54 protein-coding genes, 2 tRNA genes, 1 other RNA gene and 1 pseudogene (1 of these 58 running past the window's edge) are annotated in these 57,671 nt (G+C 41.3%); 27 read left to right on the forward strand and 31 right to left on the reverse strand.

What is annotated here, in order from left to right; all coding sequences use genetic code 11:
- From ACTJIX_RS08860 to ACTJIX_RS08885, 6 genes are all read right to left on the reverse strand, one after another.
- Positions 1-938, reverse strand: a 938-nt coding sequence (locus ACTJIX_RS08860; RefSeq protein WP_079396101.1) for an IS30-like element ISAba125 family transposase, incomplete at its 3' end; no start/stop codon positions are given.
- A 235-nt stretch (positions 939-1,173) separates the two neighbouring features.
- Positions 1,174-1,764: a DUF4142 domain-containing protein gene (locus ACTJIX_RS08865; RefSeq protein ID WP_440611358.1), complete on the reverse strand. Its 591-nt coding sequence runs from the start codon at positions 1,762-1,764 to the stop codon at positions 1,174-1,176.
- 375 nt (positions 1,765-2,139) lie between these two features.
- Positions 2,140-2,382: a DUF378 domain-containing protein gene (locus tag ACTJIX_RS08870; RefSeq protein WP_004810720.1), complete on the reverse strand. Its 243-nt coding sequence runs from the start codon at positions 2,380-2,382 to the stop codon at positions 2,140-2,142.
- A gap of 579 nt (positions 2,383-2,961) precedes the next feature.
- Positions 2,962-3,918 (reverse strand): sensor domain-containing diguanylate cyclase, encoded by a 957-nt coding sequence (locus ACTJIX_RS08875; RefSeq protein WP_406612300.1) that lies wholly within the window; start codon positions 3,916-3,918, stop codon positions 2,962-2,964.
- Between the two features lie 211 nt (positions 3,919-4,129).
- Positions 4,130-5,464: a Xaa-Pro aminopeptidase gene (gene pepP / locus ACTJIX_RS08880; protein ID WP_262467354.1), complete on the reverse strand. Its 1,335-nt coding sequence runs from the start codon at positions 5,462-5,464 to the stop codon at positions 4,130-4,132.
- Between the two features lie 109 nt (positions 5,465-5,573).
- The gene (locus ACTJIX_RS08885) at positions 5,574-6,209 is read right to left on the reverse strand and encodes a UPF0149 family protein (protein WP_005221317.1); all 636 of its coding nucleotides are present in this window, start codon (positions 6,207-6,209) and stop codon (positions 5,574-5,576) included.
- 64 nt (positions 6,210-6,273) lie between these two features.
- Between ACTJIX_RS08885 and ACTJIX_RS08890 the strand changes: the two genes are divergently transcribed.
- From ACTJIX_RS08890 to ssrS, 3 genes are all read left to right on the forward strand, one after another.
- Entirely contained in the window at positions 6,274-6,831 is a 558-nt protein-coding gene (locus ACTJIX_RS08890) for a hypothetical protein (RefSeq protein WP_004893620.1), read from the forward strand.
- A complete protein-coding gene (locus tag ACTJIX_RS08895; RefSeq protein ID WP_004810731.1) occupies positions 6,828-7,115 on the forward strand; it encodes a cell division protein ZapA in 288 nt (95 codons plus the stop codon). Before ACTJIX_RS08890 ends, ACTJIX_RS08895 begins: the two co-directional genes overlap by 4 nt.
- 97 nt (positions 7,116-7,212) lie before the next feature.
- Positions 7,213-7,398: non-coding RNA, 6S RNA (gene ssrS, locus ACTJIX_RS08900), on the forward strand.
- Positions 7,399-7,493: 95 nt separating this feature from the next.
- On the opposite strand, the gene ACTJIX_RS08905 is transcribed toward ssrS, so the two are convergent.
- On the reverse strand, positions 7,494-7,946 hold the full coding sequence (locus ACTJIX_RS08905) for a hypothetical protein (protein ID WP_278363365.1): 453 nt from the start codon (positions 7,944-7,946) through the stop codon (positions 7,494-7,496).
- A gap of 69 nt (positions 7,947-8,015) precedes the next feature.
- Positions 8,016-9,206, reverse strand: a complete 1,191-nt coding sequence (locus tag ACTJIX_RS08910) for a YncE family protein (protein WP_440611378.1) — start codon at positions 9,204-9,206, stop codon at positions 8,016-8,018.
- 359 nt (positions 9,207-9,565) lie between these two features.
- Here ACTJIX_RS08910 and ACTJIX_RS08915 point away from each other — a divergent pair, with 359 nt between their 5' ends.
- Together ACTJIX_RS08915 and lon are read left to right on the forward strand one after the other, a co-directional pair.
- A complete protein-coding gene (locus ACTJIX_RS08915; protein ID WP_163166733.1) occupies positions 9,566-10,156 on the forward strand; it encodes a 5-formyltetrahydrofolate cyclo-ligase in 591 nt (196 codons plus the stop codon).
- 142 nt (positions 10,157-10,298) lie between these two features.
- The gene (gene lon / locus ACTJIX_RS08920; protein ID WP_440611359.1) at positions 10,299-12,725 is read left to right on the forward strand and encodes an endopeptidase La; all 2,427 of its coding nucleotides are present in this window, start codon (positions 10,299-10,301) and stop codon (positions 12,723-12,725) included.
- A gap of 59 nt (positions 12,726-12,784) precedes the next feature.
- On the opposite strand, the gene ACTJIX_RS08925 is transcribed toward lon, so the two are convergent.
- Positions 12,785-13,732 (reverse strand): M28 family peptidase, encoded by a 948-nt coding sequence (locus ACTJIX_RS08925; RefSeq protein ID WP_005221311.1) that lies wholly within the window; start codon positions 13,730-13,732, stop codon positions 12,785-12,787.
- Between the two features lie 154 nt (positions 13,733-13,886).
- Between ACTJIX_RS08925 and rlmH the strand changes: the two genes are divergently transcribed.
- The 3 genes from rlmH (at position 13,887) to ACTJIX_RS08940 (ending at position 16,214) form a co-directional block, all read left to right on the forward strand.
- The gene (gene rlmH, locus ACTJIX_RS08930; RefSeq protein WP_103800629.1) at positions 13,887-14,369 is read left to right on the forward strand and encodes a 23S rRNA (pseudouridine(1915)-N(3))-methyltransferase RlmH; all 483 of its coding nucleotides are present in this window, start codon (positions 13,887-13,889) and stop codon (positions 14,367-14,369) included.
- A gap of 113 nt (positions 14,370-14,482) precedes the next feature.
- A complete protein-coding gene (locus ACTJIX_RS08935) occupies positions 14,483-15,259 on the forward strand; it encodes a dioxygenase family protein (RefSeq protein ID WP_440611360.1) in 777 nt (258 codons plus the stop codon).
- 184 nt (positions 15,260-15,443) lie between these two features.
- Positions 15,444-16,214, forward strand: a complete 771-nt coding sequence (locus ACTJIX_RS08940; protein WP_034434194.1) for an META and DUF4377 domain-containing protein — start codon at positions 15,444-15,446, stop codon at positions 16,212-16,214.
- Positions 16,215-16,288: 74 nt separating this feature from the next.
- On the opposite strand, the gene gdhA is transcribed toward ACTJIX_RS08940, so the two are convergent.
- Positions 16,289-17,632 (reverse strand): NADP-specific glutamate dehydrogenase, encoded by a 1,344-nt coding sequence (gdhA, locus tag ACTJIX_RS08945; RefSeq protein WP_004810752.1) that lies wholly within the window; start codon positions 17,630-17,632, stop codon positions 16,289-16,291.
- A gap of 347 nt (positions 17,633-17,979) precedes the next feature.
- On the opposite strand from gdhA, the gene ACTJIX_RS08950 reads away from it, so the two are divergent.
- Positions 17,980-18,771 (forward strand): RnfABCDGE type electron transport complex subunit B, encoded by a 792-nt coding sequence (locus tag ACTJIX_RS08950; protein ID WP_005221308.1) that lies wholly within the window; start codon positions 17,980-17,982, stop codon positions 18,769-18,771.
- Between the two features lie 4 nt (positions 18,772-18,775).
- Positions 18,776-19,480 carry an endonuclease III gene (gene nth / locus ACTJIX_RS08955; RefSeq protein WP_184103780.1) on the forward strand — a complete coding sequence of 235 codons (705 nt, stop codon included), beginning with the start codon at positions 18,776-18,778 and terminating at the stop codon, positions 19,478-19,480.
- 65 nt (positions 19,481-19,545) lie between these two features.
- Here the strand turns inward: nth and ACTJIX_RS08960 are convergent, their stop codons facing one another.
- The 4 genes from ACTJIX_RS08960 to ACTJIX_RS08975 form a co-directional block, all read right to left on the reverse strand.
- Positions 19,546-19,758 (reverse strand): hypothetical protein, encoded by a 213-nt coding sequence (locus ACTJIX_RS08960; RefSeq protein ID WP_005221304.1) that lies wholly within the window; start codon positions 19,756-19,758, stop codon positions 19,546-19,548.
- An 86-nt stretch (positions 19,759-19,844) separates the two neighbouring features.
- On the reverse strand, positions 19,845-20,504 hold the full coding sequence (gene adk, locus ACTJIX_RS08965) for an adenylate kinase (protein ID WP_004810758.1): 660 nt from the start codon (positions 20,502-20,504) through the stop codon (positions 19,845-19,847).
- A gap of 84 nt (positions 20,505-20,588) precedes the next feature.
- Entirely contained in the window at positions 20,589-21,905 is a 1,317-nt protein-coding gene (locus ACTJIX_RS08970; protein ID WP_004810761.1) for a membrane protein, read from the reverse strand.
- Between the two features lie 66 nt (positions 21,906-21,971).
- A complete protein-coding gene (locus ACTJIX_RS08975; protein WP_440611361.1) occupies positions 21,972-22,490 on the reverse strand; it encodes a hypothetical protein in 519 nt (172 codons plus the stop codon).
- Between the two features lie 240 nt (positions 22,491-22,730).
- Here ACTJIX_RS08975 and mrdA point away from each other — a divergent pair, with 240 nt between their 5' ends.
- Complete coding sequence (gene mrdA / locus ACTJIX_RS08980) at positions 22,731-24,779, forward strand: penicillin-binding protein 2 (protein ID WP_427940074.1); 2,049 nt, start codon at positions 22,731-22,733, stop codon at positions 24,777-24,779.
- Positions 24,780-24,782: 3 nt separating this feature from the next.
- Positions 24,783-25,334 carry a 16S rRNA (guanine(966)-N(2))-methyltransferase RsmD gene (gene rsmD / locus ACTJIX_RS08985; protein WP_440611362.1) on the forward strand — a complete coding sequence of 184 codons (552 nt, stop codon included), beginning with the start codon at positions 24,783-24,785 and terminating at the stop codon, positions 25,332-25,334.
- Positions 25,335-25,419: 85 nt separating this feature from the next.
- Here the strand turns inward: rsmD and ACTJIX_RS08990 are convergent, their stop codons facing one another.
- The gene (locus ACTJIX_RS08990; RefSeq protein WP_004810769.1) at positions 25,420-25,623 is read right to left on the reverse strand and encodes a hypothetical protein; all 204 of its coding nucleotides are present in this window, start codon (positions 25,621-25,623) and stop codon (positions 25,420-25,422) included.
- A 246-nt stretch (positions 25,624-25,869) separates the two neighbouring features.
- On the opposite strand from ACTJIX_RS08990, the gene ACTJIX_RS08995 reads away from it, so the two are divergent.
- The 3 genes from ACTJIX_RS08995 to ACTJIX_RS09005 all read left to right on the forward strand — a co-directional run bounded on the left by ACTJIX_RS08995 (position 25,870) and on the right by ACTJIX_RS09005 (position 27,933).
- Positions 25,870-26,607, forward strand: a complete 738-nt coding sequence (locus ACTJIX_RS08995) for a sulfite exporter TauE/SafE family protein (RefSeq protein ID WP_005221297.1) — start codon at positions 25,870-25,872, stop codon at positions 26,605-26,607.
- 92 nt (positions 26,608-26,699) lie between these two features.
- On the forward strand, positions 26,700-27,461 hold the full coding sequence (locus ACTJIX_RS09000) for a 3-oxoacyl-ACP reductase (protein ID WP_004810773.1): 762 nt from the start codon (positions 26,700-26,702) through the stop codon (positions 27,459-27,461).
- Positions 27,462-27,612: 151 nt separating this feature from the next.
- Entirely contained in the window at positions 27,613-27,933 is a 321-nt protein-coding gene (locus tag ACTJIX_RS09005) for a hypothetical protein (protein WP_004893562.1), read from the forward strand.
- A 67-nt stretch (positions 27,934-28,000) separates the two neighbouring features.
- On the opposite strand, the gene ACTJIX_RS09010 is transcribed toward ACTJIX_RS09005, so the two are convergent.
- Positions 28,001-28,588 carry a 1-acyl-sn-glycerol-3-phosphate acyltransferase gene (locus ACTJIX_RS09010; protein WP_440611363.1) on the reverse strand — a complete coding sequence of 196 codons (588 nt, stop codon included), beginning with the start codon at positions 28,586-28,588 and terminating at the stop codon, positions 28,001-28,003.
- Positions 28,589-28,779: 191 nt separating this feature from the next.
- Between ACTJIX_RS09010 and ACTJIX_RS09015 the strand changes: the two genes are divergently transcribed.
- Positions 28,780-30,111, forward strand: a complete 1,332-nt coding sequence (locus tag ACTJIX_RS09015; protein WP_005221272.1) for a hypothetical protein — start codon at positions 28,780-28,782, stop codon at positions 30,109-30,111.
- 46 nt (positions 30,112-30,157) lie between these two features.
- Here ACTJIX_RS09015 and ACTJIX_RS09020 read toward each other — a convergent pair whose 3' ends face one another.
- Positions 30,158-31,312, reverse strand: a complete 1,155-nt coding sequence (locus ACTJIX_RS09020; protein ID WP_004893554.1) for a helix-turn-helix transcriptional regulator — start codon at positions 31,310-31,312, stop codon at positions 30,158-30,160.
- Positions 31,313-31,525: 213 nt separating this feature from the next.
- On the opposite strand from ACTJIX_RS09020, the gene ACTJIX_RS09025 reads away from it, so the two are divergent.
- A complete protein-coding gene (locus ACTJIX_RS09025) occupies positions 31,526-32,008 on the forward strand; it encodes a copper resistance protein NlpE (protein ID WP_005221268.1) in 483 nt (160 codons plus the stop codon).
- 75 nt (positions 32,009-32,083) lie between these two features.
- Here ACTJIX_RS09025 and groL read toward each other — a convergent pair whose 3' ends face one another.
- Both groL and ACTJIX_RS09035 read right to left on the reverse strand, forming a co-directional pair.
- A complete protein-coding gene (groL, locus tag ACTJIX_RS09030) occupies positions 32,084-33,718 on the reverse strand; it encodes a chaperonin GroEL (RefSeq protein ID WP_004810785.1) in 1,635 nt (544 codons plus the stop codon).
- Between the two features lie 71 nt (positions 33,719-33,789).
- Positions 33,790-34,080, reverse strand: a complete 291-nt coding sequence (locus ACTJIX_RS09035; protein ID WP_004810787.1) for a co-chaperone GroES — start codon at positions 34,078-34,080, stop codon at positions 33,790-33,792.
- 1,220 nt (positions 34,081-35,300) lie between these two features.
- Between ACTJIX_RS09035 and ACTJIX_RS09040 the strand changes: the two genes are divergently transcribed.
- The 3 genes and pseudogenes from ACTJIX_RS09040 to ACTJIX_RS09050 all read left to right on the forward strand — a co-directional run bounded on the left by ACTJIX_RS09040 (position 35,301) and on the right by ACTJIX_RS09050 (position 38,252).
- Positions 35,301-37,130 carry a phosphoenolpyruvate carboxykinase (GTP) gene (locus ACTJIX_RS09040; protein ID WP_004893548.1) on the forward strand — a complete coding sequence of 610 codons (1,830 nt, stop codon included), beginning with the start codon at positions 35,301-35,303 and terminating at the stop codon, positions 37,128-37,130.
- A gap of 323 nt (positions 37,131-37,453) precedes the next feature.
- Positions 37,454-37,633 (forward strand): annotated as a pseudogene (locus tag ACTJIX_RS09045) (alpha-ketoglutarate permease); the annotation flags it as partial.
- A 196-nt stretch (positions 37,634-37,829) separates the two neighbouring features.
- Positions 37,830-38,252, forward strand: coding sequence for a hypothetical protein (locus tag ACTJIX_RS09050; protein ID WP_034424215.1), 423 nt, complete (start codon positions 37,830-37,832; stop codon positions 38,250-38,252).
- Between the two features lie 49 nt (positions 38,253-38,301).
- Here ACTJIX_RS09050 and ACTJIX_RS09055 read toward each other — a convergent pair whose 3' ends face one another.
- Positions 38,302-38,970: a class I SAM-dependent methyltransferase gene (locus ACTJIX_RS09055; RefSeq protein WP_440611364.1), complete on the reverse strand. Its 669-nt coding sequence runs from the start codon at positions 38,968-38,970 to the stop codon at positions 38,302-38,304.
- Positions 38,971-39,231: 261 nt separating this feature from the next.
- On the reverse strand, positions 39,232-40,080 hold the full coding sequence (gene folD, locus ACTJIX_RS09060) for a bifunctional methylenetetrahydrofolate dehydrogenase/methenyltetrahydrofolate cyclohydrolase FolD (RefSeq protein WP_008301933.1): 849 nt from the start codon (positions 40,078-40,080) through the stop codon (positions 39,232-39,234).
- Between the two features lie 153 nt (positions 40,081-40,233).
- Here folD and ACTJIX_RS09065 point away from each other — a divergent pair.
- Positions 40,234-40,307 (forward strand) — tRNA-Cys (locus ACTJIX_RS09065).
- Between the two features lie 10 nt (positions 40,308-40,317).
- Positions 40,318-40,403: transfer RNA gene (locus tag ACTJIX_RS09070), tRNA-Leu, on the forward strand.
- 142 nt (positions 40,404-40,545) lie between these two features.
- Here the strand turns inward: ACTJIX_RS09070 and ACTJIX_RS09075 are convergent.
- Positions 40,546-40,725, reverse strand: a complete 180-nt coding sequence (locus ACTJIX_RS09075) for a hypothetical protein (RefSeq protein ID WP_004810797.1) — start codon at positions 40,723-40,725, stop codon at positions 40,546-40,548.
- Positions 40,726-41,080: 355 nt separating this feature from the next.
- A complete protein-coding gene (locus ACTJIX_RS09080; protein WP_440611365.1) occupies positions 41,081-42,073 on the reverse strand; it encodes an NAD(P)H-quinone oxidoreductase in 993 nt (330 codons plus the stop codon).
- Between the two features lie 259 nt (positions 42,074-42,332).
- Between ACTJIX_RS09080 and ACTJIX_RS09085 the strand changes: the two genes are divergently transcribed.
- A complete protein-coding gene (locus tag ACTJIX_RS09085) occupies positions 42,333-44,729 on the forward strand; it encodes a glycerophosphodiester phosphodiesterase family protein (RefSeq protein ID WP_440611366.1) in 2,397 nt (798 codons plus the stop codon).
- 46 nt (positions 44,730-44,775) lie between these two features.
- Here ACTJIX_RS09085 and ACTJIX_RS09090 read toward each other — a convergent pair whose 3' ends face one another.
- The 5 genes from ACTJIX_RS09090 to cysD all read right to left on the reverse strand — a co-directional run bounded on the left by ACTJIX_RS09090 (position 44,776) and on the right by cysD (position 48,907).
- On the reverse strand, positions 44,776-45,033 hold the full coding sequence (locus tag ACTJIX_RS09090; protein WP_103800596.1) for a DUF2798 domain-containing protein: 258 nt from the start codon (positions 45,031-45,033) through the stop codon (positions 44,776-44,778).
- 32 nt (positions 45,034-45,065) lie between these two features.
- Entirely contained in the window at positions 45,066-45,584 is a 519-nt protein-coding gene (locus ACTJIX_RS09095; RefSeq protein WP_440611367.1) for a PadR family transcriptional regulator, read from the reverse strand.
- 241 nt (positions 45,585-45,825) lie between these two features.
- Positions 45,826-46,092 carry a hypothetical protein gene (locus ACTJIX_RS09100; RefSeq protein WP_076753235.1) on the reverse strand — a complete coding sequence of 89 codons (267 nt, stop codon included), beginning with the start codon at positions 46,090-46,092 and terminating at the stop codon, positions 45,826-45,828.
- A 142-nt stretch (positions 46,093-46,234) separates the two neighbouring features.
- On the reverse strand, positions 46,235-47,848 hold the full coding sequence (gene cysN / locus ACTJIX_RS09105; RefSeq protein WP_440611368.1) for a sulfate adenylyltransferase subunit CysN: 1,614 nt from the start codon (positions 47,846-47,848) through the stop codon (positions 46,235-46,237).
- 144 nt (positions 47,849-47,992) lie between these two features.
- Positions 47,993-48,907 carry a sulfate adenylyltransferase subunit CysD gene (gene cysD / locus ACTJIX_RS09110; protein ID WP_004810809.1) on the reverse strand — a complete coding sequence of 305 codons (915 nt, stop codon included), beginning with the start codon at positions 48,905-48,907 and terminating at the stop codon, positions 47,993-47,995.
- 321 nt (positions 48,908-49,228) lie between these two features.
- Here cysD and ACTJIX_RS09115 point away from each other — a divergent pair, with 321 nt between their 5' ends.
- The 4 genes from ACTJIX_RS09115 (at position 49,229) to pgaB (ACTJIX_RS09130) (ending at position 54,159) form a co-directional block, all read left to right on the forward strand.
- Positions 49,229-49,771, forward strand: a complete 543-nt coding sequence (locus ACTJIX_RS09115; RefSeq protein WP_076753233.1) for a hypothetical protein — start codon at positions 49,229-49,231, stop codon at positions 49,769-49,771.
- A 582-nt stretch (positions 49,772-50,353) separates the two neighbouring features.
- Complete coding sequence (locus ACTJIX_RS09120; protein WP_004810814.1) at positions 50,354-50,989, forward strand: YqiJ family protein; 636 nt, start codon at positions 50,354-50,356, stop codon at positions 50,987-50,989.
- 82 nt (positions 50,990-51,071) lie between these two features.
- Positions 51,072-52,778 carry a flotillin family protein gene (locus ACTJIX_RS09125; RefSeq protein WP_004893520.1) on the forward strand — a complete coding sequence of 569 codons (1,707 nt, stop codon included), beginning with the start codon at positions 51,072-51,074 and terminating at the stop codon, positions 52,776-52,778.
- 178 nt (positions 52,779-52,956) lie between these two features.
- Positions 52,957-54,159 carry a poly-beta-1,6-N-acetyl-D-glucosamine N-deacetylase PgaB gene (pgaB, locus tag ACTJIX_RS09130; protein WP_034591915.1) on the forward strand — a complete coding sequence of 401 codons (1,203 nt, stop codon included), beginning with the start codon at positions 52,957-52,959 and terminating at the stop codon, positions 54,157-54,159.
- Here the strand turns inward: pgaB (ACTJIX_RS09130) and pgaD are convergent.
- The 3 genes in view from pgaD to pgaB (ACTJIX_RS09145) are tightly spaced (at most 1 nt apart) and all read right to left on the reverse strand, a layout consistent with a single transcriptional unit that may run on beyond the window.
- A complete protein-coding gene (pgaD, locus tag ACTJIX_RS09135) occupies positions 54,137-54,718 on the reverse strand; it encodes a poly-beta-1,6-N-acetyl-D-glucosamine biosynthesis protein PgaD (RefSeq protein WP_004810820.1) in 582 nt (193 codons plus the stop codon). The genes pgaB (ACTJIX_RS09130) and pgaD overlap by 23 nt on opposite strands.
- Before the next feature lies 1 nt (position 54,719).
- A complete protein-coding gene (gene pgaC, locus ACTJIX_RS09140) occupies positions 54,720-55,982 on the reverse strand; it encodes a poly-beta-1,6-N-acetyl-D-glucosamine synthase (protein WP_076753231.1) in 1,263 nt (420 codons plus the stop codon).
- A protein-coding gene (pgaB, locus tag ACTJIX_RS09145) for a poly-beta-1,6-N-acetyl-D-glucosamine N-deacetylase PgaB (protein ID WP_392388378.1) crosses the window boundary here: on the reverse strand, positions 55,979-57,671 show its 3' portion. 113 nt of this gene lie beyond the right edge of the window; only the last 1,693 of its 1,806 coding nucleotides appear in the window; its start codon lies beyond the right edge, outside the window — the gene reads right to left on this strand; its stop codon occupies positions 55,979-55,981. The genes pgaC and pgaB (ACTJIX_RS09145) overlap by 4 nt, the downstream gene beginning before the upstream one ends.

Below are 57,671 nucleotides of genomic sequence, written 5' to 3' on the forward strand. Positions count from 1 at the left end.
TTTCTAGGACGAGTATTCAGTGACATGGCAACTTGATTTAAATAATGCTGATCTGCCTGATTTAAATCAATCCCTTTAGGTAAATATTGCCTAATTAAACCATTCATATTTTCGCATGTGCCTTTTTGCCAAGGTGAATGTGGGTCACAGAAATATACATCTATGCCTAAATCTTCTTCGAGTATTTTATGTTCTGACATCTCGCGTCCACGGTCATAGGTCAACGTTTTACGCAGTTCTGCAGGTAAATATTTCAGAGCTTCAGTTAAAGCCTTGCGCACTGATTCTGCCTTTGCATCAGGTAATGTTGCCAAGATACAGAGCCGTGTATTTCGTTCAATAAGTGTTGCTATCGAACTTTTATTGTCTTTACCTTTAATTAAATCAGCTTCCCAATGACCCGGTATTTTTCTTTCTTGAACTTCGGCTGGGCGCTCATGAATAGTTTTAATATCCTGTAATATAGAATCTTTTTTAGGTTCACCGTTAGCTTTTCGCTTTTTATTTTCATGACGCAGACAGGATAATAAGTCTTTTTTCAACTCACCCTTTGGTAATGCTCGTATCGTTGAATAAATCGTTGTATGGCTTACATTCATTGTTTGATCCAAATCAGGAAATGTCTTTAAACGCTTTGCTATTTGCTGAGGAGACCATAAACAACGGATCGCTTCAACAATAAATTTCCAGAGGATTGAATCGATTTTGAGTTTTCTGTGACCACGTCTACGTCTAGCGAAGGTGTTATCAGAAGCATATCGAGCTTGATAAACGTCATTGATGCTATTTCTTTTAAGCTCACGATAGATCGTACTAGGATGTCTTTTAATGAGTTCAGCAAATTTTCTGGCTGAAAAGCCTTCTTTTCTTGACTCAAGCATTAATGCAGTACGATCTTCAAAGTTAAGATGATGGTATGACAATTTTATATACTCCATAAACCCTTTAAATTAATTAGGTGGTTTATGTCGCACTTCAAGTTTTACTCTGCCCAATTATTAAAAATATAGAACATCACAGCTCTAATATACAATAATTAAGATTAAATATGAAAATTAATTTAACTCTATTAACTTAAAAACACTTAATATAAATTAGTGGATTATCATTTATAATATAAAAAAGCCCGACACAGAAATGTCAGGCTTTTTTATAAAACATAGTTAAGTCAGATTACTTCATTTTGGCAACAATATCTTCAGCCATTTTTAAGTGCTTGGCAACTGCGGTACGTGTTTGTGTCAACATATTTTTGAGTTCAGTATTTTTAGCATTCGGGATTAATTGTTTTTCAATCGTATTCAGTACTTTACGATGTACGTCAACTTGGCTGCTCATATAGTCTTTATCTGGTGTGGATGAGTTGCTCAGTTTTCTGACTGCATTATCACTGTCTTTTTGCAAGGAGGTGCTAATACCACTCACTTGTGGAGTTAACTTCAGGCTGCTTGCCAGTGTCTGGCCTTTCTTCTCATTTGCTGAATGTTCATTAATCATCATCTGAGCATACCTACGGGCTTCTTCTGTTTTCAGCTTCGGTAAAACAGTTCTTGCCTGTTTAATCTCACCATTATTGGCTGTGCTCACCACTTTAATCACTTGACTCTCTGTCAAATTCTGATGAGCATTCTGCATTGCTTTAGACTGATTCTTACTCTCGCTGGTAGATTGCTGATCCATAGCCATAGTTTGAGATGCAGCAAAACCTAATACTCCACTTACTGCAGCACATTTGATCATGTTCTTCATATTCATTTTTTTCATCTAGGCATCCCTCAGGTTTGTTATTTAGATAAGCCTTAATAAAATAAATGAATTAAATTAATAACAGTGTAATATTTCATTAGCTTTATGAGCTAAATATATAAAACGGATATTAAATTAGGTAAAAATCATTGACTAAAATCTTTTTAATTTAATTTCTTAAAATAAACCTCAAAAATCTCCACACAAAGACAAAAATCCACAATATAAATATTATATAAGTAAATAAATGATTATAAGCAATAAATATAAATCTATATCTAGTTATTTTTCACAATAAAAACGGAGCATAAGCTCCGTTTTTATTTAGCAGTCAACTCACTCTAACTACTTATTTTCTTTAACCCAATAATAAGTGAGTTTATACTGACTTAATTAATGCATTGTTCGTGTATGAGCTTCATGATGGACATCATGACGACCTAACTTAGTTGCAGTATAGATCAGGTAAATCGCTGACAGACCAACCAAGACATAAATAATTCGAGAAAGAGCGCTCTGCTCACCAAAGATTGCTGCGACCAAGTTAAAGTCGAATGCACCAACTAAGCCCCAATTCAGGCCACCAATAATGGCTAATGCGTAGGCGATCCAGTCTAAAGTTCCAAGTCTTCTCATGATTTTTCTCCAAGCTAATGTTTGACTAATTCTTATCCAAAATTATGCAAGCAATAGCAAAATGAATATGTAGTCTTGATGCTAAAAGTCCCTATTCTGTGTTGATCTATGTTGAATAAATGTCATGTTATAAGCATTAAATTTTAATTGGGTTGGTTTTCTTTGAATTGTTCATATTTTACGTAAACCAAATCAGAATTAAGCTTTGAATATTTTATTAATAATATTTAATTTATTGATTTTAATAATTTTATTTGATTTAAAAACAACTAAAAACTATAAATTATTTCTTCTACATTCTGATTTAACATCCTACCACGACTGAAAAAATTGCTTGTTTAAAAGTATGAGTAATAAATTTCATTAGTTTAGGTTTTGATTTTCCGCTCAAAATATTTCCCTATGCAGTAACCAGTCATTGAATATCTAAATCTAGTAATTGATGAAAATAGATGAAAGGCGACTGTTGTACTTTTTATTTGCGCAAAGGGGGTACTTTGATACTGTCTCTCAACAAGTATACATTGGGGGAAGTTTATTGCAGATTATCAAGCCTGGATGGTTTGGTTTCAACGAGTTTTAACTTATAAAATCATCTGCTTCCAGTTTCGCTTTTTTCTTATGTTCATACATATTCTTATCTGCCTCTATTAAGACCTCATGCAGATCTTTAGTCAGCTGACGGACTGCATAGCCAATTGCCACATGAATATTGGCAGCTGCAAATATTTCACTTAAACGATGATATAAAATCGCTGCGTCTTCAGCTTTAGTCTCAGGGCATAAAATCGTAAATTCATCCCCACCCATACGTGCAATCACATCATTAACACGCATATGTTCTACCAGTACATCTGAAGTACGCTGAATTAACTGGTCTCCTGCTTCGTGTCCAAACTGGTCATTCACCTGCTTTAAATCATTCAGGTCGATGCTAAATATTGCAGCTGGTAAGCCATAACGTTGACAGCGTCCCTCCTCAGCTTCTAACAGCTGATCCCAGGCGCGGCGATTATACAGTCCGGTTAAACTATCGGTGAGCGCTTCTACCTCATAACGTTCACGTAAACGTCTCTGTTTATTTTCCCGCAATTCACTTTGTAAAATTGAGCTCAATAAACTGCCTAAAAGCGAAATGAGTGCCGCATCTTTTAAAATATCTTCAGAATGAGGCTTATCATCAATAGCGCAAATTGTTCCAAAAATTGATCCATCTTCATTAAATAGTGGCTCACCAATATAAGATTTGATCGACAGTTTGTTATTTATTGGTGCTTTTGAATATAGTTCGATTTCGTTAGAACATGGCGCTATTTTAGGAGTTTTTCCCTGTACCATGTGATAGCAAAATGAATCCGCCCAACCAAATACTTCGCCTGGCTTAACATTATATTTTTGATTTTCTGCCTGGAGAATAATCCAATCATCATTTTCTACACGAGTGATCATCCATAAGCCAAAACCCAAATGCTGATGAAGATATTGAAGTACCTGCTTGCCCGCTTCTTCAAAATTATGAAATTTTATACTGTGCATGGAGAACACTCAGAATGATGAGTATTTGTAAATACTGGTTAGGGAGATTAAAAAAAGAATTATATAAGAATTGAATCAAAAAATATCCAGATTATTTCTAATAAAATCATTCAGTGAAAGATTAATTCATTATTTATTTGATTAGATTCATATTATTTTAAAAAATAAAAAAGCTGGTCAAATAACCAGCTTTTTTCAAGCTATCGTATTTTTAAGCAGCATAAGCTTTTGCCATTAAGGCTTCAATATCTTCCACAGTTTTGACCACTTTGGCAGTTAATACTAATGGGCCATTTTGAGTCGCAACCACATCGTCCTCAATACGAATTCCGATGCCACGCCATTTTGGATCAACTGTTTCATCATCAGGTGCAATATACAGGCCCGGTTCTACAGTCACGACCATACCTTCTTCATAAGAACGCCATTCACCATTTGTCTTATAAGCACCGACATCATGTACGTCCATACCTAACCAGTGTCCAGTACCATGCATATAGAACTGGCGGAAACTTTCGGTTTCGATAATTTCCTCAATCTTGCCCTGCATAATCCCCAAGTCCAGCAAACCTTGAACCAGAATTCGCACTGCCACATTGTGTGGTTCTTTATAGGAGTTGCCGATCTGAACTGCATTGATCGCAGCAATCTGTGCATCAAGCACGATGTTATAAAGTGCTTTTTGTTCAGGACTGAATTTACCATTTACCGGGAAAGTACGGGTAATGTCGGATGCATAGAACTGATATTCACAGGCTGCATCAATTAGCACCAGATCACCGTCTTTCAGTTCTTTGTCATTTTCCACATAGTGCAGGATGCAGGCATTTTCACCGCCACCGACAATACTGTTATAAGAAGGTACACAGCCATTTTTGCCAAATACATAGTTCAGCTCTGCTTCCAGTGCATATTCCATCATACCCGGACGTACAGTCTGCATCGCTCTGATATGTGCTTCCGCAGAAATATCTGATGCGATCTGCATCAGTTCAATTTCATTGGCATCTTTATGCAGACGCATTTCATCAACAATACGGTCTAACTGAACGATTTGAGCAGGTGCAGATTTTCCTCGACGGCTTTCACCACTGGCTTGTGCAATCCATTTCGCGACACGCGCATCAAACTCTGCACTATGGCCGACCCGGTAGAATAATTTGTCCTTGTTTTGCAATTTTTCCAGAATTTCTTCATCAAGCAGATCAATAGCATAAGCTTCATCTGCCTCATAGTCATCGACAGCACCATCCACCCCGGCACGATAACCATTCCAGATTTCCATCTCGCGGTCACGTTCACGACAGAATAGACTGTAGGTATAACCTTCTTCTTCGCTGTCAAAGGTTTCGATCACAGCCACAGCTTCTGGTTCAGCAAAGCCCGTCAAATAAAAGAAACTGCTATCGGCACGATATTTATAGTCAGCATCACGGTTACGCAGTGCCACTGGGCTGGTGGCGATAATGGCAATACTGCGTAGTCCCATTTCCCCGGCGAGGATATCACGACGTTCCTGAAATTCTGCTTGTGTCAGTTTCTTCATTGGTCCTTACTTCTTATATCAATGCTGTTCTTGAATATGATTTGATACCAGAATAAGCCAGAGGATGACTGGACTTATTCCGGTTTTTCTAAAGCTAAATAGCTATAGTTCAGCTTGGGCGATGCGGTGAGAAAATTTCAACTACAGATTGTGCCTGAGCTGGATCCGTAGACTCAGTTTTTACTTTAGCTGTAAAACGTTTCAAAAGTGGCGTTTCCTCCACTTCAACTTTTTTACGACCTACAGACAAACTCACTGGAATCAGACGTACAAATTCGTACAACTCCAGATAGCTTTCCTCACCTTCAGCATCGTCGTCAGAATCTTCAAATTCAACTGCTGCAACATCTTGTAAATGTTCAATCAGTTCCATTTCATCATCACGAATATGACCTGTTGCCAGCCCAAAACCAAGGACTACACCGGCACACCAGTCTGCCAATGCCTGCACACGTTCTGCGAGGCTATGCTCGTCATCCGGAAGTAATGGAAGATAATCCAGCTCATCTTCAGAAAGTGAGTGAAATACGTCTTCTGCTTCACCTGTTAGTAATTCCAATGCTTCAGCATCCAGCTCAGGGACATCTAAAGTTTCCAGAATCTGTAACCATTCTTCGCTACTCGGCGCCTGGGTCACACAAACAATACCAGTAAGCAAACCATGAAGTTCGCTTGGGCTGGAAATTTCCTCAATTGAAGAAAAATTGCGGTGCCAATCTGACCAACCTGAAATATCGTCTTGCATTCGTTTATCCAATCTCTATACTGCTTATATATTACCTTTGTTTGCAATACTGTGCGACCTCGATATGTTAGAAGAATTACAGCGTCTACAAGTGCATATTGGCGTTTTAAAAACGCGCCTTGCACATCTGGAGAACGAAAACTCCAGCCTGCGTGAAGAACAGGACTCCTCTCTGAGTCAGCATCAAGCCGAAATCATTCAAAAAAACAGCATTATTAGCCAAAAACAACAAGAAAATGAAAGTTTAACTGAACAGTTAGCTGAATCTCGCTCACAATATCAACAGCTTAATAATGATGCAACTGCACTTGCAGACCGGTATGGCCGTCTGGAAAAAAGCTGCACCGATCTGAAAAACCGTTTTCAGGAAATTCTGGCTGAGCGTAATGAACTGCGTGCTTTGAAAGAAAAGCTGCTGAATGAACAGCAACAGGCGCGTCAGGAAATTCAACGCCTGCATCAGGAAACTGAGCGTCTGACCCAGAAGAATGAGCATGCTAAAGCCAAGGTTGAAGCGATTATCCAGCGTCTGGCGATTCTGGGCACAGCTCAAGACCATCATGCACAGGAAATTCAGCAATTGGCCCATCCGACTGAAACGACTGAGGAAGCGTCAACATGAGCGAACAGATTGCTATTGATTTAAGAGTAATTGGCCACAGTTTCCGTCTGGCCTCCACAGCAGATCAACGCGAAGAACTTGAACGTGCAGCGCAACTATTGAATGACAAATACGATGAATTTCGCCGTAAAGCACCTCGTATGGAACCAAGCAAGCTGGTGATTATGGTAGCGCTAGAACTGATGCAGGAAGTATTGAGCATGAATAAATCACTGCAACAATATGCCCACTGCGAACGTTTGTTACAAACTATTTTAGAAGAAGTTGAAGAACTGACTGAATAAGCAGACTTTTTGTTTAAACTTCATTCGATCAATGGTCAAGTTTACAGTTCCAACACAGCATAGAGTTGCCACATAAACTTTATCGTTTATACTAAGTCTAACTCTGGGATGTTCGCCAGCGGGTCTATTCCCCTGCCGATACTTAAACTTATGGATTGCGTTCTGTATATTTAGAGTGTATGCCCACCTTCGAGTGGGAAACCCAGCAAGTATACGTCGCGTCCACCTTGAACTTCTTCGGGTTCAGGGTAACGACACATGCAGCGGCATCTTCGGAGTGTTTTATTTTCTAAGAATAAGAATATGAGCAACTCAATTCTTGGCAGCATTATAAAAATATTTTAATTTTCAAAATCTAATCTTATTTAACACCATCTTTTATTCAATCAGTCTGATTTCACGAGCCAATTCACTCTCCATTTCAGGTAACACTTTTTGTAAAAATTGAATGGTCGCGGTTGCCTCTTGTACAGAAATCACTTTTACCTTTACTAGCTGTCGCTGTATTTCCAGAATTCTACTTACTTCTCTTAGGTCTGGTTTTTTGCCTTGGCTGAGATGATTTGAAATGTCTGCCAATTGCATATAGAGATCATCACGCTTCTGTATGATTTGCTGATTCTGTTGTGCAATTTTCTGCTCATTTTCAAGCATAGGAGTTGGATCAGGTAGCTGTGATTCTTGCTGGATCAAGACGGGCTGCTCATCCAAACTCGAGTGTTCTGCTTTTGCAATACTGTCTTCATCTTTCATTAAAAGAAGCATCAGTGCTAAACCACTGAAGAAGATCATTGCAATACCGATGATCATATTTTTATTGTTATTCAGCATTTCGCGTTTATCCTAAAAATTCATATTAAAACAGCAGAGAGATTCTCTACTGTTTTAATACTTTTATTTTTATGGGGTAGACCAGTCTTTAGGTGCATAACCAATACGAACCCGTTGCGGATGATTGCCTACAGGCACGCTCAACACTTTATTGCCTGTAGCAAAATCAATCACTGTCACTACATCTGTTTCACTTTCAGAAATGACACAGTTTTTGCCATCTGGGCTTAGGGTAGCCCAATATGGTTTACCGGCTGGAATTAAAGGACCGGCTGTTAAGGTTTTACGATTCACAATAGTGGCGTAATTATCCATTGTCCCTGCAACACAGAGTTTTTCACCATCGCCACTAATTGAAAGTCCGTGGTGGCGGGAATCATTGACCCATTTGGTACGATCACTTGGAATCGTACTGCTGCCTGGCAGCTGACCGATACGGGTAATTTTGTCCTGATTTAGGTCATATTCAATCAGACCATTAAAAAAAGAGACCTGCGCATAGATTTTGCTTTCATCCTTACTCAGGACCATTGGACGAACTGAATTGGACAAATCTTTACGCCCAAATTTATCTAAAGCTGGCCGGAAATCAATTTTCTTTAAAACCTTAAAAGTATTTGCATCGGCAATAGTGATAAAACGTTTACCCTTAGTAAAGTCCTGCCATTGGGCATCCATGGATGTTTCGACATTACCGATTGCAGAATTCAGGATTTTATTTCCACCATTAAAGTAGATATTTTCATGGGGTTTATCCCCTGTCGCGAAGCGTCCTAATTCTTTGCCCGTATTGATATCCAGGACATGTACCACATTGCCCGACGATGCAGAAACAGCCACGTGCTGTCCATCCGGTGAAACTGCCATATGGTCTGCCCGGAAGCCTTCGACTGGTGTACGCCAGTTAATTTTGCCAGTTTTAATATTAATTGATACCACATCGGCGAAACTTGGACGTGAAGCCACAACAGACTGACCGTCTGGTGTGGAGTACATATCTTCTACCAGCTGATCATTACCTTCCCCTGCCGTCGCCTGGATATAGGTATAAGCAATCAATTTGATTGGATTAAGATGGATCTCAAGTAAGCGCTCTTTGCGATCCGGAATCATATTAATCACTCCGACTTTACCAAAATCACCTGACGGACGGATCACCGTGACTGTACCATCCCAGTTATTACCGACAAAAAAAACCTGTTGTGTATTCGGTGGTGCGGGCAAGTTAGGCACTGCAGCATAGCTTAATCCTGCCAGCATGCTACCGAGACCAAAAAATAGTTGTGTAAACCGTGTTAATGGCTTGATTTTCTTATTCATATCATTCAATCCTGAATTGTTTTTTATATTATTCTTAAGTTGAGTTTTAGCTCTTCAACCAGGGCAAAACTTCAAGCTGTTCCAATATACAAAGGTATTTGGATTGTTGGGGAAGTTTCCGATAAATAAATTAATTCTATGTATATTAATAAAATATTTTTCAATACCCGAATAGCTGTGAAAATTTTTAGTCATCACCTGCTTTTACTCAAAATTTATTTTCTTTAGGTCTTCTTTTTTACTTTTTTCTTTTCCTGCCTTAGACTTATGCTCAGCACCATCTAAAGTTCAGATAATTTATGTATACGACCGTTCAGGAACTTCGAAAAAAAATCCGCCAAGCCCGTCGTCGCATTTCCCGATTTGAACAAAAAAAATCTGCCCAGCAGGTGCTAAATCTGCTTAGATCAAATTCTCAATTTATTCACTCACAGCATGTCGGTCTTTACTTAGATGCTTTTGGTGAAATTCGCACTCAGCAAATTATTGAATATTGTTTCTCTGTCGATAAAAAAGTCTATTTGCCAGTGATCTGTAACATGAATCAGCGATTAGAATGGGTACGGATTAACAAACACCTATACCGAAACAAGCGTTTTTTCCATCATCGTTTAGGCATGCGTGAACCTATGCAAAGTCGTGGTTTGCATGTATCAAAACTTGATTTATTAATTATGCCGTTATTGATCTGTGACTATCGAGGCACCCGGATCGGAATGGGTGGTGGGTATTATGACCGTACCTTGGTAACAGCGTATAAAAAACCCTATCGTCTTGGTTTGGCACATGATTTACAGCTTGTAGAAACATCATTACCCCGGGAAAAATGGGATCAGCCTTTAGATGCACTTTTAACTCCTACACGCTTGCTACATTTTAAGCGTTTGTAAATCAATTCATTGACTAAGTTACTTTTAAATCAAATAATTAGTCAATAATTATACAATTTCATCTGAACGGCCCTTGTAATTTTAAAAATACCCATCACTATAAAATACATGGCAACATCGTTGTCACTCATTAGGAGTGCCCATGTCTGAAATTATTATGAATGAAGAAAGCTTTGAGCCTCAGGTTCCAAGTGTATTACCACTTTTAGCGTTACGTGATGTAGTGGTATATCCACACATGCAAATTGCGCTATTTGTCGGTCGTGAAAAATCGATCAATGCAGTTGATGTGGCTCGTAACAGTGACAATCTGGTATTTGTGGTTGCGCAAAAAGATTCGCTTACAGAAGAAATTGATCACGACAACTTATATCAATACGGTACTGTCGCGAAGATTGTGCAGGTTGTGAATCATGAAAATGATGAAAACTGTATCAAGGTACTCATCGAAGGCCTTTATCGTGCCAAATTAACTAAAATCATTGATGACACTGATTATCTGACTGCTGAACATGAGCTTAGTCCGATCACTGTCAATATGGACAATGACACTCAGGATACCCGTGTAGAGGAACTGCGTGCGTTATTTGCCCAGTATGCAGAAGCGAAGTTACGTAATGCACGTGAACTGATTGCAGCTGCAAATAAAATTGAAGACTTGCTTCAGTTATTGTTCTTCGTGGCAACTCGTGTGCCGCTGAACATCGAAATCAAGCAAAAATTCCTTGAGCACGATGAGTTTGAAGCGCATCTGACTGAACTCATGACTTATTTACTGCAACAGTCTGAAGAACAGCAGATTGAGCAAACCCTGCATGATTCAGTCAAACGCCAAATGGAAAAGAATCAGCGTGAATATTTCCTGAATGAAAAAATGAAGGTGATTCAACGCGAACTTTCTGACCTGAATGGTGGTGCAGAAGATGATGTCGCTGAGATTGAAAAACGTCTGGCTGAAGCAGACCTGCCTGAGCACGTACGTAAAAAAGCGGAAGCTGAGTTCCGCAAGCTGAAAGCAATGCAACATGCATCAAGTGAAGCTGCGGTTGTTCGCAACTATCTTGAAGTGATCCTAGATACACCTTGGAACAAAGCGAGCAAAGTCAGTATTAACCTGAACAAGGCTCAGGAAATTCTGGATGCTGATCATTATGGTCTGGATGATGTCAAAGATCGTATTGTGGAATATCTGGCAGTTCAGTCACGTGTGAAAAAACTGCGTGGCCCGATTCTATGTCTGGTAGGTCCTCCGGGTGTAGGTAAAACCTCTCTGGGTGAATCTGTTGCCAAAGCAACTGGTCGTGAATTCGTGCGTATGGCGCTAGGTGGTGTACGTGATGAAGCTGAGATCCGTGGTCACCGTCGTACTTATATCGGTGCGATGCCAGGTAAAATTGTGCAGTCTTTAACCAAAGTTGGTGTAAAAAACCCACTGTTCTTGCTTGATGAAATCGACAAGATGGCTCAGGACTACCGTGGTGACCCTGCTTCTGCCCTGCTTGAAGTACTGGATCCATCACAAAACAGCAAGTTCAACGATCACTACCTGGATCTGGATCTGGATCTGTCTGAAGTGATGTTCATCTGTACTGCAAACAGCATGAATATTCCGGAAGCTTTGCTTGACCGTATGGAAGTGATTCGTCTTCCAGGTTATACCGAAGATGAAAAAGTCAATATTGCTGAACGCTACCTTGTTCCGAAAGCAATCAAGAATAATGGTTTGCGCAGCAAAGAATTGACCATTCATGAAGAGGCAATTCGCGACATCGTACAGCGTTATACCCGCGAAGCTGGTGTGCGTAGCCTGGAACGTGAAGTTTCTAAAATTGCCCGTAAGGTAGTTAAAGAAGCGGTGAGCAAGAAAGCGAAAAATCTTCAGCTTGAAGTGAATTCGAACAACTTGCCAGAGTACCTGGGTCCTCACAAATTCGATTTCGGCATGGCTGAAGAAGAACCAGAAGTGGGTCGCGTAAATGGTCTGGCTTGGACTTCGGTTGGTGGTGAGTTACTGACAATTGAAGTAGCAGCGGTTCCGGGTAAAGGTAAATTCATTACTACCGGTTCTCTCGGTGATGTGATGAAAGAATCGATTACCGCCGCGATGACCGTAGTACGTACGCGTGCAGCTGAACTGGGTATCGAAGCTTCTCGTTTTGAAGAAACTGATGTACACGTACATTTACCTGAAGGTGCGACACCGAAAGATGGTCCATCTGCTGGTCTGGCACTAACCACTGCTCTCGTGTCTGCATTCACAGGTATTACGATTCGTCCTGATATCGCGATGACCGGTGAAACCAGCTTACGTGGTCGTGCGATGCGTATCGGTGGTCTGAAGGAAAAACTGCTTGCTGCTCACCGTGGTGGGATCAAGCTGGTATTCATTCCGCAAGACAACGTACGTGACCTAGCTGAAATTCCTGAAAATGTGAAAGAAGGTCTGGAAATCAAAGCCGTGAAATCAATCGATGAGATTTTACCATTGGCACTTACCTCTATGCCGAAAGCATTGGTAAAAACCCCAATTGTAAAAGCGACTGATGAAGCTAAAGCCGCACGTCACTAAGTGATCTGCTCATAAAAGACCCTGCTCCGGCAGGGTTTTTTATTATCTCTACCTAAATTTTATGGACTTAGAACGGTTTGCATCAATCCGTCTACCACATAAGTCATTTTTTTCAGATCCAGTTTATCTAGAGTGTCCTGCTCAGTGTTGTAATAAGGATAACGGTAATGAGCCGTGTCACTGATCAGTACAGTTGGAAAATTCTGCTTGGCATAACTGAGATAGCCCGAATAATCCAGTCCCTGCATAAAAGTAGGAATAATAAAACGTTCACACTCTAAACGCTGACGTGTCTGCATAGCTTCGCAAAATCTTCCTGTAAGTCCTACTGAACTTAGATGTCCAATACTGGCAATATAATTGGCATGCCGAGGATAAAACCATTTTAGAGTTGCCGGATAGCTCTGTACCAGATTTTCATCGTAGTAACCAATAGAGTCCAGTACAAAGACGCCACGTATTTTCTGCTTTTGCTTTCTCAATGACTTGGCATGGATCGCACTGCCCATATGCTCTGTGTTGAGATACGGCGGTTCTTCCAGACCATAGAAAACAAACTCGATATTATTTTTCAGTTTATTTTTTTGCAGGGCCAACAATCGTGCAGCTTCCACCACTCCTACGACGCCAGAAGCATTATTATTCGCACCGAGATGATTGGCAAAAACATCATAGTGAGCACCAATAACGATTTTATCTTTGGCTTTTACATTGAGCTGGCAAACCAGATTGCGATAGCCCTGACTATTCACAATATAGCTTTGAAATTGACACGGGATACCAAAGCGTCGCATTTGCTCTTTCAACCAACCGGATACCCGGTTCAGTTCAGCCGTATTCTTGTGATTTCTAAATTCATCCACATTCAGGATCTGGCTAAAGTAAAGCTCGAGATTTTTGACTTGAGCATTTCTGGCTGGATTGGCCCAGGCCCAACTCGGGAAGATTAAAGACAGACTGATCAGCAAACCCAGATAACTTTTTCTTAAAATGGCTACAATCCGCATTTGTTATTATTTCCATGACATGATCAAGCAGAAACTTGAACTCTGGATATTTATGCAGCAGTGCTTTTTCTAATTCAATTTCAATTTGTTTCTATACTCAACTTCATGTTGTTTCATCGTTATAATGAGCACTTCTGAACTACACGATGTCTGTATGAAAATCCGTATTCTGACCATTGGTCAAAAAATGCCAGCTTGGGTACTCACTGGTTTTGAAGATTATTTCAAGCGCATACAGCCATTTGTTCAAACACAAATCATTGAATTGCCGATGGCGAAACGTGGCAAGAATGATTCAGAAGCCGACATCCTGAAATATCGTAATATCGAAGGCGATAGTATCCTGAATGCATTAAAGTCAAATGAAACCCTGATCGCACTGGAAGTCGGCGGTCGTGAATTCAGTACCGAAAAACTGGCTGAAACCATGAAAGGCTGGATGCTGGAAGGTAATGATGTGGCTTTAGCCATTGGTGGGCCGGATGGTCATTCTGAAGCGGTACGTAAGGCAGCTGCATGGCACTGGTCACTATCCAAATTGACCTTGCCGCATCCTCTAGTTCGTGTCATGCTGATTGAACAGTTGTACCGTGCCATGAGCATTAATCATAATCACCCTTATCACCGTGCGGGTTAAGATGAAAATTGGCTATTGTTCTATTTCCGCAATGAATTGTTGAACAATCCCCCCTCCTTACTTCGCTTGCTTTCATGCATTATTGAAGACATCTTCCAGATGTGGCTTGAACTATGAACTTACAAACGCTTCCCGGCCTGTTTATCTCCCATGGCTCTCCAATGCTTGCCCTGAATCCTGAACAGGTAGGTCCAGCACTGGAGCGTTTAAGTGTCAATTTGCCACGTCCAGAGGCAATCATTGTAATGTCTGCCCACTGGGAAAGTAATGCACTGGAAGTAAATACCGGTATTCGTCCAGAAACCTGGCATGATTTCCGTGGCTTCCCGCCTCAACTATATCAACTAAGTTATCCTGCGCCGGGTCAACCGGAACTGGCTGAACAGATTCTCGGCTTGCTGTCTGAAGCTGGCTTTAGCGCCTATGCCAATAATTCACGCCCGCGTGATCATGGCGTGTGGATGCCGCTACTACACATGTATCCGGATGCAGATATTCCAGTGGTAGAAATTTCCCTGCCCATCAACCTGACTGCACAAGACATTTATAAAATTGGTCAAACGCTGGCACCCCTGCGTGAACAGCAGGTCCTACTGATTGGTTCAGGCAGTATCACGCATAACCTGCGAGAGCTGGATCGTAGTGGACAATCCAATGTTGTTCCAGAATGGGCCTCGACCTTCCGCAATTATGTGGTAAGCAAACTCGCTCATAGTGACTATGAAGCCGTATTGGATTGGCCAAGTATTCCTTACCTGGAACGTAATCACCCGACCCTGGAACACTTTGCCCCGATTTTTTTTGCAATGGGAACTGGTACCCGTTTCAGTCTGGTGCATAGCAGCTTTAGCATGGGTTCACTGGGTATGGATATCTATCGTTTTGATTAGGATTTAAAGGCTCTATCTGAGCCTTTTTTCTTAGGCCTAAGAAAATCTTCCTGTCTTATTTTACTCATCATGCAATTTTCATGGATACATTTTGCTACCTAAAGCTTCAGAATGTATCCATATTTTTTAAAAATGAATCGTTTAAGCTTAAGTCTGATTTATTTGCTTCATGACTATTCAATCAATGAAATTAAAATACTTATTTATTGCATTATTCCCTTTAACCCTTGCAGCTTGTCAGTCCAATGATGTCCAAAAAGTAGGAGATCTTGCCGTGTCCGTATTACAGCAACAAAATGCCGCCAATACTTTGAGTGCTTATGAATGGCACATTGATACCGGTGCAAAAGAACATATGGTACTGAGCTTCCATGATGAGAATCGTTTTAGTGTCACTACCAGCTGCAATAGCTTGGGTGGTAGCTGGAAAATCTCTGAGGGTCAGCTGGAAACTGGTACCTTAATCTCAACCATGAAAGCTTGTGATACCAATGCCATGCAACAGGAAAAGCTGGCAGGCGAAATTTTTAATGATGCCCGTATTCCATTTAGCTTAAATACCAGTGATGCTCAAAATCCGGTTTTGACTCTGACCGTAAACGGAAAGGCTTACGTCTTCACAGGGAAGATGACGCCAGAAGCCCGTTATAATGGTCAGGCTGATATTATTTTCTTGGAAATTTCTCCTGAAACCAAAGCTTGTACCGGTGTAGCACAGCAAACCTGTCTTCAGGTGCGCGAAGTCAAATACAATGAGCAGGGCTTAAAAACTCAGGTCGATAAAGATTGGAACCTGTTCTATGACCAAATCGAAGGCTTCCAGCATACGCCAAATGAGCGTCAGGTAATTCGCATAAAACGCTTTGAAATCAAGAACCCGGCAGCAGATCAGTCTAAATATGCCTATATATTTGATATGGCCGTCGAGCGTGAAGCAGTAAAAGGCTCGCTATAAAATATTTTTATGACAGAGACAAAAAAACCGAGGCTATGACCTCGGTTTTTTTTAAAGCTTAAACTAAGTCAGACTTAGAATACGCCTTGAGCAAGCATTGCATCAGCAACTTTTACGAAGCCCGCAATGTTTGCACCGTCAACATAGTTCACAGTACCGTCTTCTTTAGTACCGAATTTCACACAGTTACGGTGAATTTCTTTCATGATTGCATGAAGACGTTCATCAACTTCTTCGAAAGTCCAGCCAAGACGCAATGCGTTTTGAGACATTTCAAGACCAGAAGTTGCTACACCACCTGCATTCGATGCTTTACCTGGAGCGTAAAGGATTTTCGCTTCAACGAATTTCTCTACAGCACCTAAAGTAGATGGCATGTTTGCACCTTCAGCAACACAGATTGCACCGTTTGCAAGAAGTTTAGCAGCATCATCAGCATCTAGTTCGTTTTGAGTTGCACATGGAAGCGCGATATCACACTTAATACCCCAAGGACGTTGACCTTCAAGGTATTCGAAACCGTGTTTAGACGCGAACTCAGAGATACGACCACGTTTAACGTTTTTCAGTTCCATCACTTCAGCAAGAAGTTCATCAGTGAAACCGTCTTTAACATAAACAGTTCCCGCAGAGTCAGATAGAGAAACGACCTTAGCACCTAAGAACATTGCTTTTTCAGCAGCGTACTGCGCAACGTTACCCGAACCAGAAATGGTCACGACTTTATCTTTGAAGCTATCGCCACGAGTTTTCAGCATTTCCTCAGCGAAATACACAGTACCGTAACCAGTTGCTTCAGGACGAGCCAATGAACCACCGAAAGACAAGCCTTTACCAGTGAATACGCATGAAGTGTCATTGCTGAGCTTCTTCATCATACCCGCCATATAACCTACTTCACGGCCGCCTACACCAATGTCACCCGCAGGGATATCAGTATTAGAACCAAGGTGACGGTAAAGCTCGATAATTAACGCTTGGCAGAAACGCATGATTTCGCCTTCTGACTTGCCTTTAGGATCAAAGTCAGAACCACCTTTACCACCGCCCATAGGCAAAGTAGTCAAAGCATTTTTAAACGTTTGTTCAAAGCCCAGGAATTTCAGGATTGAAAGGTTCACAGATGGGTGGAAACGCATACCACCTTTAAATGGACCAATCGCTGAGTTGTACTGTACGCGGAACGCACGGTTTACTTGAGTTTGACCTTGGTCATCTACCCAAGAAACGCGGAACTGGATCGCACGCTCTGGTTCAACTAGACGTTCTAGTAAACCGTGAGCTGCATATTGTGGGTTCTTTTGAATGAACGGCCACAAGCTTGTCATCACTTCTTCTACAGCTTGAAGAAATTCTGGTTGATGTGCATCACGTGTTTTAACGTAATCTAGGAACTCATTAAGTGTGTTGTATTTCAACGCTTAATCCTCAGCAGAAAATGGATCAAAATTGGTCAAATTTACAATCAATGTTAAATTTTGGCGCAAAATATTAAATATCTTTTGTAACCAATCCACAATAGTTTTTTTGAAAAAATATGAAAATTAATTTTATAACAGTTATTTATATTTATTATGAATTAAATTTTTGGATAGCAAAATATGAGTGGAATCAAAGTCTAAATTCTTATTTATGCATGATAATAATGCATATTGGTTACCTTAATTGTGCACAAACAAGCCGATCAAAATATGCTAAAATTTGTAATTCTGACATATTTTGTTTCACCTCCTGAAATGCTCACTGTGAGCGGCTTTGAAATATCATGAATTCGCAGATTTCCCTCATCCAATCCATTGATGCGTTATTGCCACAGACCCAATGCGGTTTGTGTGGTCATCGTGATGGCTGCCTACCCTATGCTCAGTCCATTGCCGAGGGAGAAGAAGCTAACAAATGTGTACCCGGTGGACAGCCGGTGGCAGATGCCCTCGCCAGATTGTTAAATCGTCCTAAACTTAGTGCTGAGCCAAGTGTCTGGCCCATTCAGGCTGATGGGCGTCCTCAGCGCATGAAAGCAGTGATTCGTGAAGATGAATGCATTGGCTGTACCAAATGCATTAGTGCCTGCCCGGTCGATGCCATTATTGGCTCAGGCAAACTGATGCATACGGTACTGACAGATTTGTGTACTGGCTGCGAACTGTGTATTCCACCCTGCCCGGTCGACTGTATTGATCTAGTAGAAGATACCCATCCACTCATGTCAGAGGAACAGCATGTGCAGGAACAGAATGATCTGCGCCAACGTTACTATGCACATATCCAACGTGAGGAAAAACGCCGCATTGACCGTAAAGGTCCTGTGGTACGTGCTGAAATCAATACCGAACTATTTGCCGAGTTCTCTGCACAAAGTCGAAATGTACCCGTGATTGAAATGGTGGAAAAGCCAAATGAGGATGGATTGATCCGGGACGCCAAAACTACGATTGAACTGGCCAAACTGCGTACCCAGATCAAAAAGCTCGAAAAACAGCTGTCTGTACGCGAAGATACAGGTAAACGCACCCAGCTTGCCGAACTAATGCAGCAATTACAGGATTTACAGGGATAAAATGATGACAAGCATGAGCGGCAAACCTGTAAAGAACATGACCAAGAAACAGATTCAAACTTTTTTTGAACGCTTACGTGAACAACGTCCGAATCCAAAAACTGAACTGAATTATTCTAATCCTTTTGAATTACTGGTCGCAGTGACACTCTCGGCACAAGCAACTGATGTCAGCGTCAACAAGGCGACTGACAAGCTATTTCCTGTTGCAAATACGCCAGAAGCGATTTATGCCCTTGGCGTGGATGGGCTGAAGGAATATATCAAAACCATCGGGCTATATAACTCCAAGGCAGAAAACGTGATTAAAGCCTGTGAGATGCTGATCAAGAAACATAACAGCGTGGTACCGGATAATCGTGCTGATCTGGAAGCTTTACCGGGCGTAGGTCGTAAAACTGCAAATGTGGTACTGAATACCGCCTTTGGTCAACCGACGATGGCAGTCGATACCCATATTTTTCGAGTGGGTAACCGCACTGGCCTGGCTGTGGGTAAAAATGTGCTTGAGGTTGAACATCGTCTGATCAAAGTCATTCCCAAAGAATTTATTATTGATTCGCATCATTGGCTAATTTTGCATGGGCGTTATTGCTGTATTGCACGCAAACCAAAATGTCATGAATGTGTGGTCGCTGATGTCTGTAACTGGCCGGACCGTTTCGACTTTGGCGCATTAAAACCAATTGCAGTTAAAAATATTGACTGATCCCTTAAATAAAAAAGCTGAACTCTGGTTCAGCTTTTTTTGTCTCGTTCAGCAGATAAGAATGCTTATTTTTGCTTTTCCTCTAACTGCTGTTGCATTTTTTTGCGCTGCTCTAATTCAGCCTGTAATTTCGGGTGCAATTGTCGCTCTGGGGTTTTGTCCCTATTTTCGATTTTTTCCTGTTTCTGCACTTTGTTTAGCATTCGGTAGCTCATGACCAGAAGGCCTGCTAGAACAACCAAGAACACCACCATGAGCAATAACAAACCAATTTTCACAGTCGCAATTCCTTTAAAGATGCAGAAATAAAAAGAGCCCTAATATGACTTAGGGCTCCCTGAATGTCAAAATTATCGTGAAATGATTATTTTGACTGATCCAGAATCGCGAACAGATCCGCTTGAACTTGTTCAATTGGACGTAGACCGTTCAATTTGTCATAAGTTGGTGCATTTTCACCTGATGCAGCACGGCCTTGATAGAAGCCAACCAGCTGTTCAGTTTCAGTATGGTAAGAACCTAAACGTTTACGAATGGTTTCTTCCTGGTCATCAGGACGTTGAACCAGATCTTCACCAGTTTCATCATCTTTACCTTCCACTTTTGGTGGGTTGTAAACAATGTGGTAAACACGACCAGAAGCCGGGTGCTGACGGCGGCCAGAAAGACGTTGCACGATTTCTTCGTCCGGTACATCAATTTCAATCACGTGATCGATGTTGATGCCTTCGTTTTCAAGCGCTTCAGCTTGTGGAATAGTACGCGGGAAGCCATCAAAGATGCAGCCATTTACACAGTCAGGCTGTGCAATACGTTCTTTAACCAGACCGATGATCAACTCATCAGAAACCAAACCGCCATTATCCATGACGCTTTTAGCTTTTAAACCTAATTCAGTTCCTTCACGAATTGCAGCACGGAGCATATCACCGGTTGAAATTTGTGGGATATTGTAGCGCTTACAGATCAACTGAGCTTGTGTACCTTTACCTGCTCCAGGTGGTCCGAGTAAGATAATGCGCATATATAAACATCCTCATTTTTTAACAATGTATAGGACACCAAATGTCTGGACATCCCCAAAGGTATCCAGCATTTCAGCGTCTCGTTATAAGAAAGCCACAAACAAATGGATTAAACCCGCGACAAAACCGGTTACCCCACCCAATACAATCAGAATCCACTCATCTTCCTGAAACGCAGGTCGTAAAAGATTCTGAAACTCCTTCGGTGTTAACTCGCGTATGCGGTCTCTAAACATTTGATAGATTTTCTGTGCACGGCTCGCATTAAACGCAGGGTCGCATACAGGCACCATCGTAATTTCAATTGAGCGATCGATCAAGTCTGTCTTGAGTTTTGCATACTCTCTTGGTCCTAAGGATAGCTGTAAAGAGGTGCGAACCAATGGAGTTTCCATAATTTCGTTAATGTGACGCTTGACGATCCGGCGGGTTTTTTCTTTCTTACCACCATACATCATTTCTGTCATGATCGATTTTAACGTAATCAGATCTTCTGTCACTACACTTGCGAAGACGTCAGAGACTTCTTCCTGACGTTTCATAAAAGCACCTTGTATGTTATAGGTGCCAATACGTGGAATAACCGGTTTGATCCATGGAAACTTGCGGCTCTGCGTGCGGGTGAAGAACTGCGGGTATTTCACATAGTGTGGTTCTATCGGATTGAAGACCATCCAGATGGCAATCCAGTTGGTCAGGAAACCCCAAATTGCTGCCCAGAATGGTACAGTCCAGTGCCAAGGCACCACGAACCATACGATCATCTGGAACAGACCAAAGAACATACCAATTAAAGCACTGATATGCCAGATAAAGTTAATTTCTTTCTGTCCAACCTTCAGGAACATGCGTACCATCAGACGGCGATCACCCTCCATTTGACTGACCACCATGTCACGCATATCCACAAGTGACTCGACGTTCATGGTCAGCTCAGTCACTAATTCGCGCAACACATCCGGCAACTGCTTGTGTGCCTGAGAATAAATACGGCGCTTGATGGAATACGGCAAGTTTTCCCACAAAACTGCATTACGGTCGATCATGACCTCATCAATCAGATGTTCAAGTTCGAAACCGACCTGTTCACCGATGATGCGTGCCATATCATCCGGGTCCATCGCCTGTAGAAATTCCTGGATCGATCCTAGTTTAGACAAGGTATTGTCTGTGATAATTCCTGAAATTCTTCCTGCTTTGCGTGGCACAATGCCCTGCCAGCCGACAGGCAATGGACCAATATGGAATCCCCAGAACGTGATTGGATAGAACACCATTTTCAGGGCCATCCATACGTGTGCCCAGGTAACGAATGCAGTGACAGGAATGATACTGAGCACAGCCCAGAAATCTGGACGCATCAGAAAGGCTTGCCACAACTCGTTAACGTACTCAAGCATGTATAACTTCCATATTTAATTCTTTGTTCACAGAATACAATTTTCTTATCAAGTCGAATATTTTCTCTATAAACCGATACTTAAAGTATAGGAGAATTGTAGTTGAGGTTCGATTTCGGCCACAACATGTCCACTTCGGCTTTTCATTTCTTCACCAGCACCGATTCCGACACTGAAGGTACTGATCCGTTCTGAACTCAGCATGACATAGGATAAATCCATCCCGCCCCCCAGACGTGCTTCATATTCTCCATCTACTTTCTTACTCTGGATATGTCCGGCATAAGCCCCGACATAATACCCATTTTTATCTTTTCCTGTGAGGTGTGCCGGGTACCGAAAGCCAACTTGTGCACCAAATGGCTTGTCATCGTCCAGAAAAACACCACCTTTGACATATGCGATCCCATACGGATTCACCCACTCAGTATTCAGGTGAATCATATTCCGGGTAAATCCAGCCCCCACATTCCAGGTACTTGCCTGACTATCGCTCAGTTTTGCTTCAGATCTATACGTAGAATCATCTGCATAAGCCATATTTGCGATGAAAGCAAATGCCAGCAAAGGGTATAATTTATTCATTCCTTTTCACCAATATCCTTGATTCATTATAGTTTTAAGGTATCGTCCTTTTTTTATTCAATTTGGACTTTAGCAGAATTATCAACACAGTTGTATACAACTGTAGACAATTTTAATGTCTGCAAAGTCAACGTTTAGCAGATGGGCAACCCACTCGTATTTCAATATCCAAACTAGGTCAGTTGGGTTAGAATAACGCACTTTCATTCCTATCCGTGTTCAGGTCTAAGTCGATCTCGTATGAAGCAGCATTTTCCATTAAAAAATGTACAGCAAGAAAAACGCATTTATCGCAATCGTGTGTTTTTCTCGATTGGCTTGGTCATCATCTGCATGCTGCTACTAATCAGCCGCTATGCCTATTTGCAGATTGTCAGCTTCGATGAGTTCAACACGGCTTCTGACCAGAACCGTATCCGCCTGCAACCACTTGCGCCTGCACGTGGTTATATCTATGACCGTAACGGCGTCCTTTTGGCAGATAACTATCCGGTATTTACCGCGACCTTAAGTCGTGCCGATGTTGAGGATATTGATGATACGATTAAGCGCCTGATCCCGATTCTGGAACTGAACGAAGAAGATATCGAGCGTTTTAATAGCCGGATTAAAACCGCAAAAAAAACAGAACGTGTTTCTATCAAACTGAATCTGACCGAAACCGATATTGCCCGCTTTAGTGAAATTAAGCACCTGTTCCCCGGTGTAAAAATTGATACCCAGATGACCCGCTACTATCCACATGGTGAATTGTTTGCACATGTGATTGGTTACGTGGGCCGTATCAATGACAAAGAATTAAAAAGTATTGATAAGGACCTTTACGCGGGTACCAACCTGATCGGGAAAATCGGGGTCGAAAAATCCTATGAAGAGCTGCTCCACGGTGTTCCAGGAAATGAATCAGTCGAAGCAGATGCACATGGTAATGTGCTGCGTCATCTTGGACGTAAGGATCCGGTACGCGGGAATGACCTGTTTTTATCTTTAGATTATGGCCTGCAAATGGTTGCTTCCGAGCAACTGGCGGGACGTCGTGGCGCCATTGTTGCCATGGATCCAGGTACAGGGGAAATTTTAGCACTGGTTTCTAGCCCAAGTTTCAACCCGAACCTGTTTGTAACCGGAATCAGCACCAAAGATTATTCTTACTTGCGTGATAACCTTGATCAGCCACTGTATAACCGGGCGGTGCAAGGAACTTATCCTCCTGGTTCGACCATTAAACCGATGTTTGGCCTGGGTGGCCTTCATTATGGCCTGGTCGATTGGGATACAGCGATTTCCGATCCCGGCTATTTCACTTTGCCGGGTGATAGTCACCGTTTCCGCGACCATAAGAAAACTGGCCATGGTACTGTAAATCTGCATAAAGCTCAGGTGGTTTCCTGCGATACCTATTTCTATGTCATGTCCTATCGTATGGGCATTGAACAGATGAATGGATGGATGCGTCAGTTTGGTTTTGGTGAAAAAACAGGTGTCGATCTGCCAAGTGAAAGCTCTGGTCTATACCCAAGTCCTGAATGGAAAATGCGTACCCGCAACTCTAAATGGTCACGTGGTGAAACGATTTCGGTGAGTATTGGTCAGGGTGCCTTTACAGCAACGCCATTGCAGTTAGCGATGGCAACAGCAATTACTGCCAATCATGGCAATAAAGTCGTACCGCATGTCTTGCGTGAAAGCCGTGGCGCCAAAGCATTTAAAGTCCATAATGGCACCCATGGCAAGATCGATTTTAATGGTAAAGAAGAAGACTGGTTCAAAATGCGCGATGCCATGGTTGATGTGATTCAGTCGGGTACGGGTCGCGGTATTAAAGGCGGCCTGCAATATAGTATTGCCGGTAAAACTGGCACAGCACAGGTAAAAAGTATTGCCCAGGGTAAACGTTACAATGAAGCCTTGCTGACTGATCGCCAGCTTGACCATGGTCTGTTTGTCGGTTTTGCTCCTGCAGAAAAGCCTGAAATTGCCATTGCAGTCATTCTGGAGAATGGCCGCGGCGGTAGTGCCGCCACTGCACTCGCTCGTCCTATTTTTGATTACTGGTTACTGCATAAAGATAAGAATCCGGTACGCCCACTCAATCATCAATTAAGTGGGGGACTGATGACTGCCGGTATTAAACCTGGCGAGCTACCAAGTGGTGCAAGTATGCTTAGCCCTGATGCTGCGGCAACACCTAACAACACGGATGCACCACAAACTTCCTCAAACGCAACATCGAATACATCTCGTTCGAGCTCATCTGCAAACTCTGCACCAGCTGTAGAAGGAGATTAATATATGAAAAATCAGTTACGAATTATTGGTGGTGACTGGAAACGCCGTCAGCTAGCCTTTGCCAGTATTGACGGTTTACGTCCCACCCCAGACCGTGTCCGTGAAACCCTGTTTAACTGGCTGATGTGGGATGTACAGAATGCCAAGGTGCTGGATATCTGTGCCGGTTCTGGTGCTTTGTCCTTTGAAGCACTTTCCCGCGGTGCAACCAGTGTGGTGATGATTGAACCGGATCGTACTCAGGCACAATTTCTGAGCCAGAATCTGGAGCTGCTTCAAGTCACCAAAGCACGTGCACAACTGAAAGTAACCACGGCGCAGCAGGCTTTGCAAACATTGAAAGATCAATTTGATCTGGTCTTTTTAGACCCGCCTTACAGCTTGGACTTATGGACTTCTCTGGCTGAACTTGCTGATCCGCTAATCAAGCCTGAAGGCCTGATTTATGTCGAAGCAGATCGGGATTTAAATACGTTGCAGCTTCCCTCTTGTTGGCAACTGATTAAAAATACCAAGGCTGGGACAGTACGTGCAGGCTTATATCAGAAAAAGTAAATGAATATTTGCACAATAAATATTAAAAAAGGATTCCTGTATGGAATCCTTTTTTGTGAAATGTAAGTTATAAATAGCTGATCTCTTAACGGCGATCACGCCAGTCACGGTCTTCCCGATCACGTTTCCAATCACGATGATCTCTATCTTTCCAGTCCCGGTCACCATGGTTACGGTCATAATGTCCATTACGGTCTCGATGACCACGATAATCATCATCCCAAGGATCGACCATACAACCGGTTAAAGCCACTGCCAGCACAGATGACAGTAATATCATTTTTTTCATTTTCATCACCTCTTCCTTCCTGCACTCTGCCAGTATCAGGCGATTTCATGGAGAGTACACGCAGCCATTGTTGGTCTCCTGTACCGATTTGTTTGCTTTTTATTCACCATCAAAACAATTCAATTATCTTCAAATAAATTGGTTATCTGAACTTCGACTAAGCTGTGCACAAATACAGCTAAATATTAGCTTGGCTTTTTCAGCAATCTTTTGAATACTGCTGGCTTTAGTTATCTACTAATCAATATGACCTGGCTGTTATTTATTTTAGGCGCAATGATCGCAGGATTTGTACAAGGTCTTACCGGTTTTGCCTTCGCTTTAATTGCCATGTCATTTTGGGTATGGGTACTCAGTCCTCAAGTTGCTGCTCCCCTCCTTGTGTTTGCTTCGATTTGGAGCCATGTTATTTCATTATCGAATGAACAAAAGCATGTTCATTTGTATAAAGCACTTTATTTACCGTATTTAATTGCCGGACTGATCGGCGTTCCGCTCGGCACCTGGTTACTGAATATCATTGAGGCACATACTTTCCGTGTCTTACTGGGTATGTTCCTCATCATCTGGTGTCCACTCATGTTGTTGAATCCTCAGATCCGACTGATTCAACATTCAGGCAAAACTGCAGATGCCAGTATCGGTTTGGTAGGTGGCATTTTAGGTGGCTTGGGGGGATTTTGTGGTTCCGTACCTTCTGCCTGGTTAATGCTCAAACAGCTCCCCAAAGATCAGCAGCGCTATATTTTACGTCATTTTAATTTCGCCATTCAGATGTTTACCTTGGCAGCCTATCTATATCAGGGCAATTTAAATCAGAGTCACTTGCCCTATATGGCTGTACTGATTCTTGCAGTCAGTATTCCCGCTATTTTGGGTGCGCGCCTATTCCATCGCATTTCAGAACTGCACTTTAAGCAAATTGTTCTTGGACTACTTTTCAGTTCAGGATGTTTCCTGCTGCTTAAAGAGTTAATCCATTAAACTGTTCCAAAAAGGCCAAAGCCTTGTCCTACTTTGCTTTCAGCCAGTTTACTGCTAAGGTAACTTGAATGATTTTTCTGTAGAAATGAGCTATGCAAATTCGTGATCAAATTGTGCTTGTGACTGGCGGTGCACGTGGACTTGGCCTGGCAATTAGCCAGCTTCTGATTGAAGAAGGTGCACGTATAGTGGTGAACTATCTTAGTAGTAAAACGCAGGCTGAAGCTTTACAGAAGCAGTATCCCGATCAGGTATTTACCTATCAGGCAGACGTTACTCAAGTAGATCAGGTCAAAGCCCTGTTTACCGCAAGCAAAGCACATTTTGGTGAAGGCATTCATTCGGTTGTGAACAATGCCCTGGTACAGTTTGAATTTAATGGTGATAATCGTCCCAAGGTAGAAGATTTGTCTTGGGAGATGATGTCGCATCAATTCAGTGGTGCTGTTCAGGCTTGCCTCAATACGACTCAGGCGGCGCTAGAAGATATGAAACAGGCACATTTTGGCCGGATTGTGAATATCGGTACCAATCTGGTTCAAAATCCGGTGGTGCCTTATCATGACTATACGACTGCTAAAGCCGCGCTACTGGCATTTACCCGTACTACTGCGCAGGATCTTGGTCAATATGGAATTAATGTAAATATGCTTTCAGGCGGCCTATTACAAACCACAGATGCCAGCAAAGCCACGCCTGATTTTGTGTTTGATCTGATTGCTCAGTCAACGCCATTACGCCGTGTCATTACCCCTGAAGAATTCGCGTCGGCAATCTTGATGTTCCTGTCTCCTTATTCACGCGCTGTCACGGGGCAAAACCTGATTGTAGATGGAGGCTTAGTCAAAGGTTAATCAACCTTGATACATGATCATAGAATCGTTCAATACTGACTCCGATTGTACGATGCCTCACATTTTAACCAACTGTTCAAAAAAAACGGTTTTGAAACTCGAAATACCTTTTAAAATATCGAGACCTTTCAAAACCGTTTGACTTCTCCCTATGAAAGCCTTAGCAGTATTGAGCCTGACTCTGCTACTGACAGCTTGTATGTCACATGATGCCCAAAAAGCCGAACACATTTTAAAACTCTTCCACTGTAAGGGTATTGAACCTTCGCAAATGCAGCATAATAGTGTGACTCAATATTATGAGCATTCTCTGTATAGCTCAAAAAGCAAAGCAGAGGCTTATATAGAACAGTATAAAAATGGCGAGGAATCTTTTGAAATCCCGCTCTCTGAAATCGTGAATCAGCAATATGAACTATACAAATCGGCCTGTCAAAATCTGGGGGGCATTCCAGCCAAAGAAGCATTCTGATCTTTAATGCAATATGAAATAAAATCTTAATGCTAAAAAAACAGGAGTATTCTCCTGTTTTTTCATTTTAACTCGCTTTGTAATATCGCTGATCTACACTAAATTCTTTAGGAAATTTGGCCTGGATGCCTGCATAGAAATCCATGATCTCAGCCATATCTTCCTCAAAATTTCCTGTGGGATGAATGATTTTTCCTACACCTGCCTTCTTTTGTTCATAATCCATATAAGCCAATGCAATCGGGACGCCAGCATTTACCGCAACATAATAAAAACCGGTTTTCCATTGCTCCTGACGGGCACGTGTTCCTTCAGGTGTAACCAACATGACCAGTTCAGGATGCTGCTTAAACAGGTCTGTCATCACCTGAACCATACTTAGACGCGGCTCACCTGCCTGCTTGGGACGGCGATCAATTCCAATTCCACCCATCGCACGCACAAAAGGACCCAATGGGAACTTCATGTAGCTGTCTTTAATGGTAAGACGTACATTGACACCTAATGCCTTCAGCGCTAGCCGTGCATATAATGCATCCCAATTACTGGTATGCGGTGCAGCAATCATGACACATTGGCTCAGGTTTTCAGGCCAGTGATTGTCTGTTTCCCAGCCCATCAATTTAAGTGCTTTTTCAGCTAAATTTTCAAACACAATTCAATCGCAAAATAAATAAAAAATTATGTGATAGTGTACCAATATTAGTGTTTAATTCTCTTTGTAATCGATTGTAAATACATTATTTGATGCACTTTTTATACAATCAACCTCCCAATATTGGGATATTCCTTAATCATTGGCTTCCCTAGACTCAGGTGGACAATTATAAACCACCCATGGGGTCAATGATGAAAAAAACTATACTCGCAGTAATGCTTTCCACCCTTGCATTAACCGCATGTAATGATGATGACGATGACCATCACTCACCAGGAAATGGTGGCAACCCACCTGGAACACAGCAAGGTATCTTGACTGATGGCCCAATTGAAAACGTCCGCTATGAAACATCAAGTGGTGTAAGAGGCTCTACCAATGCGGAAGGTAAATTTAATTATAATACAGGTGATACAATTAGATTCTTTATCGGAAACCTTCAGCTAGGTGAACAGGATGGAGTTCCAGCTCAAGCTCGGATTACTCCGACAGATCTTTATGAGAATGATCCAGACATACCTGGAAATGAAGATGAAGAATTAGAAGAAGCATTAACAATCTTCCTGCAATCGATTGATGCAGATTATATTACACCGCCAACAGGTGCTCCCGCAGATTACAATGCTCATGATAATGGTATTCAAATTACTCAAGATGTCATTAATCGAATTAACACAGCTTTCACCTCTGCAACTACATTCGAGACAGCACTAGAGGATTCTGATAACAGTATAACAACCCTTATTCAGGACCAATTACAGCTTAGCGACGTAACTCCAGTTACTCCTGATGAAGCTGCAGCTAATATTCAAGAAGCTTTCTATAAAGATATTGCTGGCACATGGCAATTAGGCTCTGCAGATAAATCGGATAAAGTCATTTTAGTGGTTTATACCGATGGTAGCTACAAACTAGGTGAAGCCGATGAGGCAGATGATGATGGAGAACCAGGTTATGAACTTGGGAATCTTCAGTGGAACTGGAAAGGTGGGGTTATCACACCTGTGATTGATGAAAATGGTGACACCAATGGATCATGGGGGCTTTCAGATTCAGAAGGTGACGAAGGTTATACCCTAACTTTTGACGGTACAAACTTAGTTCTTACTGAAACTGGTTTGGATGAAGATGATACCTCTACCCTTACACGAGTAGAAAATTCAACCAATGGCCTCGTAGGTACGTGGGAGCTGGATGATACCCATGTACTGGTATTCTTGAACGACGGCTACTACTTCCTGATTGATACTATAGGAGGAGAGGATTGTGGCCCAGAGGGTATTGAATATGGCCAATACACTACTTCGAACAACATCCTCACAGTCACCAATAACTTGTTCGATACAAATGAAAGTTGTGGTCTACATGATAGTCAAACCTCTCCATTCGTTCTTGGAACCTATACAGTTAATGCAACTACCATGACATTAACCCCAACAGGTGAACCTGCTGTCACTTTCACTCGGGCTGATTTCCAGCGTGATCCAGAACCCGCTCCTGAGCCACAGCCAACAACGTAATATCTCTTGGTATAACTTTAAAAAGCCAGGTAATTAACCTGGCTTTTTATGCAATATGCTGAAACTGTAACGTACAGTTCATCAACTTATGTATCAGCTCAATCTGGCTATTCACTTCTAGCTTTTCATAAATCTTTTTCATATAAGTTCTAATGGTTTGAATACTGAGTTGCATCTGTTCAGCAATCTCTTCAGGTTTATAACCATTGATCAGGTATTCACATAATGCGATCTCCCGACATGTCAACTGATAATGCTGCCTTAAATAGCTTTGTGACAAGATATGGTATTGATTTCGGTCCGTCAAAAATATTGCAACTTGATATTGTCTCGATTCTTCAATAGATGTTATTGACTGTTTCGACCAAGGTACGATTGTCAACATGATGCAATGACCTGTTGCATCCTCTACAGCCATTACTCCACCGATTTTACTTATTCCCCCACTTCCCTGCTGTAAAGACCCTCTGATAAGTTGTTCTAGTTGCAGATGATAGGCTCTATTAAGCTTCAGATAATTGTACTGATCTATTTCAATTTCCTGATTCTGCCTCAGCATTTTTTTTGCTTCAATATTGGCAAACTGTATCTCGAAATTCTCAAGTAATAATACAATCCCGACCTTTAGAGCGTTCATGGCCTGATAAGCATTGTACTTATCCTGAATAACTAAACTGAACTGACGATAAATCTGTAGCGCTCGCCTTAAATGAATACTGATACGCTCCAGAAAATCCAGCTGCTCTTTACCATAAGGGGTGGCTTCAGGTGCCCGGTGAATTCCCAGTACCGCCCAACTAAAATCACCACGATCCAGCAATACACCTGCAAGATGTAAAATACCGGTAGGCTTTAAACATTTTTCATAAAAGATATGCTCTTCTGAACCTTTCATGGAAGGATAATGCTGACAATTGATCTGTAAAGCCTCTCCCACTGCAATCTCATTCCATAGCGGCAAGTGCAGCTTCATATCAATGACTTGAATACGTTCATCCCGATAAGCTGCTAGACCTTCATAAGGAATATTATAGGTATGGACAAAGTTGTAAGCTGGGTTGAGCTGATCCATCGCAGTAAAGATGGCTGTCTTACTTTGTGTGTATTCCACTAACTCATGCATAACCTGAGTCCATAACTGAGGATCCAGTGCTGCATCATAGATATGCGCAATAATGTTATTTTCTTTATCCAAATCCATCATTGCCCTCATTATTATTTTTTTAAACCTGTGAAAGCACTATTTATTTGAGATGATAGTGATTTTATTTTTTATTATTTTAGCAATTCCTTTACCTCATCACACGTGCAGAGTGAATTTCACTTAATCAATACATCATTTACAAAGTTGTACTACCCTTATGATTTTTAAATTTTTATGTTGAATATTAGCAAATGCAAAACGGGCATAAAAATGAAAAAGTCTCTCCTTATCGTCGCAATGACCACAATCACGCTAGGTTTAAGTGCCTGTTCTAAAAACCAAGAACCCTCTAGCAATGAAAATATGGATTCAGAAAATTCTGCTCAGATGAATACGCCAGCGACATCACGCAGCTTACCTGCAGGCGATACTGCAGAAACTTCTCTTGACTGGGCGGGCGAATACGAAGGAACTTTCCCATGTGCGGATTGTGAAGCCATTAAAGTGGAGCTGGAACTTCATCCTGACAAAACCTATGAGTTGAAAGAAGAGTATGTTTCCGATACCAAAAGCACAGAAACCAAAACCAAAGGAAGTTTTAGCTTTGACCCTAAAATGACTTCAATTATTACGCTGGATGAAAAAGGTGAAAATCGTAAATTCTTTGTCGGTGAAAATTTCTTAGAAGCTCGAGATATTCAAACTGGCGAGAAAATTAACAGTAATCTGAATTACAGATTAATCAAACATTAATATTTTTCAGCTAACCTGAATGAAAAAAATCCCCGCAAATGCGGGGATTTTTTAGATCAATGACCGGTTGATGAATTACATCATGCCGCCCATACCACCCATGCCGCCCATATCAGGCATAGCAGGTTTGTCTTCTGGGATATCAGTGATCATACATTCAGTTGTCAACATTAATGCAGCAACAGAAGCAGCATGCTCAAGCGCAGAACGTGTTACTTTTGCTGGATCAAGAATACCCATTTCAAGCATATCGCCGTATTCGCCAGTTGCAGCGTTGTAACCAAAGTTACCTTGGCCATTTTTCACTGCATTAATCACAACTGAAGGCTCATCACCAGCATTAGATACGATTTGACGAAGTGGCGCTTCAATTGCACGACGAAGAATGCTGATACCTACGTTCTGGTCATCATTTGCACCCTTCACACCGTCAAGTGCAGCTGCAGCACGTACCAGTGCAACACCACCACCCGCAACAACACCTTCTTCAACCGCTGCGCGAGTTGCGTGAAGTGCATCGTCTACACGGTCTTTCTTCTCTTTCATTTCAACTTCAGTTGCAGCACCGATTTTGATAACAGCAACACCGCCAGCCAATTTAGCTACGCGTTCTTGAAGTTTTTCTTTGTCGTATTCAGAAGTAGATTCTTCGATTTGTGCACGGATCTGTTGAACACGGTCAGAGATCTGAGCTGCATTACCAGCGCCATCCACAATCACTGTGTTTTCTTTAGAAACTGTTACTTTGTGCGCAGTACCCAAGTGTTCAAGAGTCGTTTGGTCTAACTGCATACCGATTTCTTCAGAAATCACAGTACCGCCAGTCAGGATCGCGATGTCTTGCAGCATTGCTTTACGACGGTCACCGAAGCCAGGTGCTTTAACAGCACATACTTTAATGATACCGCGCATGTTGTTAACAACCAGAGTTGCAAGCGCTTCGCCTTCAACATCTTCAGCAATGATCAGAAGTGGTTTACCAGTTTTCGCAACTGCTTCCAGTACAGTGATCAATTCACGGATGTTACTGATTTTCTTGTCAACCAATAGGATGTATGGGTTTTCAAGTTCAGCAGTTAGCGTGTCTTGTTTGTTTGCGAAGTATGGAGAGATATAACCACGGTCAAACTGCATACCCTCTACAACGTCAAGTGCATCTTCGAAGCCTGAACCCTCTTCAACAGTGATCACACCCTCTTTACCTACTTTTTCCATTGCTTGCGCAATCAGTTTACCAACAGTAGTGTCAGAGTTAGCAGAGATCGAACCTACTTGCTCAATTGCTTTAGAATCAGAAGCAGGCTGAGCAGTCGCCTTGATTTCAGCAACTAAAGTTTTCACTGCAATATCGATACCGCGTTTCAGATCCATTGGGTTCATACCCGCAGTTACTGACTTGATACCTTCATTTAAGATTGCTTGAGCAAGAACAGTCGCAGTTGTGGTACCGTCACCAGCGATGTCATTGGTTTTTGAAGATACTTCGCGAACAAGTTGAGCACCCATGTTCTCGAACTTGTCTTTTAAAGTAATTTCTTTCGCCACAGTTACACCATCTTTAGTGATATGTGGTGCACCGAAAGAACGGTCGATGACAACGTTACGGCCTTTAGGACCAAGGGTAACTTTTACAGCATCTGCAAGGATGTTCACACCAGCGATCATTTTCGCACGAGCTGAATCACCAAATTTTACGTCTTTAGCTGACATATTTGACTCCGAGTATTTTTAATAGCTTTACAAAATCTGATATGGAATATGTAAGACTGTTTTAGCGAAGATTAACCTTCAAGAACCGCTAAAATGTCAGATTCTTTCATGATAAGTAGTTCTTCCCCGTCTACTTTTACAGTTGTACCTGCATAAGTGCCGAACAATACTTTGTCGCCAACTTTAACGTCTAACGCGCGTACGCCATTGTCAGTGATTTGACCATTACCAACTGCAATAATTTCCCCTTGCGCTGGTTTTTCTGCTGCAGAACCTGGAAGTAAAATACCGCCAGCTGTTTTAGTTTCTTCTTCAACACGACGAATAACAACGCGGTCATGTAATGGACGAATGTTGCTCATTTTTAACTCCATCAGACTAAGTCTTTTTGATTACTGATGACGACTTAGTTATTCCCTGGTCGTCATCAAAACTTTTAGATGTCACTTTTATGGAGATGGAATAAATCGCTTCAAGGGTAAAACTGAAAAAAAATTCATTTTTTTTTATTTTTTTATCATGTGCATATACTTTTGCTGCTTTTTTCTTCAAGGCCAGTCTGAAATTAGAGTATAGCCTTCAGTTTTCAGAATTTTTCATCTTTCTATAAGCTTCTTTAAGAACGTGGTGAAGTATAATAGTGCTTATATTTGAACAGTCAGTAGATACAGCGCTACTCCTCTTTCCTATCTGATAAATAATTTAAAATAAGCAGTGCAAACACCTTAAACTCATCTTCTATATAAAGCTATTTCTTGGAATGACCTAGTTATATAGATAATTTTTCCACATAATGAATACTATTTATATAGTGCTTCAGCCTTGTACAGGATGATCATTTCTATGCCCACATTCGTTGAAGATACTTACCTGGAGAATACTGTTATTGGCTTCATAGAGCTAAGCCTAAAAGATCAAGGTTGACTTTCTAATACCTACCAATCGTAAGTTACTAACCAATTAAAAATTAATCTTAAAGTGGTTTTTCTTAGGCGCTTTAAGAAAGCAGAAATTATAAATTTTATTTTTAAAATCAAAAATTTAAAATCACAATAAGCTATATAGCAAAGTTCAATCATGATCTTAAATAGAAATGACTCCAACATTCTATAACCACAGCCTTTTATGTGATAGAAATTAGATATATATGGTTTATAATAGTTCGGAAAATCATCAGCATTGATTATTTTTCTGGCAAACTGTCTAAATGCTAAACAGATGTCATTCAGTACTATGCAAAATTCAAATTACCCTCATTTATTTAATCAATGATAAGAGTCATTCCTAGAAAAATAATAAGTAAATGTTTTTTATAATTATATTTATTAAAAATATTAACCATAATTAAAATAAATACAAGATTGCTCTGCAATGTTATTTTATATACTACTGTTTTTTAAATACTTATTTAAAATATTGCATTATGTGACAATTTAACTCTAACCCTGCTTTGGTCTTATTTTTTTTGTCATTTTATGCTTTAATACAGCCACTTTTTTTTCATATTTCATCTGGGCGATGTTTTCATCACCCAGACTATACTTTGTACATAGTTTTGTACACTTTTGAGATAGGCCTCACCATGACCCAAGTGAACGCACCAGAATTCGTTCGTCACCCTAAGCTTATTGCTTGGGTGGAAGAGATTGCTAAATTAACAAAACCAGCAAAAATTGAATGGTGTGACGGTAGCGCAGAAGAGTATCAACGTTATATCGACTTGATGATCGCTAACGGCACAATGCAAGCGCTTAACCAGGAAACTCATCCAGGTTCTTACCTTGCAAATTCTGATCCTTCTGACGTTGCTCGTGTTGAAGGTCGTACTTATATCTGTTCAGAAAACAAAGAAGACGCTGGCGCGACAAATAACTGGGAAGCTCCAGCTGAAATGCGTGCTCGCCTAAATGGCTTATTTGACGGTTCAATGAAAGGTCGTACTTTGTACGTTGTTCCTTTCTCTATGGGTCCTTTAGGTTCTCATATTGCACACATCGGTATCGAACTGACTGACTCTCCTTATGTTGCTGTTAGCATGTCTAAAATGGCGCGTATGGGTAAAGCGGTTTATGACGTTTTAGGTACTGACGGCGAATTCGTTCCATGTGTACACACTGTTGGTGCACCATTGGAAGAAGGTCAAAAAGACGTTGCTTGGCCATGTAACCCAGACAAATGGATCGTACATTATCCAGAAACGCGTGAAATCTGGTCTTACGGTTCCGGTTACGGCGGTAACGCATTGCTAGGTAAAAAATGTCTAGCTTTACGTATTGCATCTTATATGGGTCGTCAACAAGGTTGGTTAGCTGAACACATGCTGATCCTTGGCGTGACAAATCCACAAGGCGAAAAACATTACATCGCAGCTGCATTCCCTTCTGCGTGTGGTAAAACAAACTTCGCGATGCTGATTCCACCAGCGGGCTACGAAGGCTGGAAGATTGAAACTGTAGGTGACGATATTGCCTGGATCAAACCAGGTGAAGACGGTCGTCTATATGCAATTAACCCTGAAGCTGGTTTCTTCGGTGTAGCGCCTGGTACAAATACCAAAACTAACCCGAACTGTATGGCGACACTTCATAAAGACGTGATCTATACAAACGTTGCTGTGACTGACAACGGCGAAGTATGGTGGGAAGGTCTGACTAAAGAAGCGCCTGCAAACCTGACTAACTGGAAAGGTCAACCACACACTGGCGAAGAAAAAGCAGCTCACCCGAATGCTCGCTTCACCGTTGCTGCGGGTCAATGCCCTTCTATCGACGCTGACTGGGAAAATCCAGCAGGCGTTCCAATTTCTGCGTTCATCTTCGGTGGTCGCCGTGCGGACACAGTGCCTCTAATCTCAGAAGCATTTGACTGGGTAGACGGTGTTTATAAAGCTGCAACTATGGGCTCTGAAACTACTGCTGCTGCTGTTGGTCAACAAGGTATTGTCCGTCGTGATCCATTCGCGATGCTTCCATTTGCTGGCTACAACATGGCTGACTACTTCACTCACTGGTTAGAAATGGGTGAGAAAGTTGGCGAGAAAGCTGCTGCTGCTGGTAACAAGCTTCCAGGTATCTACAACGTAAACTGGTTCCGTCGTGATGCTGAAGGTAACTTTGTATGGCCTGGTTTCGGTCAAAACATGCGTGTTCTTGAGTGGATCATCGATCGTTGTGAAGGTCGTGCAACTGCTGTTGACACTCCAATTGGCCGTGTTCCAACTTACGAACAGCTGAACTGGACTGGTACTGACTTCTCTAAAGAGCAGTTTGATCTGGTAACTTCTCAAGATAAAGATCAATGGATCAAAGAACTTGAAAGCCATACTGAATTGTTCGAAAAACTAGGTGACCGTATGCCAGAAGCGTTGAAAAAACGCCAAGCTGAATTACTGGAAGCTGTTAAATCTGCATAATTGCTGGTTTAATTTAAAAAGGTCGCATAAGCGGCCTTTTTTTATTGCTGGTTATTCATTAAATTTAAGTACTTTCATTTTTCCAATTTTTGCAGTTATTAGATTTCTCTAATACCTCTTAAATTATTCAACAACATTTAATCAATAAAAATTATCTTAAAAAATCAAAAATTTAATATAAAAATAAATAACTTAATGCTTTGAATTATCAAAACTATCTCTCTTGTTTCATTAAAACTCAAGTTCTATAAAAATTAAAAACTATATAAGCATAAGACCCTGTAATTATTTAACTTTACTTTTATAAAACATGTGTCAACTCTATTCTCGGTGGTTCCGCAGGAAACCTAGTCAAATGATACGACTTATATGTTTATACAGCCTTTACTTTATATTTTGCTTCAAAATTCTTCCCTAAAGGCGATGACACCGTAAAGCTGCTGCTATTTTGCCCTAGTTTTTTTAATACGCCGATTGGCGCATGGATTATGGGAATTTATGCATATTGCTGACTTATATCTTCATGAAGGACACTAAAAATACAGCATGATTACTGATGACTAATTAATGGTTGAGCTGTTTAAGCTTTCTGAGTGGAAACATTCAGAAAGCTTTTTTATTGGATTTTTAAGTTTACTGCCATTTTGTCTTTTCAATGCTATGGCATACTTGCTGTATAAAAAATGGGAAATCATCATGATGAAAAAAACAGTTTTTCTACTAGGTTTGGGTTTCGGCACTTTGGTGCTTACTGCCTGCCAAAGCACACCTCAACCTTATAACGGTCAATCTGGTTACGAAGTCATTGAGCAAGGTGCAAATACTGCAACATTGCGCTATACACTTTCTGGTCGTACCAGTCAGGATGAAGGAAAATTGCAGGCTGCTTGCAGACAGGCACTTGGTACTTCTAAAAACTGGAATGTAAGCGTACTCAGCAGTAATGAGATTAGTAATACTGCATTACCAGATGAACAGTATGGTCGCCAGCTCGGCAATAGCCGTACTCAAATCAGCTTAAGCAACACGCCTGACCTGTACAATACTGAAAATCCAGGCGCGCGTGATGCCCTGAATGCCCGCCCAAGCACATTACGCGTGATTCAATTCACATGCTCATAATCTCTAAGATATAAAAAAAGGGCTTAATGCCCTTTTTTTATTTTTCGCTTCAAAGTGTCTTATAGAAACTGACGTTTCTGAATTCTGGAGATTCATCCAGATCCGGCCAGGTGGTAGCACTACGCTCATCCAGTTTTTCATATTGGGGATGGCTAAAGTTTTTTACCCGACTATCTGCAACCCACACATCAGGCGCAAATTTTAAAAACTCATCCAGGAAGAAACGGTTGCATTGGTCATAAAGTACGTCGGCGGCTAACAGGATATCCACCTGTTCTGCCTTATACAGATCATCCAAGTATTCAAGCTCAACACCATTCAACTCAGCATTGGCACGACAAGCGTCTAAACTCACTTGATCGATGTCACAGCAAATCACACGCTTAGCACCTGCCATTTTTGCTGCAATTGCAACGACACCTGAACCTGCACCAAAATCCAACACTACTTTATCTTTTACATGATGTGGTTCTGCCAGCAGCCACTGCGCCATCGCAAGACCAGATGCCCAGCAAAAGATCCAATACGGCGTATCATTCCAGATACGACGGATGACTTCATCATCCAGCTTATCAGTTGGAAATACTGGCGGAATTAGCCAAAGTGAAATAGGTGTATCCGGCAATTGCTGTGCATGCAGTTCACAATGTGGAATCACATCATGCAAGGCTTGTAGAAGATGCTCAGGAGCTTTAGGAAATTGGAAAGTACAGCTCATATAAAAGCCTTGGTGCAAAAAATCTTTTATTGGAATTTATAAATTAATCAGAATACATGACCATGTCATTCGCAGCTGTTCGAGGCCACCTAAAATTTGATTCGCTCTGTTTCTGCGACTTATTCATCGCTGAAGGAATAAGACGAGTTCTGCGAATGACAAATGGTTTTGGTTACTTTTGCCGAAACAAAAGTAACGATCAAGTTTCTTAAATCTGTAGTCACAACGGTAAGACTCAACCGCAACTACTTTTAATCTCAATTAACCTAAAGCTTTCTCAGCAGCTTCAACCGTTTGACGAATCAAAGTGGTAATGGTCATAGGGCCTACACCACCTGGAACTGGCGTGTAAGCAGAAGCAATTTCTTCGATACCAACTAACTGGATATCACCAACACCACCGCCATCACGTGGATGAAAACCAGCATCAACCACTACTGCACCTGGTTTGATCCAGTCTTTTTGAATCAGTTCAGCTTTACCTACCGCACCAACAATGATATCCGCTTGTTTCACAAATGCTGGCAGGTTTTGAGTACGTGAATGGCAAATCGTCACAGTGGCATTCGCTTCAAGCAGCATCGCTGCCATTGGTTTGCCCAGAATTGCAGAACGGCCGACAACAACAGCATGTTTACCTGCAATTTCAATGTTGTTTTCTTTCAGAATGGTCATGATGCCAGCAGGTGTTGCAGAACCATATGCCGCTTCACCCATCGCCATACGGCCATAGCCAAGGCAAGTTACGCCATCAACGTCTTTTTCAAGAGAGATTGCGTCGAAACAAGCACGCTCATCAATTTGCGCAGGCACTGGGTGTTGTAACAAAATACCGTGAACATCTGGATTGGCATTGAGTTTTTCAATTTCTGCAAGAAGTTGTTCAGTTGTGGTTTCTTTTGGAAGCTCAACTTTCAATGAATCCATACCGACACGACGGCAAGCATTGCCTTTCATACGAACATAAGTTGCAGATGCACCATCGTCACCTACCAAAATAGTCGCAAGAATTGGAGTACGACCTGATTTTGCTTTCAGCGCTTCCACGCGAGTTAACAAGTCAGCTTCAATTTGCTTCGCCAATGCACGACCGTCTAGAACTAATGCCACGGCACTTCTCCCAAGTGTTGATATGAATCAATTTTGCACATTCTACATGATAATTCTTAATATTTTCCGCCATATGCTGCTTTTATGCGCATATGAATGAATACACTATTGTTTTTTTTTCAGAGCTTGATAATATACGCATCAACAAGACGCGGCGGGGTGGCAGAGTGGTCATGCAGCGGACTGCAACTCCGTGGACGCCGGTTCGATTCCGACCTCCGCCTCCATCTTGTTAAAGCCCGAGTGGTGAAATCGGTAGACACAGGGGATTTAAAATCCCCCGCCCACAAAGCGTGCCAGTTCGAGTCTGGCCTCGGGCACCATTCTTCTACTACTGAAGATGGTGCAAATAAAGAACCCAGCGAAAGCTGGTTTTTTTATGCCTGAAACTTAGTGAAATCCATTTACAGCCGAAATCGATAAAATAGATTTGCCTTCTGCGAGGCTAAGATAGCTTGAATCGGCTTAACGACGTTTGCGTTTAGGCTTAGACAATTTGGTCATATAACTTTCAAGATTTAATAATGCCAAATAGAAAATTTTAGCCTGCTGTGTCGTAACCCGGTTAAATAATCTGGCTTGAATCACTTGTGTTAGTGCTCGAGTTTGATGGATCCGTTTAAATGGTCCTTTTGCAATCATCATCGCTATTACTCTCTTGGATAAAGGAGAACAAGGTGACTATTGGATAAACAGTCTCTATAAGGATTGCAGAAACCTGACCATTTTTTACTTAAAGTTCAAAAACATAACTACCGTTCGTCGGAATTAATAAAACAGCTCTCAAATAAAAACTCTAAATATTTGTTATTTATATATTTTTATAAAAAAGACTTTGAGAAAATTTTCACATAAATAAGTATGTTTTCTTTCAAGTTTAAATGCTATAAATTTCAGCTGTTATTGTACTGCTAAAAACTGACATACCTTGTCATTTTTTGCACAAAAAAGGGAGGGAAGCCATTAGCCTCCTCCTTTAAGTATTTTAATAATATGTGAACTAGATCACTTCTACCACAATTTTTCCGATATGTTCGCCTGTATCCATAGCTGCATGTGCATCCTGAATCTGATTAAATTTGAAAGTCTTATAAATCATTGGCAAACATTCACCTTTTGCCCATGAAGGTGCTACATGCACTTTCAGACCTTGTGCAATTTCAGCTTTTTCCGCTGTGTTACGCGCACGCATGGTTGAACCAGTAATTGTCAGGCGCTTCATCATAATCTGACCCAGCTTCACTTCCTTAGCCTTGGCACCACCCAAGAATGCGATATACACCAGACGACCATCACGGCGTAACAGATTCAGGTTTTTCTCCAGATAGGGCGCACCAACCATATCCAGAATCACATCTACACCAGCATTGTCTGTCACTTCATTAATCACCTGCTCAAAGTCCTGAGTTTTGTAATTAATTCCTGTGGTCAGATGTGAAATCGCCTGGATTTTTTCGTCACTACCTGCTGTGGCAAAGGTTTTAATACCCAAGGATTTACATAGCATGAGTGCCGTGGTTCCAATTCCACTGGTTCCACCATGCACCAGCACCGTTTCTCCCGCCTTGGCTTTACCCATCTGGAATACATTTGCCCACACCGTAAAGAAGGTTTCAGGAATCGCAGCGGCCTGAATAAAACTTACGTTTTCAGGAATATTCAAAGTCTGGCTTTCAGGTACGACGCAATATTCTGCATAGCCCCCACCATTGGTCAGGCCACACACCTTGTCACCGACTTTAAACTGATTTACGTCACTTCCGACTGCAACCACTTCACCGGCTACTTCCAGACCTGGAACAGGCGTCACCCCTTTTGGCATTGGGTACAAGCCCTGACGCTGCAAGATATCCGGACGGTTAATTCCAAAGGCATGAACCTTGACCAGCACCTCATCGGCCTTCGGTTCAGGAATGACAACCGTTTCATAAGCAAGTTTATCCACTCCACCCGGTTCTGTAATGATGACGTGTTGCATAGTTTTTTGTGACATAGATCGTTCCGCATGTATTAACTGTTTCCCAACCCTATTTGAACATAGATAATTCCGGCTTTAAAGCCAAGTCGGACTTATGTCGAAGACCTGGCCATCATTAAGAAAAATGCATGGCATTGAGATCTCACCTTATTCTTTAAAAAAAGAAATTTTAATCTGTAAGAATTATTTTCATTTATGACAAATCCATATAAATGTCATGTTCTGCTTTTAATTTCTCAAATTCAAATATAAATGACTTGAGAATATTAAAAGCATGAAACCTGCTCATCTCTACCTGTCTATTTTGCTGTCCTTGAGCCTCACCGCATGTTCTGATGATGACGACAAGAATTCAGGCTCCTTACAGCCACCGGTAACCCAGCCAGATCAGCTGGCTCCTGAGCCCAATATTCCTGATGAAGAAGTTCCCATTCCAGAGGTTCTACTGGATGAAAATTTTGATAAATGGACGGCTCTTTCTGGCGACTGGATACAACCTAAAAATAACGCGGGCCAGGTATATCTTGAAAATGGCGATTTGTATATCGATGGTCGTGCCCATAGCACACAAATGACAACCCTGCTTCTGCCAGAGAAATTCCAGCAATTACGCAATTACCGTATCGATATGGAATTTTCATTTGAAGAAGCACTCAATGAAGCCCGCTGGGGCAGTATCATCTACCGAGGCGCAGATCAGTTCGCTGATCCGTCTTTTACCCCCTATTACCAGTTTGCCATGCGGGTTGCTACCACCAGTGCTAGTGGTCTGGAACTATCTTTACGCATGCCAACCAATAGTTGGAATGTGCTACAGAAGTCTGCTCATAGCGAAGATATTGGCCTTCAGAAAACTCACAAGGCCAGCGTTGTAGTGTATGGAAATCGTGTACGGCATTATCTGGATGATCAACTGGTGTTAGATAGCACCTTGCCTTATAACCTGGCTCAAGGCAGCATCGGTTTATCTAGTGCCGGCTTATTGATGAAAGTAAGCCACCTCAAAGTCACTGAACAACTCGATGCCTTGCCGGAATCCAATAAAGTCACTGACATTATTGACCAGCAGCTCCCGGTTTCAATGGCACCAACTTTAGCTCAGGCTGCACCGCTTAATGGCCCGGTCTCGACCGCGGCTACCCATGTTGCTTATCAACTTGATGCAGATCTTAATTTACTAAGCAACAATCAGAAAGTGAGCCACCTGACTGATTATCTTAAAGATACCCAGCGTCGAACTTTACCTTTACTCACTCTCCAAAATTCAGCAACCATTCAGGCACTGAAAGGACTGACAGAAGATTATGATCTGGCTGATATCACCCTCATTTCCGATAATGTAGATTTACTGCGTCAGGCCCGTATTGATTTACCGATGCTCCGAACAGCTCTGGATTATTCCAAGCAGACCGGGCTGGGTTATAACAGCAAAGATATCGTGACCATCGCCCACAATACCAATGTATCGCTGTCCAAAATCGTCATCTTGCCACCGCAATTACTAACACGTGAAGCAGTTAGTCATCTACAACGTTTATTGATTACACCTTGGGCCAAGAGTGACAGTACACAGGTCTTGGACGCAGCAAAAATTCTAGCTACAGGTGTTAATGGAATTTATAGCAACCATCCTGACCTATATAAAGAAATTATGCAGCGCATGGCACCCAACACCCTGTTGCGTAAGCCGCTGATTACCGGACATCGCGGTATCCCGGCGCAAGACGATGAAAACACACTGGAGGGCACTCTCAAAGCGATCACTGTAGGAGCTGATGCAGTAGAATATGACGTGTATCTGACTAAAGATGATCATGTCATTCTTATGCATGATACTTCTGTGCTACGCACGACTGGTGTCAACCGCAACATTGAGGATATGACACTGGCAGAAGTACGTGAGCTCAGAACACTGAACTATAACCGTCAGATTCCTACCATGGATGAAGTGCTGGCTGAAGTGAAAAAATATCCACATGTCACCAACTTCATTGAAATTAAAAGCTACAAGCCTGAGATCGTACCAAAGATCAAAGCACTGCTAGATAAACATGATGCCTATGATCAAGCTATTGTGATCAGTTTTAGTGGCGACCAGATTTTACAAATGAAGAATGTGCTTCCAGGTGTATCAACCGGTTTCCTTACCAGTACTCCAGCCGCACAAAGCGATTTGGTCAATACACGGCGAATTCTGGATGCAACTCAACAGTATTCATCCACTTTCAATCCGTCTTTTAGCGGCTTGAGTGCGAATTTAATGCGTACTGCCTCCCAGCGCGGAGTCACTTTCTGGCCGTGGACGTTCCGTTTAAACAAGGATGATTTTAATCGCATGTATGTCCAAGGAACACATGGTCTTACCACAGATTATGCACATGATGCATCCCATTTTGTGGTAAAACTGAATACGCCAAAACAGCTCAATGCTACAGCAGCTCAAGCTCTGGAAATTCCAGGTGAGATTCAGACACAAGTTGGCGGTAAATCCTCTTATATCTTTAAAAATATGCTGGTTCTGCCTGGCTCGGCTAAATATACGCAAAATGGTCAGAGTGTAACATTTGCAGAGAAAGGCACAGCTTATGTGATGCCGCGTTATGACTATACAATCGCTCCAAACTATACATACACCCTGTATGCACAACCTGTAACTGTCACTATCCAATAATAGTTTTATAAGCACAACACCCAATTCACGGATTGGGTGTTTTCATTTAAAGATTTCCTTTAGGCACATCCACGAATTTCATTAGGGTGCGACGTACTAAGGGCAGCACCACCAAAATTAATGGAAATGCCATCAGCCATGACATGCTCCAGGCATGCAGCCATAATGAAATAAACTGATCACTCCAGCCTTTATTGAGTAGCATATTAAAGCAGGAAATTGCACCACTCATAATGCCGGAAAGGATCAAAGGCATGAGCCAATTCAAATGTTTGACATGAAATTTGGGAACTATTTTTTTCATCATTTTACCTGATTTTTAAATCGTGAATCGGATTACAGACGTGTGATGTTTATGGCTGCTTGATCAATCTGTTCTGCAATTCCACGTATTTGGATTTCATTAAGTTCGCTATGTTGAATCTTTAAACGCAGTGAGGTTTTTAAATTTTCCATCGCATGCTTAATATCGACATATTGTTCATTCGATTGAATTTGTTTGCGCGTATTAAAACGGTCTAGTACCTTTTGTAAGGTTTGCTGACGTTCTTTGAGATGTGCCTGACCTTTTTCAGTAATGTGATACTGCTTGCGCCCATCAGCACGCATAGTCATTTGCGTATATTGCTGTTCTTCCAGATAATTAATGGTTGGGCAGATTGTGCCGGTGCTCGGCTTGTAGTTTCCGCCCACTAAAGCAGCCACTTCTTTGATAATGTCGTAGCTAAATTTGGGCGCTTGAGCAATAAAATGCAGCACCAGCAATTTCATTTCACCTGCTTCAAACAGGCGTTTGCGAGGTTTTGGAGAGTTCTCTTGTTCTTCTGTTAGGACAGAATTAGGAATTCTAGACATAGCAAAGATATATCTTAAAATTAATTAAGATATATCTTATCATACTTAAGCAAAGCGATAAAAGTCAGATTTAAAGATAAAGAAATTCGACAAAAAATGTTTTTTGAAGAACATTAATATACAGGCTCATTCCTAGTTAAGATCAATATTGAAAAATTAATGGAAAACCCACAATGTGTATTGTTACCGCCTTATATGAATGCTTAAATGTGGATGATTGATAATCTCACACATTAGAATTTTAACGTTTATATTCCCTTACCATCCGGTCACTTACATCCTCCGGATAACAAAGTGGCGCATATCCACCCGCTCGGTTATAAGCACTACGCTTACCACAACGACTACCATTACTCGCTGTATTATAAGGACATGGGCAATTGCCCGGATAACTCTCAATTGATTCTTTAATAATCTTCTGCTTGATTGCTTCAACGCTTTGGCTACTCTGTTTGGCTTCAACTCCAAAAGTCATACACAAGCCAACCAGCAATAATAATTTTTTCATAAATCCCCCATCTAGGGAGAATTTTATTTAGTAACTAATAAATTGAAAGATCACATTTTGACTAATTGAGCGATTTTCATGCAAACAAAATTTATGCAATAAAAAACCCGCTTTTCAGCGGGTTTTTAAAATCAGTACTGTCTTATAGACGAACCAATTCCACAATTTTCTCAGCAAGTTCTTCAGCAGATTCCTGAGCAAAAGTCACATCTGTACCTTCAGTTGCCTCAGTCACCACAACCACACCAGTTTCACGAACCAGCGCAACTTGATCAGCTGAAAGACCGACTTTTGCAATCGCAACCACACCTTGCTGAATTAACAGGCTTTCAAGTGCTTGAGCATTTTCAAGCGCTTTAGCAGATACAGATACCGCAGCTGGTTTTTGACCCAAACGTGCAGCACGATCTTCAGCAGTCACAGGATTGGTATGTGCAGTCCATTCTATTGCATCTTCAATCATGCCCGCACCAACAGTGACGTTGCTTAAACGGTCAATGAAGATAAACGAACCAGTATGACGGCTTTCACGGTAACGGTCGAATACCACTGGCGCATCAAACTCGATTTGAACATCAGCAATTGCATTCAGATCCAGCTGCTCTACCTGAGTTTTCTCAAGTGTATTGACGTTTACACGGTAGTTGATCTCTGCAACTTTTGCAGGAACCGTTTGCGTACCTAGCTTAACGTTATACAACTTACCTTTAACCAATGGCTGGTCATTCATCCATACCACAGAAGCACGAACCGAACGTGAAGCTAAAGGCTGATCACCCGCTTTCACCAGCATATTGCCGCGAGAAATATCAATCTCATCGTTCAAGGTTAAAGTCACTGCCTGACCTGCAAATGCACGTTGCAAATTGCCGTCAAAAGTTACAATTTCCTTAACAGTAGATTTCTTGCCTGATGGTAAAGCGACAATCTCATCGCCTACAGCTACTTCACCCAGCGCTACAGTACCGCAGAAACCACGGAAATCGAGGTTAGGACGGTTAACATACTGAACCGGGAAACGGAATTCTTCTTTATCTACACTGTGGGTAATTTCAACAGTTTCCAGAGTACCCATCAGGGTCTGGCCTGTATACCACGGCGTATTTTCAGACTTGTTCACCACGTTATCGCCATTCAGGGCAGAAATCGGTGTGAAGATAATATTCGCTGGCGTACGGTCACCTAACTGGTTCACGAAGTCAGTATAGTCTGCCTTGATCTCGTTGAAACGAGCTTCAGAGAACTCCACCAGGTCCATTTTGTTGATCGCAACAATAATCTTCTTAATACCCAGCAGGCTGGCAATAAAGCTATGACGGCGAGTCTGAGTCTGTACGCCATAACGTGCGTCAATCAGGATAATTGCAAGATCTGCAGTAGATGCACCTGTCGCCATGTTACGGGTATATTGCTCATGTCCCGGAGTATCTGCGATGATGAACTTACGTTTTTCAGTAGAGAAATAACGGTAAGCGACATCAATAGTAATCCCCTGCTCACGTTCCGCTTGCAGACCATCTACTAGCAAAGCCAGGTCAGGTGCATCGCCAGTCGTACCGACTTTTTTAGAATCACGTGTTACAGCTTGCAACTGATCTTCATAAATCAATTTTGAATCGTAAAGCAAACGACCGATTAAAGTAGATTTACCATCATCAACGTTACCGCAAGTCAAGAAACGCAGTAAGTCTTTATTTTCATGTTGTTTTAAATAGCTCAGGATATCCTGGCTGATTAATTCAGATTGATGAGACATCGCTCAAACTCCACAAATGCTTAAGAAATCGGTTTAATCTTGAATTCCTCTAAGTCTCCCTCTGATAAAGGGAGATTTGGCTCCGTTCCGTTGGGAGTTCCCCTTCTTTATCAAAGAAGGGGTTAGGGGAAGATTTGAAGATGCTTAGAAGTAGCCTTCCTGCTTCTTCTTCTCCATTGAACCTGCCTCATCATGGTCAATCATACGGCCTTGACGCTCAGAGCTGGTTGCAAGCAACATTTCCTGGATAATTTCCGGCAAGGTGTTGGCAGTGGATTCAACTGCACCCGTTAATGGATAACAACCTAAAGTACGGAAACGTACCGATTTCATTTGTGGAACTTCACCTTCTTTTAAAGGCATACGCTCATCGTCCACCATAATCAGTGTACCGCTGCGCTCAACAACTGGGCGTTCAGCAGCAAGATATAGTGGGACCAATGGAATACTTTCAAGATAGATATATTGCCAGATATCAAGCTCAGTCCAGTTTGATAATGGGAATACACGAATACTTTCGCCTTTGTTCACTTTACCGTTGTAAAGGTTCCAAAGTTCTGGACGCTGGTTTTTAGGATCCCAACGGTGTTTCGAGTCACGGAATGAGTATACTCGCTCCTTGGCACGAGATTTTTCTTCGTCACGGCGTGCACCACCGAAGGCAGCATCGAAACCATATTTATCAAGTGCCTGTTTCAGACCTTGAGTCTTCATGATGTCGGTGTATTTTGAGCTACCGTGATCGAATGGATTAATACCCGCATCACGGCCTTCTTTGTTCTGATGCACGATCAGATCAAAACCATGAGTTTTTGCCATGTTGTCACGGAAGGCAATCATGTCTTTGAATTTCCAACCCGTGTCTACATGAAGTAGCGGGAATGGAAGTTTTGCAGGGTAAAACGCTTTTAATGCTAGATGCAGCATTACCGCGGAATCTTTACCAATCGAATAAAGCATGACTGGGTTTTCAAACTCGGCAGCAACTTCGCGAATGATGTGAATACTCTCAGCTTCAAGCTGTTTAAGATGAGTAAGTCTTTCCTCATTTAATGACATGGACAACCTGCGTATTACACGTGTACTTATTACACTTTATAAAATTTATATTCATTATAGTGATTAAGTTTTCATAACGTTTTCTTGTTTTGTGCTATCCATATATCAAAACATCATATAAAACTTCACTGATATCTATTATTAGTTTTATTCAATTTAGTGATTTTTAATACTTTGAATTTTAGTATTTTCTTCTATTTAGCTTTTTAAACCTACTATTTTTTAGCAATAACTTCATAGATAAATCATCTAAAGTACCTGTTCCCAACGGTAGCAAAACCACCTAGAGTAATCCTAGTACCTATGGATCTAAATTTAGACATGCCATTTACTCAATATACCCTAGAAACGTTAAAAACCCGTCTTGAACAGGCCAACCTGGCTGGCTATATCTATCAGCATCAACAGCACATGCTGGTATTACAAGAACCCTTTGCTGATGATGGTAATGCCTTAAACGTTTATATACAGCATGAACTGACAGCAGATCAGATCGGTCTACAGTTCGGAGTTCGCTTGCAAGATAATAATGCTGAATATGTTATTGGTCTGACACATAGTAACCAGAATCCGAAATATGAAATTGGTGCAGGCAATCTAAAAGGCGACCAGAAAGCTTTTAACCTTTTATATGCCTTTTATAACTATCCTAAAGCATTTTATCTGGTTGCCCTGCCTTTAGCCGCAAATAGCCAGACACTTGAACAGGCACTTGAAGACCAGCTATTTAGCAAACCTAAACTAGAGTTCCTTAATACAGCGGTGAAAACTAACCCTATGGATGAACAGGTACAATGGATGAAAGCGTATATTCTTCAGCAAGCTTTAGATATGAAAGTACGGATTCAGACGTCATTGTTGTAACTCTACTTAGGCTAATTGAGTTAAATATAGAGTCGATATACATGCGATCAACTCGATTCAATTTAGCCTTCTTTAGGCAATCCCTATGTCAAAATATTTATATAAATCAAATATTTTAAGATCAGTAGGACAGACATATACTTTTAAAAAGAAGGATGAATATTAAAAATGTTTAATATTGTGCTTTCTCGCATTCATTACTACATACCTCCTATCCGATACTAGAAAGTGCTTATTAAGATATCCTTCGATCAAATAAAGTCATTGTCACTGACCTAAATGCCTGTTTCATTCGAATTTCAGCTTCAACAAAACTGTGACCATGTTAATTTTTTATCCATTTATTCATAAATTTATTAAGATATTGTCATATTTTTGAAGCTATTGTTTTCTAAAATATTAATTTGATAACTCATACAAGAATTCAATCTAATTTCCAAATATTTAAATTTTTCAAGTTTCATATCCGCTACTTTTGTGTGTATTTAGATTGCAAAATGTATAATCAATGTTATCTTTTTATAAGTAAGAATTATTGTTACTCATTTTGCCAAACATAATTATAGATAGAGACCCGAAGGAATGTGGGAGCTTTTTACCGAACCGTCGAATGTTGTTTTCAGTATTAGTCTTAGTCTGATGCTGATGTTTGCAGCGCTGGAATGTATATTGCTGTTTCTAGGTGGTGGTTCACAAAGTGTTTTTGACCAACTCTTACCTGAAGACTCGCATCATGTAGACTTTCATCCCGCCAATAACCCTAATATCTTTAGCAAGGTATTTGACTGGCTGTATCTGGGACAACTTCCTCTCTTTATCTGGCTGATCATTTTCCTGACCACCTATGGCTTAAGCGGTCTTTTGATTCAAGGTATATTTGAACGTTTTACTGGCCATTTAATTAATGGCTGGATCATTTCTCCCGCCTGCCTGTTCCTGTGCATGCCCTTGGTCCGTTTTAATGCCAAAATAGCTGAAAAGATCCTGCCAAAAGATGAAACCACTGCGATTCATATCGAAGAACTGATTGGCCGAACTGCAATCATTATCCTCGGCGATGCTCGTGCCAACTCACCAGCACAAGCCAAAGTTCAGGATCAGTATGGCCATACCCATTATGTGCTGGTCGAACCTGCCAATGGTGAAATCCTGAAACAGGGCCAATCTGTAATTTTAATGGATAAAACCCGTAATGGCTTCCAGGCCATGAAAGTCTAAATACTTATTCTCTCTTACTTTATATTTATTATTTAATCCAAAATTATATTTTCAAATACGCTAAAACAGAGAACAAACAACAATGTTAAATTTTGATTTATATAACATTTTAATCATTACTGGGGTTATTTTCGCCGGTCTGATCACCTTTGGTTTGATCATCGCTCGCCTTTACCGTCGTTCAAGTAAGGAAATTTCTTTTGTCCGTACCGGTTTTGGCGGGGAGAAAGTCATTCTAGGCGGTGGTGCGTTGGTTCTGCCGGTATTGCATGAAATTATACCGGTAAATATGAATACCCTGCGTCTGGAAGTTCGCCGTGCTGATGATCAGGCACTGATTACCCGCGACCGTATGCGTGTCGATGTCATGGCCGAATTCTATGTCCGGGTTAAACCAACCGCAGATTCAATTGCAACGGCAGCACAAACCCTTGGTCAAAAAACCATGTCACCGAACGAACTGAAAAATCTGGTAGAAGGCAAATTCGTGGACTCGTTACGTGCCGTAGCTGCTGAAATGGCGATGGAAGAGCTGCATGAGAAGCGTGTCGACTTTGTACAAAAAGTACAGCAAGTCGTGTCGGAAGATCTGCATAAAAATGGTCTTGAACTCGAAACTGTTTCTTTAACAGGTCTGGATCAGACTGGCTTCAAATATTTCAATCCACAAAATGCTTTCGATGCTGAAGGTCTGACCAAACTAACTGAAACCATTGAAGACCGTCGCCGTAAACGCAACCATATTGAACAGGATACTGACCTGGCAATTAAAACCAAGAATCTTGAAGCTGAACAGGCACGCTTACAGATTATTCGTGAAGAAGAATACGCCAAGCTGCAACAGGAACGTGAGATTTCGATTCGTCGCGCTGAACAGCTGGCTGAGATTGCAGCCCAAGAAGCTGCTAAAAAACGTGAAGCAGAGGAAGCACGTATTGCGGCTGAACGCGAAGTAGAATTAAAACGTATTCTGGCTGCCCGTGATGTCGAAAATGAAAATATCCAGAAAGCACAGATTATTCAAAAAGCTCAGGTTGAACAAAAGAAAACCATTGAACTGGCTGAACAGGACCGTGCGATTGCGATTGCTGAAAAATCTCGTGCCGAATCTGAAGCCAAAGCACAAGCAGATCTTGCCCGTGCTCAAGCAGTAAAAGCTGAAGAAGAAGTCGTAACAGTACGTCAGATTCAGCAGGCAGAACGTCAAAAAGCAGTTGAACTGGTGGCTGCCAAAGAACAGGCCGAGAAAGATGCAATTGCGATTACCGTGGCTGCTGAAGCAGGTAAACAGGCAGCGGCTGATGATGCTGAAGCGATTCGTATTGCCGCTGAAGCAGAAGCTGAAAAAGTTCGTTTAAAAGCCAAGGGTGAAGCAGATGCTAAAGTTCTCCTGGCTCAGGCAATGGAGAAACAGTATCAGGTCGATGCTGAAGGTACCCGTGCAGTGAATGAAGCTAACAACGTACTGTCTTCAGAGCAGGTAGAAATGCAGATCCGTCTGGCAATGCTCAAATACCTACCTGAAATTATCCGTGAAAGTGTCAAGCCAATGGAAAACATTGATGATATAAAGATTCTTCAGGTAAATGGCCTTCACGGAGCACATACAGGTTCTTGTCAGGCAGATGCTCATCATGAAAGTAGTAATGTTGCCCTTTCTGACCAAGTTGTAAATAGTGCCCTGCGCTACCGCAGTCAAGCTCCGCTCATTGACAGTCTGATGAGTGAGTTAGGCATTCAGGGTGGTGATATTAATGGGATGACACAAAGTTTAAAAACGAAAACCTAAAAATTTATCGCTAAAATTTTTAAAACAAAAAAGCTTCTAAGATGGAAGCTTTTTTCAAAAATTACACATATATTTCCAAATAAACATGCTATCAGTAAAGAAAGCGAATAAGCATCATTCTCATGATGGATTATTAAGATAAGAAAATTTATAACAACGATAATTACTGGATAGCATAATGAAAAATACAACTCCTTCCAGAAAATCTGCACTCAATATAACTTTAAGCTTAGGTTTAATTACCTCTTTAAGTTTACTTAGCACCTTTTCTAGCTCGTCAAATGCCCTGACCAAACCTTTATCTTTTTCATCATTAATTGAAAGGTACCAGAAAAACCAACAATTAGAGATGTCAATTATGCATCTTGATTTAGACTATATTTATGACCCTGATCCACGTCAGATGACACGTAATATTAACCAGTTAATCAAGCGTATAGAGACTGTCCAGCCTAATACTATTTTTTTACAGGCTTATGCTGATGAGGATGCTAATGGTTCAGCAAATGAAGTGTATTTCCCTAACCCACATATGCCTGTCAGGGAAGATTTATTTAAAAAAGTCACTGAACAGATTCGAAATCGCACCACTGTTAAAAAAATCTATGCCTGGTTACCCATGTGGGCTTGGGAACTGCCAAAGCACTACCGGGCAAATTATGTAGAAACTACAAACCAGAACATAAAAGGTTATATTCGCCTGTCGCCATTTGATCCAAAAAACTTTGATTATGTCTATGATATCTATAAGGCATTAACAGATAAAATAACTGTGGACGGTATTTTGTATCATGATGATATTACCTTGAATGACTATGAGGATAGTTCCCCCTCTGCCATGCAAGTATATAAATATTGGGGATTTAAAGATGCTGAAAAAATATTACGTCATCCTCAACATCCAGAACAAATGAAGTTTGCTAAAGCTAAAACCGCCTATTTAGATAACCTTGCTTTAAAATTGAGTAATAAGCTTAAAATCACCCATCCCTCCCTCAAATTCGCCCGAAACTCTTATGCGCCTGTGATGTTAAATCCTGAAAGCGAGAAATGGTTTGCACAATCAACCTCAAGTACCCTACAACATTATGATTATAATGCTGTTATGGCTATGCCCTATATGGAAAAAGCTCCGGACCATTCCAAGTTCTATCTTAATTTGGTAGAAAAAGCACGACAGTATGACCCAACTCTATCTCGGACCATTTTTGAAATCCAAACCATAGACTGGAATACACAGCATAAACTTTCAAATGAGGAGTTATTAGAAACGGTACATCTATTAAAAGAACAAGGAGTGCAGCATATTGGCTATTATCCAGAAGATCCTTTTATGCCACACCCACATGCAACGATTTTTAAGCCAAAGAAATTTTCATAGGCCTACCTTGTATGTCGTACTGCTCTAATCTCCCCTCCTGATTATAGTACAGAGTCAATTGTTTGGCCTGTACCATTTCCAGTAGAGCATGCTTTTCAACATCAAAGCTATAAGCAATCTCCTGGAGTTCAACCGGTCTAGGTGCCGAACGTCGATCTACTCGATTGAATCGAATCCAGTTATAACACGCCCATAACAGCAAGCTTGAAAAAGCAATAATAATCAGTAGGGCCAGCTCAAGTAGCGTCATTCCCTGATAAGGTTTATGGTCTATTAAGACATGATCAACAATCAGACTCGATTCAAACCACCATAAACCCAGGGAGGCCAATGGCATAAATAGCCATATCCACGCCATCCAGCCTAATGCCATCAGACTATAACCACTCGTTCGACCACTTACATATTCTGGAACATCGATATACTCCGGAATATCGAGTTTAGATTCTTTAACAGTTGCTGCGACACTGAGTTCAGAAAGTTCAACAGTTGTTGGGAGCTCCATATACTCGGCAATTTTAACCTGCGGCTTGGCAGGAATATTTTTATTGTTTTTCACCTTATTTTACCTCTGTTTCACCACGGAAGCCTCGGTCTGGACTGATCCACCGTGCACGGGTTTGGGTTTTAAAAATGGTTTTCGGCAACGATACAACGGTCGTTAACATAGTTAAAATCCAGAAAAATAGTGGGTACCAGATTACCCAGAAATAACTTCTGAACATTCGACCTTTATCATATCTGCGGTCAATCCATAGACTGACCATGAACTGAATCAAACAGCTTGCGCCGAGAATCACACCATACCACTGCGGCAACAGAGAATTGATATACCACTCTGGGGCCACAGGAAAGAACAAACCATAAAAGAACAAGACGAATACACCAAACATGGTATATGACCATAACACGCTAATTACAGATTCCAGTGCAATCGGCCACATGCGGCGCAAACGCCATTTAAATATTTTAGGAATATAGGCAAAGAGTACTTCAATACCACCTTGTGCCCAGCGTAATCGCTGCTGCCACAACCCTTTAAAAGTTTCGGGCATATAAATATAGGTGAGTGCTTGAGGGACATACTGCACATCCCAATGATCAAACTGCAAACGCCATGACACATCAATATCCTCAGTAATCATGTCATCACGCCAGTAACCAATACGATCCAGAGCAGTTTTTCTAAATCCGGCACAGACACCAGAGACAGTGAAAATGCGACCATAAGTACGTTGTGCCCGCTTAATCAATCCGATAATAGAAGAAAATTCTCCAACCTGAACTTTGCCTAGTATGCTGGAGCGATTGATAATCCGCGGGTTACCCGTTACCGCTCCGACACGCGGGAACATGGTTAAATGATGCATCATCCAGAGTACACAATGTGGATGCATTAACGCATCGCCATCAATACAGATCAGGTACTCATAACCACTTACCATTGCGCCTGCACGTAGTGCATACGCTTTACCCTGGTTCTCGGCCAAATGTACTACACGTAATTTTGGATATTTTTCTGCCAGTTCATCCAGAATCTCTCCTGTCTGATCCGAACTGCCATCATTAATCGCAATCACTTCAAATTTTGGATACTGACTTTGCATGGCATAGCGAATGGTCTGCTTGACCTGTTCAGCCTCATTAAAACAGGGAATTAAAATGCTACAACCTGCTTCTTTGGGTTCAGGTAATGCTTTCTGATTCAGTTCGCGTTTTATAAAAAACCAGATTCCGCCAGCAATCCACATCCAGGCCATAAACAATGGATAGAAAAAAGCAAAGCCAAAGATGACATCATGTAAACTGATACTATTAATCATTTACGTTCTCCCTGCTGAGCCTGAAAGGGATCACGATAAACGAAAGGATTACTGTTTAAGCTAATCGATGCATAAAGTCTTTGTTGAACCTGCCCGGCATTTTTAAAATTATAATTTTCAAGCGAAATCTTCTGGATACCCTGTCTACGTAAATTCGCAATACTATTAGTAATCCATTGATCTTGTTCTGATTGACCTGCCAAATCAAAACCGATCATCAAACGTTGTTTTTGTACGGAGGTCAACTGCTGAATATTTTTGAGCAACTGGTTATGCTCAGCTTTGCTGGTTTTTTGATCCAAAACCAGATAGATATAGTCTGAATCATCTGCCAAGGTTTCAAATAAGGCCTTCAGCCCCATAGTTTTATGGGTATTTATTTTCAGTACTGCCAAATAGACATTACTGATATTGGCATAGTATTTGGCACGTCGACTCGTATTTTGTTTTAAGTTAATGACTCGCTCAATCTGTTTCTTACATTCAGCCGACCACTGTGTACTCTCTACAGCACAATTTAACTCTTGGCCAGCGTCTATCACTAAGCCTTCCAGATTGCTGTTATATTTGAATATATCTTCAACCAGCTGGACCATATTATAGCCCTGATTCATCATACTGAGCGGTAACTCTGCATAAACACGCTGATACGTACGGGTACGTGCTTGCCATAAAGTACGGTTCAGTAAATCCTGTTGCATTTTTAACTGGCTGTTTGGAAAGTAAGCTACATCAACCGTGCCATTACCATCGAGATCGGCAACAGGTTTCAAGATCAACTGATTGGTTTTCAGTGCATCTAACTGGTTGAGGAACTGACCGAGTTTTTCATCAGCCTGTTTTATACTGGGCTGCGCAAGATCTTTCAAATTAAACTGAATAAAGCTCTTCTGCTCCAGATAGGGTTGCTTGGTGTGATACAAAAACTCAGACATTGCCTCTTTAATTTCTGCCAGGTTCGGGTTATTCATAATCAAGGCACGCTGATAAGTTTTTACTGAATCAGCCAATGGCGCCATAGTCCCGAGGCTAAAAGACATGCTTAGTCCTGCCTGCTTAGCAATATCTTCTGTTTCTGCTGTTACAGCACCATAGGGCCAGAAAATAGCATAAGTCGGTACTGACAATTCCTGTTCCAGAATGGCTTTAGAACGCTTTAAGTCTTCCAGCACACGCTGCCTATAAGCGAGGTCAGATTCATAACGTGCCTTTGTCAGATCATATATACGTGCAGTTGCAGCAGGCTGCATATTTCTTTGTGGATTCGAAATAACTCCACGATGCAGATTATGTGAATGCGATACAAACTCGACCAAGCCACTATTTTGCATTTCCCGCATCTGGTCCCAATTCATCAGATTATTTGCCCCATAGGACTCTATGGCATCTTTATGCTTAGTACCAATCCAGCTGGTTGGAATAGCAAAAACGGCATGTAATTTATATTGCTTTAATAAAGGAAATACTTGGGTATATCCGCTTAGCGCCCCATCATCGAAGGTCAAAAGTACCGATTTTTCTGGTAATGGAATTTTTTTCTCACGGGCACGGCGGATATCTTCCAAAGAAATAGTTTTCCAGCCTTCACGTTTTAACCAAGCAAAGTATTGCGCCAAATATTCAGTACTAATTGCATATTGATCACGATCACCCTGACGTACTACATCATTCCTGACATCATGAAAAGTG

The organism is Acinetobacter sp. 22323 (assembly GCF_052044895.1).
Classification (GTDB): domain Bacteria; phylum Pseudomonadota; class Gammaproteobacteria; order Pseudomonadales; family Moraxellaceae; genus Acinetobacter; species Acinetobacter schindleri.

Coding starts and splice junctions, on each gene's coding strand:
- ACTJIX_RS08865 (WP_440611358.1), bottom strand. CDS start 1,764: ATGAAAAAAATGAATATGAAGAACATGATCAAATGTGCTGCAGTAAGT.
- ACTJIX_RS08870 (WP_004810720.1), bottom strand. CDS start 2,382: ATGAGAAGACTTGGAACTTTAGACTGGATCGCCTACGCATTAGCCATT.
- ACTJIX_RS08875 (WP_406612300.1), bottom strand. CDS start 3,918: ATGCACAGTATAAAATTTCATAATTTTGAAGAAGCGGGCAAGCAGGTA.
- pepP (WP_262467354.1), bottom strand. CDS start 5,464: ATGAAGAAACTGACACAAGCAGAATTTCAGGAACGTCGTGATATCCTC.
- ACTJIX_RS08885 (WP_005221317.1), bottom strand. CDS start 6,209: ATGCAAGACGATATTTCAGGTTGGTCAGATTGGCACCGCAATTTTTCT.
- ACTJIX_RS08890 (WP_004893620.1), top strand. CDS start 6,274: ATGTTAGAAGAATTACAGCGTCTACAAGTGCATATTGGCGTTTTAAAA.
- ACTJIX_RS08895 (WP_004810731.1), top strand. CDS start 6,828: ATGAGCGAACAGATTGCTATTGATTTAAGAGTAATTGGCCACAGTTTC.
- ACTJIX_RS08905 (WP_278363365.1), bottom strand. CDS start 7,946: ATGCTGAATAACAATAAAAATATGATCATCGGTATTGCAATGATCTTC.
- ACTJIX_RS08910 (WP_440611378.1), bottom strand. CDS start 9,206: ATGCTGGCAGGATTAAGCTATGCTGCAGTGCCTAACTTGCCCGCACCA.
- ACTJIX_RS08915 (WP_163166733.1), top strand. CDS start 9,566: ATGTATACGACCGTTCAGGAACTTCGAAAAAAAATCCGCCAAGCCCGT.
- lon (WP_440611359.1), top strand. CDS start 10,299: ATGTCTGAAATTATTATGAATGAAGAAAGCTTTGAGCCTCAGGTTCCA.
- ACTJIX_RS08925 (WP_005221311.1), bottom strand. CDS start 13,732: ATGCGGATTGTAGCCATTTTAAGAAAAAGTTATCTGGGTTTGCTGATC.
- rlmH (WP_103800629.1), top strand. CDS start 13,887: ATGAAAATCCGTATTCTGACCATTGGTCAAAAAATGCCAGCTTGGGTA.
- ACTJIX_RS08935 (WP_440611360.1), top strand. CDS start 14,483: ATGAACTTACAAACGCTTCCCGGCCTGTTTATCTCCCATGGCTCTCCA.
- ACTJIX_RS08940 (WP_034434194.1), top strand. CDS start 15,444: ATGAAATTAAAATACTTATTTATTGCATTATTCCCTTTAACCCTTGCA.
- ACTJIX_RS08950 (WP_005221308.1), top strand. CDS start 17,980: ATGAATTCGCAGATTTCCCTCATCCAATCCATTGATGCGTTATTGCCA.
- nth (WP_184103780.1), top strand. CDS start 18,776: ATGACAAGCATGAGCGGCAAACCTGTAAAGAACATGACCAAGAAACAG.
- adk (WP_004810758.1), bottom strand. CDS start 20,504: ATGCGCATTATCTTACTCGGACCACCTGGAGCAGGTAAAGGTACACAA.
- ACTJIX_RS08970 (WP_004810761.1), bottom strand. CDS start 21,905: ATGCTTGAGTACGTTAACGAGTTGTGGCAAGCCTTTCTGATGCGTCCA.
- ACTJIX_RS08975 (WP_440611361.1), bottom strand. CDS start 22,490: ATGAATAAATTATACCCTTTGCTGGCATTTGCTTTCATCGCAAATATG.
- mrdA (WP_427940074.1), top strand. CDS start 22,731: ATGAAGCAGCATTTTCCATTAAAAAATGTACAGCAAGAAAAACGCATT.
- rsmD (WP_440611362.1), top strand. CDS start 24,783: ATGAAAAATCAGTTACGAATTATTGGTGGTGACTGGAAACGCCGTCAG.
- ACTJIX_RS08990 (WP_004810769.1), bottom strand. CDS start 25,623: ATGAAAAAAATGATATTACTGTCATCTGTGCTGGCAGTGGCTTTAACC.
- ACTJIX_RS08995 (WP_005221297.1), top strand. CDS start 25,870: ATGACCTGGCTGTTATTTATTTTAGGCGCAATGATCGCAGGATTTGTA.
- ACTJIX_RS09000 (WP_004810773.1), top strand. CDS start 26,700: ATGCAAATTCGTGATCAAATTGTGCTTGTGACTGGCGGTGCACGTGGA.
- ACTJIX_RS09005 (WP_004893562.1), top strand. CDS start 27,613: ATGAAAGCCTTAGCAGTATTGAGCCTGACTCTGCTACTGACAGCTTGT.
- ACTJIX_RS09015 (WP_005221272.1), top strand. CDS start 28,780: ATGATGAAAAAAACTATACTCGCAGTAATGCTTTCCACCCTTGCATTA.
- ACTJIX_RS09020 (WP_004893554.1), bottom strand. CDS start 31,312: ATGGATTTGGATAAAGAAAATAACATTATTGCGCATATCTATGATGCA.
- ACTJIX_RS09025 (WP_005221268.1), top strand. CDS start 31,526: ATGAAAAAGTCTCTCCTTATCGTCGCAATGACCACAATCACGCTAGGT.
- groL (WP_004810785.1), bottom strand. CDS start 33,718: ATGTCAGCTAAAGACGTAAAATTTGGTGATTCAGCTCGTGCGAAAATG.
- ACTJIX_RS09035 (WP_004810787.1), bottom strand. CDS start 34,080: ATGAGCAACATTCGTCCATTACATGACCGCGTTGTTATTCGTCGTGTT.
- ACTJIX_RS09040 (WP_004893548.1), top strand. CDS start 35,301: ATGACCCAAGTGAACGCACCAGAATTCGTTCGTCACCCTAAGCTTATT.
- ACTJIX_RS09050 (WP_034424215.1), top strand. CDS start 37,830: ATGAAAAAAACAGTTTTTCTACTAGGTTTGGGTTTCGGCACTTTGGTG.
- ACTJIX_RS09055 (WP_440611364.1), bottom strand. CDS start 38,970: ATGAGCTGTACTTTCCAATTTCCTAAAGCTCCTGAGCATCTTCTACAA.
- ACTJIX_RS09075 (WP_004810797.1), bottom strand. CDS start 40,725: ATGATGATTGCAAAAGGACCATTTAAACGGATCCATCAAACTCGAGCA.
- ACTJIX_RS09080 (WP_440611365.1), bottom strand. CDS start 42,073: ATGTCACAAAAAACTATGCAACACGTCATCATTACAGAACCGGGTGGA.
- ACTJIX_RS09085 (WP_440611366.1), top strand. CDS start 42,333: ATGAAACCTGCTCATCTCTACCTGTCTATTTTGCTGTCCTTGAGCCTC.
- ACTJIX_RS09090 (WP_103800596.1), bottom strand. CDS start 45,033: ATGAAAAAAATAGTTCCCAAATTTCATGTCAAACATTTGAATTGGCTC.
- ACTJIX_RS09095 (WP_440611367.1), bottom strand. CDS start 45,584: ATGTCTAGAATTCCTAATTCTGTCCTAACAGAAGAACAAGAGAACTCT.
- ACTJIX_RS09100 (WP_076753235.1), bottom strand. CDS start 46,092: ATGAAAAAATTATTATTGCTGGTTGGCTTGTGTATGACTTTTGGAGTT.
- cysN (WP_440611368.1), bottom strand. CDS start 47,848: ATGTCTCATCAATCTGAATTAATCAGCCAGGATATCCTGAGCTATTTA.
- cysD (WP_004810809.1), bottom strand. CDS start 48,907: ATGTCATTAAATGAGGAAAGACTTACTCATCTTAAACAGCTTGAAGCT.
- ACTJIX_RS09115 (WP_076753233.1), top strand. CDS start 49,229: ATGCCATTTACTCAATATACCCTAGAAACGTTAAAAACCCGTCTTGAA.
- ACTJIX_RS09120 (WP_004810814.1), top strand. CDS start 50,354: ATGTGGGAGCTTTTTACCGAACCGTCGAATGTTGTTTTCAGTATTAGT.
- ACTJIX_RS09125 (WP_004893520.1), top strand. CDS start 51,072: ATGTTAAATTTTGATTTATATAACATTTTAATCATTACTGGGGTTATT.
- pgaB (WP_034591915.1), top strand. CDS start 52,957: ATGAAAAATACAACTCCTTCCAGAAAATCTGCACTCAATATAACTTTA.
- pgaC (WP_076753231.1), bottom strand. CDS start 55,982: ATGATTAATAGTATCAGTTTACATGATGTCATCTTTGGCTTTGCTTTT.